This window comes from Gimesia sp., assembly GCF_048262075.1.
GTDB lineage: Bacteria > Planctomycetota > Planctomycetia > Planctomycetales > Planctomycetaceae > Gimesia.
The window spans coordinates 230685-288355 of sequence record NZ_JBLXFK010000009.1 but is presented as its reverse complement, the minus strand read 5'-3'; the positions used below and the strand labels follow the sequence as shown (position 1 = coordinate 288355).

Annotated in this window: 46 protein-coding genes and 1 tRNA gene (2 of these 47 cut by a window edge); 29 read left to right on the top strand and 18 right to left on the bottom strand. The window is 48.7% G+C overall.

Annotation, left to right across the window (positions count from 1 at the left end; translation table 11 throughout):
• On the top strand, positions 1-93 hold the 3' end of the coding sequence (locus tag ACN0YH_RS18585) for a HesA/MoeB/ThiF family protein (protein ID WP_417381082.1). Its footprint begins 573 nt before the window's first position; the window shows 93 of its 666 coding nt (coding positions 574-666); its start codon lies off the left edge, out of view; its stop codon occupies positions 91-93.
• A 217-nt stretch (positions 94-310) separates the two neighbouring features.
• Here ACN0YH_RS18585 and ACN0YH_RS18580 read toward each other — a convergent pair whose 3' ends face one another.
• Positions 311-1627 (bottom strand): hypothetical protein, encoded by a 1317-nt coding sequence (locus ACN0YH_RS18580; RefSeq protein ID WP_417381081.1) that lies wholly within the window; start codon positions 1625-1627, stop codon positions 311-313.
• Between the two features lie 187 nt (positions 1628-1814).
• Here ACN0YH_RS18580 and ACN0YH_RS18575 point away from each other — a divergent pair, with 187 nt between their 5' ends.
• Together ACN0YH_RS18575 and ACN0YH_RS18570 are read left to right on the top strand one after the other, a co-directional pair.
• Complete coding sequence (locus ACN0YH_RS18575; protein WP_417381080.1) at positions 1815-2066, top strand: helix-turn-helix domain-containing protein; 252 nt, start codon at positions 1815-1817, stop codon at positions 2064-2066.
• 5 nt (positions 2067-2071) lie between these two features.
• Entirely contained in the window at positions 2072-3175 is a 1104-nt protein-coding gene (locus ACN0YH_RS18570) for a tyrosine-type recombinase/integrase (RefSeq protein WP_417381079.1), read from the top strand.
• 311 nt (positions 3176-3486) lie between these two features.
• Here the strand turns inward: ACN0YH_RS18570 and ACN0YH_RS18565 are convergent.
• Positions 3487-3571 (bottom strand) — tRNA-Ser (locus ACN0YH_RS18565).
• A 508-nt stretch (positions 3572-4079) separates the two neighbouring features.
• On the opposite strand from ACN0YH_RS18565, the gene ACN0YH_RS18560 reads away from it, so the two are divergent.
• From ACN0YH_RS18560 to ACN0YH_RS18525, 8 genes are all read left to right on the top strand, one after another.
• The gene (locus ACN0YH_RS18560; RefSeq protein ID WP_417381078.1) at positions 4080-7703 is read left to right on the top strand and encodes a hypothetical protein; all 3624 of its coding nucleotides are present in this window, start codon (positions 4080-4082) and stop codon (positions 7701-7703) included.
• A 76-nt stretch (positions 7704-7779) separates the two neighbouring features.
• Complete coding sequence (locus tag ACN0YH_RS18555; protein ID WP_417381077.1) at positions 7780-8826, top strand: tetratricopeptide repeat protein; 1047 nt, start codon at positions 7780-7782, stop codon at positions 8824-8826.
• A 164-nt stretch (positions 8827-8990) separates the two neighbouring features.
• Positions 8991-9875, top strand: a complete 885-nt coding sequence (locus tag ACN0YH_RS18550; RefSeq protein ID WP_417381076.1) for a MotA/TolQ/ExbB proton channel family protein — start codon at positions 8991-8993, stop codon at positions 9873-9875.
• A 72-nt stretch (positions 9876-9947) separates the two neighbouring features.
• Positions 9948-10418: an ExbD/TolR family protein gene (locus tag ACN0YH_RS18545; RefSeq protein WP_417381075.1), complete on the top strand. Its 471-nt coding sequence runs from the start codon at positions 9948-9950 to the stop codon at positions 10416-10418.
• A gap of 58 nt (positions 10419-10476) precedes the next feature.
• Positions 10477-10989, top strand: coding sequence for an ExbD/TolR family protein (locus ACN0YH_RS18540; protein ID WP_417381074.1), 513 nt, complete (start codon positions 10477-10479; stop codon positions 10987-10989).
• 744 nt (positions 10990-11733) lie between these two features.
• Positions 11734-12747, top strand: a complete 1014-nt coding sequence (locus tag ACN0YH_RS18535) for a PIN/TRAM domain-containing protein (RefSeq protein ID WP_417381073.1) — start codon at positions 11734-11736, stop codon at positions 12745-12747.
• A 39-nt stretch (positions 12748-12786) separates the two neighbouring features.
• Positions 12787-13200: a (deoxy)nucleoside triphosphate pyrophosphohydrolase gene (locus ACN0YH_RS18530; protein WP_417381072.1), complete on the top strand. Its 414-nt coding sequence runs from the start codon at positions 12787-12789 to the stop codon at positions 13198-13200.
• 175 nt (positions 13201-13375) lie between these two features.
• A complete protein-coding gene (locus tag ACN0YH_RS18525; protein ID WP_417381071.1) occupies positions 13376-14437 on the top strand; it encodes a GNAT family N-acetyltransferase in 1062 nt (353 codons plus the stop codon).
• Positions 14438-14469: 32 nt separating this feature from the next.
• Here the strand turns inward: ACN0YH_RS18525 and ACN0YH_RS18520 are convergent, their stop codons facing one another.
• Positions 14470-14865, bottom strand: coding sequence for a PQQ-binding-like beta-propeller repeat protein (locus tag ACN0YH_RS18520; RefSeq protein WP_417381070.1), 396 nt, complete (start codon positions 14863-14865; stop codon positions 14470-14472).
• Between the two features lie 84 nt (positions 14866-14949).
• A complete protein-coding gene (locus ACN0YH_RS18515; RefSeq protein ID WP_417381069.1) occupies positions 14950-16410 on the bottom strand; it encodes a tetratricopeptide repeat protein in 1461 nt (486 codons plus the stop codon).
• Between the two features lie 207 nt (positions 16411-16617).
• On the opposite strand from ACN0YH_RS18515, the gene ispG reads away from it, so the two are divergent.
• Positions 16618-17763 (top strand): (E)-4-hydroxy-3-methylbut-2-enyl-diphosphate synthase, encoded by a 1146-nt coding sequence (gene ispG / locus ACN0YH_RS18510; RefSeq protein WP_417381068.1) that lies wholly within the window; start codon positions 16618-16620, stop codon positions 17761-17763.
• Positions 17764-17833: 70 nt separating this feature from the next.
• Positions 17834-19393, top strand: a complete 1560-nt coding sequence (gene zwf, locus ACN0YH_RS18505) for a glucose-6-phosphate dehydrogenase (protein ID WP_417381067.1) — start codon at positions 17834-17836, stop codon at positions 19391-19393.
• Between the two features lie 29 nt (positions 19394-19422).
• Here zwf and ACN0YH_RS18500 read toward each other — a convergent pair whose 3' ends face one another.
• From ACN0YH_RS18500 to ACN0YH_RS18490, 3 genes are all read right to left on the bottom strand, one after another.
• Positions 19423-19833 (bottom strand): VanZ family protein, encoded by a 411-nt coding sequence (locus ACN0YH_RS18500; protein WP_417381066.1) that lies wholly within the window; start codon positions 19831-19833, stop codon positions 19423-19425.
• Between the two features lie 55 nt (positions 19834-19888).
• Positions 19889-21151 carry a pyridoxal phosphate-dependent aminotransferase gene (locus ACN0YH_RS18495; protein WP_417381065.1) on the bottom strand — a complete coding sequence of 421 codons (1263 nt, stop codon included), beginning with the start codon at positions 21149-21151 and terminating at the stop codon, positions 19889-19891.
• Positions 21152-21375: 224 nt separating this feature from the next.
• Positions 21376-22122, bottom strand: coding sequence for a hypothetical protein (locus ACN0YH_RS18490; RefSeq protein ID WP_417381064.1), 747 nt, complete (start codon positions 22120-22122; stop codon positions 21376-21378).
• Positions 22123-22218: 96 nt separating this feature from the next.
• Here ACN0YH_RS18490 and ACN0YH_RS18485 point away from each other — a divergent pair, with 96 nt between their 5' ends.
• The gene (locus ACN0YH_RS18485) at positions 22219-22824 is read left to right on the top strand and encodes a methylated-DNA--[protein]-cysteine S-methyltransferase (protein ID WP_417381063.1); all 606 of its coding nucleotides are present in this window, start codon (positions 22219-22221) and stop codon (positions 22822-22824) included.
• A 30-nt stretch (positions 22825-22854) separates the two neighbouring features.
• On the opposite strand, the gene ACN0YH_RS18480 is transcribed toward ACN0YH_RS18485, so the two are convergent.
• Complete coding sequence (locus ACN0YH_RS18480) at positions 22855-23691, bottom strand: hypothetical protein (protein WP_417381062.1); 837 nt, start codon at positions 23689-23691, stop codon at positions 22855-22857.
• A 346-nt stretch (positions 23692-24037) separates the two neighbouring features.
• On the opposite strand from ACN0YH_RS18480, the gene ACN0YH_RS18475 reads away from it, so the two are divergent.
• A complete protein-coding gene (locus ACN0YH_RS18475; protein ID WP_417381061.1) occupies positions 24038-24934 on the top strand; it encodes a YHS domain-containing protein in 897 nt (298 codons plus the stop codon).
• Positions 24935-25056: 122 nt separating this feature from the next.
• Here the strand turns inward: ACN0YH_RS18475 and ACN0YH_RS18470 are convergent, their stop codons facing one another.
• Positions 25057-25869, bottom strand: a complete 813-nt coding sequence (locus ACN0YH_RS18470) for a DUF255 domain-containing protein (protein ID WP_417381059.1) — start codon at positions 25867-25869, stop codon at positions 25057-25059.
• A 1119-nt stretch (positions 25870-26988) separates the two neighbouring features.
• On the opposite strand from ACN0YH_RS18470, the gene ACN0YH_RS18465 reads away from it, so the two are divergent.
• The 10 genes from ACN0YH_RS18465 (at position 26989) to ACN0YH_RS18420 (ending at position 36506) form a co-directional block, all read left to right on the top strand.
• Positions 26989-27516 carry a hypothetical protein gene (locus ACN0YH_RS18465; RefSeq protein ID WP_417381058.1) on the top strand — a complete coding sequence of 176 codons (528 nt, stop codon included), beginning with the start codon at positions 26989-26991 and terminating at the stop codon, positions 27514-27516.
• A 133-nt stretch (positions 27517-27649) separates the two neighbouring features.
• Entirely contained in the window at positions 27650-28579 is a 930-nt protein-coding gene (locus ACN0YH_RS18460; protein WP_417381057.1) for a DUF692 domain-containing protein, read from the top strand.
• On the top strand, positions 28576-29466 hold the full coding sequence (locus tag ACN0YH_RS18455) for a DNA-binding domain-containing protein (protein WP_417381056.1): 891 nt from the start codon (positions 28576-28578) through the stop codon (positions 29464-29466). The genes ACN0YH_RS18460 and ACN0YH_RS18455 overlap by 4 nt, the downstream gene beginning before the upstream one ends.
• A 411-nt stretch (positions 29467-29877) precedes the next feature.
• The gene (locus ACN0YH_RS18450) at positions 29878-30627 is read left to right on the top strand and encodes a peptidoglycan recognition family protein (RefSeq protein WP_417381055.1); all 750 of its coding nucleotides are present in this window, start codon (positions 29878-29880) and stop codon (positions 30625-30627) included.
• A gap of 62 nt (positions 30628-30689) precedes the next feature.
• The gene (locus tag ACN0YH_RS18445; RefSeq protein WP_417381054.1) at positions 30690-31466 is read left to right on the top strand and encodes an alpha/beta hydrolase; all 777 of its coding nucleotides are present in this window, start codon (positions 30690-30692) and stop codon (positions 31464-31466) included.
• A 219-nt stretch (positions 31467-31685) separates the two neighbouring features.
• Entirely contained in the window at positions 31686-31991 is a 306-nt protein-coding gene (locus ACN0YH_RS18440; RefSeq protein WP_145232899.1) for an MFS transporter, read from the top strand.
• A 337-nt stretch (positions 31992-32328) separates the two neighbouring features.
• Positions 32329-33075, top strand: a complete 747-nt coding sequence (gene recO, locus ACN0YH_RS18435) for a DNA repair protein RecO (protein WP_417381053.1) — start codon at positions 32329-32331, stop codon at positions 33073-33075.
• A 37-nt stretch (positions 33076-33112) separates the two neighbouring features.
• Complete coding sequence (gene bamD, locus ACN0YH_RS18430; RefSeq protein WP_417381052.1) at positions 33113-34561, top strand: outer membrane protein assembly factor BamD; 1449 nt, start codon at positions 33113-33115, stop codon at positions 34559-34561.
• 47 nt (positions 34562-34608) lie between these two features.
• Positions 34609-35130: an LPS assembly lipoprotein LptE gene (gene lptE / locus ACN0YH_RS18425; RefSeq protein WP_417381051.1), complete on the top strand. Its 522-nt coding sequence runs from the start codon at positions 34609-34611 to the stop codon at positions 35128-35130.
• 230 nt (positions 35131-35360) lie between these two features.
• Complete coding sequence (locus ACN0YH_RS18420; RefSeq protein ID WP_417381050.1) at positions 35361-36506, top strand: PASTA domain-containing protein; 1146 nt, start codon at positions 35361-35363, stop codon at positions 36504-36506.
• 57 nt (positions 36507-36563) lie between these two features.
• Here the strand turns inward: ACN0YH_RS18420 and smpB are convergent, their stop codons facing one another.
• Together smpB and ACN0YH_RS18410 are read right to left on the bottom strand one after the other, a co-directional pair.
• Positions 36564-37058, bottom strand: a complete 495-nt coding sequence (smpB, locus tag ACN0YH_RS18415) for an SsrA-binding protein SmpB (protein WP_145231499.1) — start codon at positions 37056-37058, stop codon at positions 36564-36566.
• A gap of 136 nt (positions 37059-37194) precedes the next feature.
• Positions 37195-37932 (bottom strand): hypothetical protein, encoded by a 738-nt coding sequence (locus ACN0YH_RS18410; RefSeq protein ID WP_417381049.1) that lies wholly within the window; start codon positions 37930-37932, stop codon positions 37195-37197.
• A 478-nt stretch (positions 37933-38410) separates the two neighbouring features.
• On the opposite strand from ACN0YH_RS18410, the gene ACN0YH_RS18405 reads away from it, so the two are divergent.
• The 4 genes from ACN0YH_RS18405 (at position 38411) to yegQ (ending at position 45636) form a co-directional block, all read left to right on the top strand.
• Positions 38411-41698 (top strand): DUF1553 domain-containing protein, encoded by a 3288-nt coding sequence (locus ACN0YH_RS18405; RefSeq protein ID WP_417381048.1) that lies wholly within the window; start codon positions 38411-38413, stop codon positions 41696-41698.
• A gap of 9 nt (positions 41699-41707) precedes the next feature.
• Positions 41708-43156 carry a DUF1501 domain-containing protein gene (locus ACN0YH_RS18400; protein ID WP_417381047.1) on the top strand — a complete coding sequence of 483 codons (1449 nt, stop codon included), beginning with the start codon at positions 41708-41710 and terminating at the stop codon, positions 43154-43156.
• A gap of 111 nt (positions 43157-43267) precedes the next feature.
• Positions 43268-44197 (top strand): sialate O-acetylesterase, encoded by a 930-nt coding sequence (locus ACN0YH_RS18395; protein WP_417381046.1) that lies wholly within the window; start codon positions 43268-43270, stop codon positions 44195-44197.
• Between the two features lie 71 nt (positions 44198-44268).
• Positions 44269-45636 (top strand): tRNA 5-hydroxyuridine modification protein YegQ, encoded by a 1368-nt coding sequence (yegQ, locus tag ACN0YH_RS18390; RefSeq protein WP_417381045.1) that lies wholly within the window; start codon positions 44269-44271, stop codon positions 45634-45636.
• Between the two features lie 5 nt (positions 45637-45641).
• Here the strand turns inward: yegQ and ACN0YH_RS18385 are convergent, their stop codons facing one another.
• From ACN0YH_RS18385 to ACN0YH_RS18355, 7 genes are all read right to left on the bottom strand, one after another.
• Positions 45642-46361: a hypothetical protein gene (locus tag ACN0YH_RS18385; protein ID WP_417381044.1), complete on the bottom strand. Its 720-nt coding sequence runs from the start codon at positions 46359-46361 to the stop codon at positions 45642-45644.
• 95 nt (positions 46362-46456) lie between these two features.
• Positions 46457-47356: a hypothetical protein gene (locus tag ACN0YH_RS18380; RefSeq protein ID WP_417381043.1), complete on the bottom strand. Its 900-nt coding sequence runs from the start codon at positions 47354-47356 to the stop codon at positions 46457-46459.
• A 3-nt stretch (positions 47357-47359) separates the two neighbouring features.
• A complete protein-coding gene (locus tag ACN0YH_RS18375; protein ID WP_417381042.1) occupies positions 47360-51298 on the bottom strand; it encodes a secretin N-terminal domain-containing protein in 3939 nt (1312 codons plus the stop codon).
• 353 nt (positions 51299-51651) lie between these two features.
• Positions 51652-53550 (bottom strand): cadherin repeat domain-containing protein, encoded by a 1899-nt coding sequence (locus ACN0YH_RS18370; RefSeq protein ID WP_417381041.1) that lies wholly within the window; start codon positions 53548-53550, stop codon positions 51652-51654.
• 55 nt (positions 53551-53605) lie between these two features.
• Entirely contained in the window at positions 53606-55090 is a 1485-nt protein-coding gene (locus ACN0YH_RS18365; RefSeq protein ID WP_417381040.1) for a hypothetical protein, read from the bottom strand.
• A gap of 70 nt (positions 55091-55160) precedes the next feature.
• Positions 55161-56852, bottom strand: a complete 1692-nt coding sequence (locus ACN0YH_RS18360; RefSeq protein WP_417381039.1) for a general secretion pathway protein GspK — start codon at positions 56850-56852, stop codon at positions 55161-55163.
• A 21-nt stretch (positions 56853-56873) separates the two neighbouring features.
• On the bottom strand, positions 56874-57671 hold the 3' portion of the coding sequence (locus tag ACN0YH_RS18355) for a hypothetical protein (RefSeq protein ID WP_417381038.1). It continues 102 nt past the right edge of the window; 798 of the gene's 900 nt are visible here — the last part of the coding sequence; its start codon lies off the right edge, out of view — the gene reads right to left on this strand; its stop codon occupies positions 56874-56876.

Genomic DNA, 57671 nt, shown 5'->3' with positions numbered 1-57671 from the left:
ATGCTGCAGTGCTTTGGACGCTGGCTACGCGGTTTACCGTGTCTCCAGAATATTACGCTGAACCTGCTCGCTATGGAACTCAATGCCGAGTGACGGGAAATCGAACTCACTTTTATTGTTGTTCAATCAAACGAATAAAGCCTCTACTCCCGCAAAGGAACAAACATGAATCAAGAATCAGGAACTAAAACCACATCAAAAGGAGAAGAACTAAGTCCCGCTGCCAGAGAATTCTCTCGCACCATTGCGACCGCACTGGTAATACAGTGGCAACAAGAACATCAAGCTAAACCGTCCGACAGCGGTGAGATCAGTCGTTCCAGCCATCATCGTCTCTAGAATCGCCCAAAATTTGATCAAGTCTTCCCTTATCTGCAAGTGTTTTATATGCATTGCTGACCCCTCCATATTGAACACAGGCCTTGCTGATAAACTGGGTACGCCGGTCCGCATCACGTCGGATGTCAGTCATGTCTGAGTAGTAATAGAGAAGTTGATGAATGGTTCCGACAAAATCAAAATCAACGTCTCCAGACAAGACTGATAACATCGGTGCTGTCAGGAACGGAAGCCGTTCTTTCAGTAGCAACAGGGGATAATCTCCCAGATAATCCTGCTTCAAGTAAGCCATTTCAAAAATATTTCGCTCACTCTCATTCAGGGGAGATGGCAACGCATTCTGAAAGCAGCGCATCTGCGCATGAATGCAGTTCCCTACGTAGTGATAGGCCTTCCAGCCTAACTCCAATAATGCCCAACGAATCATATCGTTATTGAGCTTTCCAAAGGGGCACTTCTGCTTTGAAATTTGCGTCAGAAATGAGTTCTTGGGACCGGTGAACCAGTTATCAAATTCTTCCTGCGAATCATGCTGGTGTTTTTCCAGTGCGGCCAGAATACGATCTTCAATCCAGTGTTGGCATTCCGGGTCACAGGGAACAGTATTCTGCTCGTTGTATAACGCTATTCGGATTAAGCTTTCAATTTCCTTAGATTCCGTGATTCTGATGGGTGAAGCTTTTGCTGCAGCAAAAAAGCCATAGTTGAGAGTCTGTTGCCTGTTCGGATTTTCAATACCGTTCTCTTTTGCCAACAGTTCTCCTTCTGTCTGTAATCTAGTGATACTCCAAGGCTCTCCATCTTTGCTGTGTGGGATTCCCAGATTCTCAGGCAGAACATTTTTTCTACCGGCAGTCCCTCGTCCCGTTCTTTTAATGATCAAATCTATGGGACCAGCGAAGTTTCTTTTGCAGTGATTACTGAATTTTTTAACTCTCTGAAAAAATAGAAACATCATGCGATAGCTCCAGAGTTGTTCATCACCGAGTCGCTGATGCTGGTTCAGTATCGCCAGCCCTCCTGCAAAGAGATTGGCAAGTAATGCATCGCTCCCTGTCATGGGAATAAATCGCCGGACGGAATCCCTTCCTTTCAGACAAAGAAACTTCAACTCAAAATCATCTGGTAATTGATCGCAGATTTCATCCTCAGGCCGCCACCGGCAGATTGAGGCTGAATCTGCAACTTTGATTGCCTTCCGCAGGATAGGGCAGGGTTCATCCCAGTAATCGAAATGTTCGATCCGGACCGTCCCATACTGAATTTCCTCTGTGTTTCTGCTGACCATGACTGCTGTAACTCCCTTTGAAATAAGTGCTTAAGTGAAAGCTGGTGTTTGTGCGCTATATTCCTGCAGACATCTGACTCGCATAGGAAAAATATTTCGTACGGAAATCACTATGTAAGAGGAGACCCACATTTGGTGTGACGTCTGATCCCCCATTTTTATGACTCCATAAAACAGGAGATCAGAAATGTCAAAAAGACAAATTCTGAAAATCACACAGGAAGAAGTCACCAGGACTTTTTCAACCGGGGAGTGGGCCGGTAAGTATCCACCGATTCTTACAGTCGTCCAAGCTGCGGAACTACTAAGCGTTCCCAAGGCGACGATTTATCAGTGGAACTCAGAAGGCAAGCTGACGGGCTGCGTTCAGCGGGTCGGCAAGCATCTGCGTTTTTTCCGTGATCGCTTGATTCTCAAGTCGATGAATAAAGGAATATAAAAATTATGAATAAGAAAAATGAATTCGTCAATACGAATTACGAACGTGTAGGGGAGATTGCATCTATTTTTAACCGGAACGGTGTCTGGTATATCAACATGCAGATTCGTGGAAAACAGATTCGCAAATCTCTGAAAACTTCCAATAAGAAGGAATCGCGTGCCAGGGCACTTGCCCTGGAGCGAGAACTGTTAAAAGGAGATGCAGTAAAAACAGTTGATTCCGAACCGACATTGATCACCGATGCGGTTGACGAACTAATTCAAAGCTGTGAAACAGAAGACCGTCGTCCAAAGACGATCAGTAAATATAAGCAGGTCTTGAAAGGCGTCGCTGAGTTTGCAGAATCGCGCAATCTTTACAAGTTAGAGCAGCTTGACGTTCGATTTGTGGATGCCTACCGACAGTATCGAAAACAGAAAGGAGCGAAACCCAAGACGATTTATACCGAAGTTGGAGTGATCCGGCGACTGTTCCGCTTTGCTAAGATGCGTCGCATGATCAACGAGGATCCGCTGGAAGGTTTGAGGCACACTGAACCCAAAACGGAACCGCAACCGTTCTGGAACTGGGATGAGGCCGAACAGATCCTTAAGTTCAGTTCCAAGACTCACCGTCCGGTATTTACTTTTCTGGCGGAAACCGGAATGCGGATCGGGGAACTTCGTTGGCTGACCTGGGACGATGTGGACCTGAAGCAGAGATTGATTCATATCCGGCCCAAGGATGACTGGACGACCAAGACCGGAAACGTGCGAACAATACCGATGTCAGAACGCGCACGCGAGATTCTGCAATCACAGACCCGGCACAGTCGCTGGGTCTTTACGGCCAAAGCGTCACCCAATTATCCGCAGGGGGATCATCAGGTCTCGGAACGCAGGCTGCTGGAGTCACTTAAACGGACTCTGGAAAAGCTGGAACTGAACGGCCACCTGCATACGTTCCGGCACACTTTTATTTCGCGAGCCATCGTGGCAGGAATTCCTGAGGCAATTATTCGGAAATGGGTGGGGCATGTCGATCATAAGACACTGCAACACTACACGCATATTGCTGATCAGGAGTCACAGGCTGCGATGGAAAGATTGAATCGGCCTGACGCATAGTGTCTGGCCAGGAAAGAGCATTTAGAACGAGACGGCGACCTTAAGCACGTCGTTCTTTAAAAAACACAGGGCCGGGGGCTCTGGAAGTCTCAGAGCCCCGGCCCGTATTTAATTGCGGCCTGATGGATCAGGCCCATTTGTACGACAGCAATGTCAAAACGTTTTTCTACAGGAGGGTTCACCATGAACCAGATTTTTAAGAAGCAGTTTTCTGATCAGCACAAATCTAGCACAAAATCAGAATCTTCAATTCCGGTTGATCGTTTAGTCCTACAAAAAAAGGGTCAAAAGCCGTCGTGTACAAATGACAGCGGAGAGAGGGGGATTCGAACCCCCGGTACCTTGCGGCACACCGGTTTTCGAGACCGGCACATTCGGCCACTCTGTCACCTCTCCGGTTGGAAAATCATAGATTGAATGCGGTCTGGATCCTGAATGAACTGACAGCATAGTCTGATCACTGTCCAGCGTCAAATTCGAACAGCCAAAACTTCCTCTCCGGAGGATTGTTGTTGCCAGGCTTCGCAGCCAACTATCTTTGCTGTTTTATCGTAAGAAAATCAGTGTGTCTCCTGCTCTGAATTCCGTTATAGAGTCAGAACCAGTTGAAGGGCTCGAAATATAAACGATTCCCTGCATCTTTCTTGCAGACTCTCTGTTGTCGGGATATGCTGTAATTTATAGATGTTTTCTGTAAAGGATGGTTCACCATCAACTTTGGAAAATCAACTCTCACAGAAATTAGCTATCTGGCAGCGAACATTTAGTAGATGAAGTAGGTATAATGAGAGCCGAGGTATGTCCATGTTCTGTGTGGCTGCCTATTAATTCGTGATTTCACAGGTAAAATGTCCTCTCTTTCACGACCTCGGTTCATCCGTTCATTAGCGATGGAATTTATAATATGCGTCTATTCCATTTTGTTTCAATCGTGAGTCTGTTTACGATTTTGGCAACGGTTTCTTCCGTTTCCGCAGAAGAACAATATCTCGAATTTCTCCAGGGATTACGGGATAAAAACTATCATGACACGGCATTACAGTATCTTGATACCATTGCCGCTGATAAATCGACACCAAAGGAGATTCAGGAACTGATTCCCTTTGAACGTGCGATGACATTGATGATGTTCTCGCGGACTCAAAAACTGCCAGAGGAGCAGGAAGAAACATTAAATCTGGCTCTGGCACAGTTAGCGTTGTTCACAAAGCAGTACCCCAATCATCCCATGGCGGGAACTGCGAATACCGAACGTGGTAAAATTATTCTGGAAAAAGCGGAAGTGGAAGGCCGCAAAGCCCAGTCGCCTGCGGAACAGAATAATAAAAAAGCCCATCAGGAAGCAGCGCGAAAGCTGGTGGCACAGGCCAGAGATATTTTCCAGAAAGCCTTTAATCTGCATGAAAAAACCTGGAAATCATTTCCTGCGACTTTCATTGACAAACAGAAAGAACCAGCTAAATACGAGGCTCGGGCCAAAGCGGAAATCCAGTTCATGAGTGCCCAGTTGGATCTGGCACAATGTACTTATGCAGAAGCTCAGACTTACGATCCCGGCAGTGCTGACTTTAATCGGCTCCTGAAAAAAGCGTCTGAAGAATATGCCAAGATTCATGAACGCTATCGTAGCCAGGTGGGCGGCTTATATGCCCGGATGTGGCAGGGGAAATGTTTTGAAGAACAGGGTGAACTGGGACGTGCCCTGGGGATCTACAACGAATTGCTGGGGCACCCTGGTAAGTCCTCGGCTATCAAAGCATTAAAAGATAACTGTCTGCAGTTCCGATTGATCTGTCTGAATGACGAAAAGAAAAAAGACTATCAGCTGGTTATTAATGAAGCAGAACAATGGCTGAAAGAAAATCGCTCCCGCAGTCGTACTGCCATTGGGCAGGGAATTACCTGGGAACTGGCGCGTGCTCAGGAAGCTTTAGCTAATCAGGAAAGCACCAAAAAAGGTGATCAGGATCGGATTCTCAGACAAGCCCTGTCGAATGCCCGGTTTGTGAATGCGTTCCGGGGGAAATATCGCGATGTTTCCCGACTGATGGTGGGGCGAATCAATGCAAAGATACAGGGGAGTTCTGGCGGGGATCCTCAGGATTTTGCAACAGCCTATGGCCTGGGGCAAGACCGCAACAAGCAGTCCAAAGGGTTAAAAGACAAACTGGCAGCAGCAAAGTCAGCAGCGGATAAAAAGAAAGCACAGGTCGAGCTGACTCAGTTTATGGAAGAAACCGCCCGTATCCTGAGAATTGCCTTGAAACTGGCGGATAATAAAACTGATCCGAAAGAACTGGATCATGCCCGTTTTCTGCTGAGTTACACCTATTACAATCTCAGACGCAGTTATGAATGTGCAATTCTGGCAGAGTTCGTCGCGAAGAGTGACGATAAAGTGAATGGCGGCATGTCACTGGATGCCGCTTACCTGGCTCTGGCTGGTTATCTGCAGGCTTATAATGATTCCCCCAAGGATCTCCGTTACGTTGACAATCAACATATGGAGGCGATCTGTAACCTGATTACCAGCAGATGGCCTGAAAGTGGACGTGCAAATGATGCCCGGATTCAGCTGGGTAATATTTACAGTTCGACCGAACGGCCTGCTGAAGCAGCAAAATGGTTTTCACAGGTTCCACCCGCCGCTCCGCAATACACGGATGCCCAGATCAGAGCCGGCCAGGCCTATTGGAACAGCTACCTGACTGCAATGTCGCGTCGTTCCGAAACAAAACCGGAGAATGCAAAGCAGTGGTCAGATTTAGCAGAGAAACATCTACGCACTGGAATTGCGGCGACATTGAAAGCGGTGCCCCCAACTGCAAAGACTCCTGAAAATTTAACTGCTGCAAAGACATCATTGGCACAGATTGCCTTGAATAACGGAAAATATCAGGAAGCAATTGACATTCTGGCAAAAGACCCGCATCCGGTTCTAAAAGCCATTCATGTTGCAAAAGGGACAAAACGGCCTGCAAAAGGTGTGCAGAGCAGCGAGTTCGCGAACCTGGTCTACCAGTTACAACTCCGTGGCTATATTGGTCTGCAGCAAATTGATCTGGCGCGTAAAGCGATGAAAGAACTGGAAGAATCCGCCTCAGGTTCCGGTGGTGAATCGATTACTGAAATGTACCGTCAGTTGGGTGAGAAAATCACCGAAGAGATTGAACGCCTGAAAACAGCCGGTGACACCAAACGTATTAACGATGTCCGAAAATCGCTGGAAACATTCCTGACAGATATCTTCAAACGCAAAGATCAAACTTATGGCTCACTCGTTTGGATAGGTGAAACCTATTACGGCATGGGACAGGGAGCCAGTGAAGACCCGACGGTAGCCCGTGGATATTATGATAAGGCTGCTGCAGCGTTTGAAGAGATCCTGAAGCGTCAGGCGGCGACCGGCGATTTTATCCCAGGCAATTTTCAAGTGGGGATTACCCTGCGTCTGGTGAACTGTAAGCGGGAACAGGGAGAATACGAAGCTGCTTTGAAACTGCTCGCACCGATACTCAAAGAAAAAGATAAATCACCTGAAGTGCAGTTTGAAGCCGCTAGCCTTCTGCAGGCCTGGGCCTCAAGCGGTCAAGGCGATAACAATAAAAAATATCTCGATGCCATTAACGGGATGGAGCTGGAAAATGGGGCAGTCATTCGTGGCTGGAATTATTTGGGCCGACTTCTACAAAATGCAATGGAATCACCAGGTCGTGAAGATCTGAAGGAAATGTATTATGATGCTCAGTATAATAAGGTAGAGTCGCTGCGAAAGTATGCGATCGCTGTCAATGATGCTGATAAGCTGGAACGCGCTAAATCCGAAATCAATGTGTTCGGCCAGATCAGTGTCGACCTGCCGGAAGATGTCTGGGATCGGTTCAACCAGCTGTATCGACAGATCCAGACTGACATGGGTGAAGATCCACAGGATTTGGCGCGACGTGTCAGTGTCAGTGAAACAGTGGCCTCCAATGATGCGACGCCACTGAAAACAGAAACATCGGCAGATACCCGACAGAAAGTGGCACAACAACCGGCGGAACAGGCTGCAGGCGGATCCAATACTATGATCATCGTGTTGGTTCTGCTGGTAGGGGTTGGCGGCGCCGCCGCGTTTTACTTCTTTGGCTTAAAACCGGGGAAGAAGGCACCAAGAACTTCATATCAGTTGGCGACCAATGTCACAATGCCATCTGATATTCCCGCTCCTGCACCTCCGAGTTCAAAACCAGGTCGAGCGACAGGGCCAAAATCATCTCAGCCTGACGTTTCTGTAGAGAAACCAGGCAGCAAAGCTAAACCTGAGAAATCCAAAAGCAGGCAGCCGACTGAGAAAACTGATTCCGGAAACGAAAAACGCAAGCTGACGCCAGAGCAAATCGCTGCCCGTAAAGCTAAGCTGGCACAAATGTCGCCTGAAGAAATTGCAGCCCGGAAAGCGGCGATTGCCAAGAAAAAGGCGGCTCAGGCAAAACAACAGAAATCGTCACGACCTCGTCCCGAAAGCGAATCCCAGGACAGCTGATTTCCGGCTGGTTCGAATACTGAAGAGATATCTACCCGAGATGAGACATCAATTATCGTTGAGGAGCAATGAACTCATGAAACGTCCGATCTGGTCAAGTTTGATTCTGCTGGCAGGAATGTCAATTCTGACGGCGTCAAATGCTACTGCTGCAGATACGATTTATCAGTATGATGGCAGCAGCCCGTTACTGGGAGACATCAGCGGTTACACGAAAACTGAGCTGACTTTAAAACGCGGAGCATCCGATGTCAAAATACCAGCGAATGAAATTGAACGCGTTCGCTGGGAGGGTGAGCCTCCTCAGTTGAATATTGCTCGCAATCAGGAACAGAACGGCAATTATGCAGCCGCTCTGGAAGAATATAAGAAAGCTGAAAGCTCCGCGAGTCCGAATCTGAAAAAGAGCTTGCAGTACATGACTGCCCGTGCCACCGCCCGCAGTGCAAAATCAAATCCTGCGGTTCTCGATAACGCCATTAAACTTCTGGATGATTTTGTCAAAGCCAACGGAGATCACTTCAGTTATTATCCGGCGATGAAACTGCTGGGTGAATCCTACCTGGCGAAAAAAGACTATGTCGCTGCAAACTCCGCCTTTGGTACGGTTGAACGCTCCCCCTGGAAAGATTACCAGATGGACGCCAAGAATATGAAAGCGCGGGTTTTGCTGGCTCAGGGAAATACGAAAGGAGCACTGGCTGCCTTTGAAACCGTTGCCAAAATGGATGGCAAAACGCCAAGTGAACTAGCAAGTAAACATGCCGCCCAACTGGGGAGTGCCATCTGTCTGGAGAAAGATGGTAAACCTCAGGATGCCATTAAAGTTCTGGATGAAATTATCAAAAATGTCAGTTCTCAGCAGAGCAGTCTGCTGGCGGAAGCGTATTTGAAAAAAGGGGACTGCTACCAGGCTTTAGGTGAATCGAAAGAGGCTTTGATTGCCTATCTGCATGTTGACGTCCTGTTTTCTTCAGAACCCGCTGTGCATGCTGAAGCCTTGTATCATCTTTCGACACTCTGGGGTAAAGTTCAGAAACCAGAGCGGGGTGCTGAGGCGCGAGCAGTACTGCAGCAGCAGTATCCTGACAGTGAATGGACGCAAAAAGCCACTAAAAGCTGATAAATTGACGTGAAAGTCAGATTGCTGGCAAGATTCGTCAAGTCTTCCCTTTACAATGCAATTTCGGCCTATAAATAATAGCACACTTGCATTTAAGACACTTTCAGTCCTACTGCAAGATATCCACGATTAACACTCCTTTCAGTAGACCGGAGACCACAACGATGATGATGGGGAATTCCTTGGAACGGAATCAGACTTCACTGGCTTTTCGTAGCCTGAGCATATTGTTACTTCTGGCTGTCGTTCTGACACCGTTTGGTCTGACAGCGAACAGCTGGGCCTTTCAGGACGAGGCGGCACCAGCTACGGGCGAGGCACCAGCTGCGACTGAAGCGGCCCCGGCTGCTGAACCCGCGGGTGAAGCACCTGCTGCCGGTGGTGGCGAAGCTCCTGCCCCTGCTGGTAATGCGGCACCGGCTACACAGGAAAGCTTCCTGTCCTGGATGATACGGGCATCAGGCTTTTTTGGTTTTATCCTGTTGCTGCTATCTTTCCTGATGGTAGCTTTAATCATGGCGAATGTTCTTTCCATCCGCCGGGATAACCTCATGCCTCCAGATTTGATCGCTGCCTTTGAAGAAAAAATAAATAACAAGGATTACCAGGGGGCCTATGAGCTGGCAAAAAGCGATGACTCTTTTGCCGCACGAGTGCTGGCAGCTGGTCTGAGTAAGCTGAACCAGGGTTACGCTGAGGCTGTTGAGGGCATGCAGGAAGTTGGTGAAGACGAAAACATGGCCATGGAACACAAGTTGAGTTACCTGGCCCTGATCGGTGCGATCGCTCCGATGATCGGACTGATGGGTACCGTTTATGGTATGATTTTGAGTTTCCAGACGATTGCCAACTCAGCGACTTCGCCTAAGCCATCGGAGCTGGCAGATGGTATTTCTACTGCGTTGTTTACTACACTTGAAGGTTTGACCGTGGCGATTCCCGCTATGATTTTCTACAGCCTGCTGCGAAACCGGGTCGCCCGCTTTTCACTGGAAGTCGGCATGATCAGCGAAAGCCTGATGAACCGCTTCTCCTCCAGCAGTAAATAATGGTGTCATCGATCAAACAGACAGGATGCGTTTTGCATCCTGTCAAACCCTGATTGAGTAAAGAGTGATTCAATGAAAATTAAAACCAAAAAGCCGGCGGTGGCAGACGTTGATATGACGCCGATGATCGACATCGTATTCCAGCTGATCGCGTTTTTCATGGTGATTACCAACTTCGAGCAGATTCAGGCGGATGAGCGCGTGAAGCTGCCTTCGGATTCCCTGGCAAAACCTCCCGAGGTCAAAGCCGCGGACGAGCTGGTATTGAACATCGGTTTTGACCGGAACTCGCAAGGGGAGATTACAGATCCCCAGGCATATATTTTTTATAATGGCGAGCAGATTCCCGTGCTGAAATTCGGACCGAAGTTCGAGCAGGAAGCCCGTATTTACAAGCAGAAAAATCAGGATCCGAATGATGTGCCTGTGATTCTGAGAGCCGATGCGCTGGTCGAGACAGGTCTGGTTCAGGACCTGATTAAACTGGCGCAGGAAAACGGTTTCACCAAGTTTGCTTTTAAAGCAACTCAAAAAATCGAGTGACGACCCTTAAAAGATTACTGTTGATGAAACAGTTTTTAATTTGTCAGGATCAATTCCTATGAAGTTACGCAGTTCAGGTCGAGAAGCAGAAAAAATCGAGCCTCAGATGGCGCCGATGATTGATGTGGTCTTTCAGCTTCTGATCTTCTTTATGTTGACGTTGAATATTGTGGAGCCGGAAGGTGACTTTAATGTAAATATGCCAATTACAGACAATGCGCCTTCTGCTGATGAGCCTGTCCTCAAGACTGATATTAAGGTCAGGTTGGTAGCGAATGAAGATGGTTCGCTCAATACAATTCGGGTAGGACAACTCAACCTGGGTAACGGTCCCAATGTATTCTCTGGCTTGAATCATGAGATTCTGAAGATTATCGGTAGACCGGGAAGTCCTATTACCAAAGATATGGAAGTCGAACTGGAAGCCGATTACAACCTGCATTATGAATATACACTGAAGGCAGTAAGTGCGTGTACCGGACGCCTGGATCCTACTGGGAAACATATCATCCGTTACATCGAAAAAATCAAGTTTGCACCACCGGTGGGTAGTAAGAATGCGGGAAGCTAAGCAGTTCAGGGTAATAAATCATTCGAACAGCTCACAGACAGGCCCGTCTGTGAGCTGTTTTCATTTCGTAAAACAAGTGGAAATAAAGACATACCTGGAGTTCAAGTTCATGGGATGTTTATGAAATTCATGTCGGAATCAATGGTTCTGGTTTCCTTTTCAGTAGCAACCGCATATTTGTTTGGCTATAGTGTACGATTATCCTTTGCCTGATATGGGTATCAAGGTTTTTAATAACAGCTTTGTATTTCACGGTTTAACAGACCGTAAAACAACAGCTGATGTCTGTTGTGTGTTTGGGAGATCACACAATGATTTTGTTACCTCGTACTCTGTGAAGATCAAGAGGAGTGAAGGTCGGTCGCAACCATGAAGTTTCAATGAAGGAGCAGACGAGGTCCTGTATTGAAATCTGGCTGACTGTCACTATTCAAAATATTTACAGAGAGAACGAACTGCTGTCTGGAGAGATGAACTATTCCAGATCCAGACCGTTCACAAGGCGGAATGCATCGCGGGAATGCCCCAGTATGCAGAATGCCTGTTTGAGCAAAAATCAAAATCATTCCCAAACTCTCTGGATGTCTGATATTCATTTCCGGAGAACAGGGATGTTACTGGATCAGATTCAAGCGATTGAAATCGGCCTGAATCACCTGTTTTTTACAATGAGTTTCAGCATGCGAGAATCGATGGGAACAAGTAACTAGAATCTTGCCTTAGACTTAAAGTGACTCATTTGTAATGTTGTTAATCAGTATTCGTGTGCTCTACGCATTTGTATGCGCAGGAGCCATCGCCACCTTTGTTAGTTCAAACCCGCCCAGCCCCGTCGATCAGTATCCACTGATTGCCTTCGTATTGCTGATGATTTTGACACAGGCTGTGACCTGCCTGGATCTGCTCATCAGTCGTAAACGGATCGAAGTGATGTCGGCCATTTATTTTGGCCTGCTGGTCGGCGTGTTACTGAGTTATCTACTGATCCAGGCCTTAAACCCGGTGATTTCCAAGACACCGTGGGGTGAGGGAGTGGTCATGATTACGACCCTGACCTTGCCTTATCTGTGTATCTCGTTTCTGCTACAGACCAAAGATGACTTTCGGTTTATTGTCCCTTATGTCGAGTTCTCACGAGAACTGAAAGGGGGACGCCCCCTGGTGCTGGATAGCAGTGCTTTAATTGATGGGCGCATTGCGGATGTCGTAGAAACGAAAATACTGGATTCCGAGATGGTGGTTCCCGATTTTATTCTGAAAGAAGTTCAGGATATCGCGGACAGCAGCGATAAAGTTCGCCGCGTGAGAGGCCGTCGTGGTCTGGACATTCTCTCCACTCTACAGAATAACCCGACCGTCGATATTTCGATGTATGAGGCCAAAGAGACCGACAAGGAAAAAGGGCTCACTGTCGATCAGCGGCTGGTAGTCGCCGCGAAGAAGCTGGGTGGTAAAGTTGTCACTAACGACTTCAATCTGAATAAGGTTGCCAGCGTGCAGGGGGTCGATGTGATCAACCTGAATGATGTTGCCAACTCATTGAAACCACGCTATCTGCCTGGTGAACATATCCAGTTGAAAATCATCAAAGAAGGAGAATCACAGGCCCAGGGTGTGGGATATCTGGATGATGGTACAATGGTAGTCTGTGAACAGGCCAATCACCTGGTAGGACGTGATGTGGATGCTGTTGTTACAAGTGTTCTACAGAGTAGTGCAGGTCGCATGATTTTCGGTCGGGTGACCGAAAATCGCTGAGACAGGCACATCTCATCCGGCCGCAAATGGAGCGCAATCATGAGTAACCGGAAAGTGAGTCATATTGGAATTGCCGTTGTGGAATATCAGCGGCGATTCCTCGTGGGAATTCGAAATGGGGATTCGCCTCTGGCAGGCTATCATGAGTTTCCCGGTGGTAAATGCCATACCGGGGAACCATCGTCTGTCTGCGCCGCGCGGGAATGCAGGGAAGAGACAGGTCTGGAAGTAATACCGGTCCATGAACTGCTTTCGGTCCAGCATCATTATGACCATGCAGAACTGGATCTGGATTTCTGGCTCTGTCGGCCCGCAGATGCCTCGGATGAGTTATTCAAACAGACCCTGCATGGGTTTCACTGGATCCCGGCCGCTGAACTGCCTGAGTTAAGTTTTCCGGCGGCGAACTCTGCGATCGTGGAATTACTGGTGAAAGAGTATGCTTCCGAATAAGCCCGCGTCTGAGAGAAATCTATTCTGTACAGACCAAGGTGTCGCTGGCACGCTGTAAAATATATCAGTCAATTTTGATCTGATTTGACTTTCTCTCAGTGTGACCTAGACTTCACCAACATATCGAGCGACTGTTTTCACATCTCAACAGAATGCATTGACAGGTTTCCAGGGCATGGGCTATTCAATCACTCAGGCGACCCCGAGTGACGATCAGGAAGAACTGATTTCTCTGATCAATCGGAATTTTAAGAAAACCAACTCGCAATGGTTTAACTGGTCTCATCATCAAAATCCATTCGGTGAGAACTATTGCTGGCTTGCACATGAAGACTCAGCGGGAAAGCTGATTGGTTCGACTGGTTTATTAACACGTCGCATGTGTTACGACGGGAAACCATTTGCTGTCGGTCAGGCAGAATCGATTAATATTGATGAAGAACATCGGTCTGCTCAGGCTGCTTTAAAATTGCAGCGGGCTCTCATCGCACACCTGCCCAAAACCGATTTTAGTTTTGTGTATGGTATGACGGATACCGCGACTGCCGTCTTCAAACGCTGTCGCTATCAACAGGTGGGGACATTCCAACACTGGGTGAAACCCCTTCGTACTGAGTACAAATTCAAGGACCGAATCTCATCGCCGCTGGTCAGAAAAGGAGTTGCCAGTCTGGCGGATCTGGGCTTACGTCTTTATTCAGAAGAGACACGGACATTTTTACCACATCAGAATAAAGTCAATTTTGATGCCCCGATTGATGAACGCTTCGAAACTCTGTTCCATGAGCATTCCGCAGGGCTGGTAATGGTTGAGCGGACACGTGAGTTTCTGGAATGGCGTTTTCGACAGGAACCGAGTACCCGATTCCAGATCATGACTCTGGAAGACCGCAATCAGAGGCTGTTGGGTTACATGGTCTTTGTGCTGGGAGAGACGGGGCGCAGTGGTGATTATGCTGCGGGCATTCAGGATTTTTTCTATCGTGATGTGAAATCATTTCGGTTGATGCTGACGGCCTTTAGCGGTTATTGTCGTCAGATTGGTATGGAGACAATCGTGATGAACTATTTTGGTCGCGAGGAAGTTTCGAAACTGCTGGCACGCTTTGGATTTTTTCAAAGACGATCACAGACGAACGTGTTTGTGTATGCAAATCCGGAATGCGAGGATTTCCAACTCGAGCCCCTCCTCAATCCAAATAAATGGCACCTGACGAACGCAGAGCTGCTTTCCTGAACAGACCATGTTCCGGAGATAGGCCGTTTTCTTTACTGCGCACCCTGTTGCTGCCGATTTTGCTCTCGGGCAATTAACTCGGCAGCCGCTGCAGAGCCGGTGTTGAAATTGGCGGTAGCGAGGCTGGGAATTCCGTACCCATGTCCTTTAAGAGGATTGAACCAGATTTGACGTCCGGAAAAGGGGTCCAGGCAGTAGGTATATCCGTCGATTGAGACGAAGAGCTGTTCTTCATCCACGAGAATCGCGACATAATTGGAACGGCCTTTAGGAGATTTCCAGGACCAGAGCAGCGCACCTGTATCTCGGTTGAGCGCGACGACTCTTGAATTGAAACTGACGAATAACAGGTCAGTGATGTCCAGATTGTTCGCTGGCTGAGTCGGATACTCAGCATACTCATTTTCATCCAGGAAACCGCCGCTCATGAGTAACCGCCTGGTTTGAACTACAGTGTAAAATGGAAGGGATCTGTGGCGACACGTACGGGGCAGCAGGCGGGGGTTTGAACCCTATTTAATAGGGCGAATCACAGGTTTGCCAGCCGTTTTATCTTTGTCCAGTTTTCCAGGTCCGAGCGAGGGATCGATGGCAACAGCACGTTCATAGTCTTCCGCTGCTTTGTCATGTTCACCACGTTCCTTAAATGATTTTGAACGCATCAGGTAGGCTTTGGCAACGATTTCATCAATCCGTTTGGCGCGTTCGAAATCGCGTAGTGCATGTTCCACATCACCCTGTTTCATGAAGGCATCACCCCGCACTGAATACGCTTCAGGTTGTGGCTGAATATTAATGGCCCGAGAGCACTCCTGGATACAGCGATCCAGCTTGTTTTCCTCTAAATACAGCGCACCACGAATATAATAGCCGCGGCCCGTGTCCTGTGTGAGTTCGACGATTTTTGCATAATCTTTCATTGCCTTTTCACGCATATCCGAAGCCAGATAAAACTGAGCACGTTCCAGGATCAACTCTGTATCATCGGGTGTTTTGGCAAGTCTTTCATTGAGACCGGCCAGCTTTTGCAGCCAGATGATTTTTTCTTCATCCGCTTTCTGTTTCTCAGGCTGTTTTGCCAGCTGATAGACGGCCATGCGCTGCCGATAAAATTTCAGATTGCCGGGACTGAGTTCGATGGCTTTGGTAAAATCAGCAATGGCTTTGTCATACTCTTTGCGTTTCTTCCAGACCAGTCCCCTGTTATCGTAGGCATTCAGATATTTGGGGTTCAGCTGCAGTACATGGTTCAGGACTTCTACTGCTTTGTCCATTTCATTCAAATTCATTAATGCGAATCCGAGATTATTCATCGCATCAATACTGTCAGGTTTGATTTCCAGAACCCGTTCGAAATCTGCGCGGGCTTCTTTAAGTTTGCCTGTCGTCGCAAACAGGAGCCCCCGATTGTTTAACGCCTGATGGCTGTCTGGCTGGCACTCGATCGCTTTGGTGAAATCTTTCACAGCGAGTTCTGTACCGCCACGTGTCATGAAAAACAGGGCACGTGTGTAGAAATACTGTGCGTTTTTCGGGCTCATCTCAATCGCTTTAGTCAAGTCGACGATGGCATTCGCATCCTGTTTTAAATCTGCCCAGGCACTGCCTCGATGAAAGTAATATCGTGAAACTTGAGGATTCAATTTGATTGCCATGGTCAGTTCCTGGGTCGATTCCGCCAGCTTGCCTTGCTTCTGGAATTCCATCCCACGGAGATAGAATTCTTCCGCTTTCTGAATGGAAGTTTGATCGACGACGGCCTGCGCATCATTAGCAGATGTTGTGGGGACCGGCTTCTGGTGCGGTTCCGATTCAGCTATCGCTGTTTCCCGTGGGTTGCCCACTGCAGTCTGCGCGGTTATTTTGGAAGTGTCCTCTGGTTTAACTGCTTGCTGTGTCGCTGGTTGCGACTCAGAACCACATCCGCTGAACAGCATAAAACCGACTAGCATCCCTGCAATCTGACGATTCATTTTTTGATTCACCTACTTTGTGTATCCGCACTTTATGCATAAAATGCAATTAATTGACCGAAGGCTTGTAAAACGACATCCAAAATCTGTCAATCCCAATTGATTTTTCACTTTTTTCATCAATGGACGTTGAGCCCGCGATCTTTTACAATCCGGAAGTCCGACAGCGGTCCGATCATCGGTTATATCTTACAAGGAATAAACAACTTGCAATTACCACGTAATCCAACCAGGGAAGTGAGAATTGGTACAGTCATTATTGGAAATGCTCACCCCATTGCCGTACAAAGCATGACTGCTACCAAAACCAGCAACATTGACGCGACCGTTGCCCAGATTCACTCGCTCGAACAGGCGGGGGCAGATATCGTGCGGATTGCCGTTGATAATAAGCGGGAAGCAGCAGCGTTAATCGAAATCCGCAAACAGACAACCGTTCCACTGACCGTCGATCTGCAGGAAAATTATCGCCTGGCGGAAGTGATTGCTCCGTATGTGAATAAGCTGCGATACAATCCGGGGCACCTGTATCACCATGAGCCTGAAAAGGCCTGGCAGGAGAAAGTCCGCTTCATCGCTGAAGTCGCGAAGGACAATGATTGTGCAATGCGGGTGGGGGTGAACTGCGGGTCTGTCGATCCAGCCAAGCTGGAAAAGTATGATCCGCATGATTCTATTTCGCCGATGCTGGAAAGCGCACTGGATCATTGTGAATTTCTGGAATCCATAGATTTTACTCGGTTCTGTGTTTCACTGAAAGATTCTGATCCGGCGAAAGTGATCGAAGTCAATACCCGGTTTGCCGCCAAACGACCTGATATTCCGCTGCATCTGGGCGTCACAGAAGCGGGGCTGCCTCCTGATGGTGTGATTAAAACCCGGATCGCATTCGAGCAACTGGTCAGCAAAGGGATCGGCGATACCATTCGCGTTTCCCTGACTGTGCCTAATGACCGCAAAGGAGAAGAAATTGAAGCCGGGCATTCGATTCTGAATGATATCGCTGCCGGACGGGTTCGATCCGTTGTCGATTTCGACCAGAAGGGATTAAATATTATCAGCTGTCCCAGCTGTTCCCGTGTTGAGAACGAAGTCTTTGTGGATCTGGCGGGTGATGTTAAGCAGATGACCGCCTATGCGAAGGATCATAAAATCACAATTGCCGTGATGGGGTGCCGCGTTAATGGTCCCGGCGAAACAGATGATGCCGACCTGGGACTCTGGTGCGGGCCTAATTATGTGAATCTGAAAAAAGGGAGTGAATCTCTGGGACGCTATTCTTATGATGATATACTGCCTCGACTTAAAGGCGAACTGGACGCTCTGATTGAGCAGCAGTCGGCAAAAATTTAATCGTCGACTTGTGGTGCGCTCTCTCAATTTTTCCGAAACTCATTTCTCATAAAAGGCATGGATGTAAGTCATGGCCAATTCAAGTTCTTCAGTCGACCTGACCACAGCAACCATCCTGATTTTTGGTGCTTCCGGCGACCTGACTGCACGTAAACTGATTCCCGCGTTATACGACCTCTGGAGTGAAGGTTTTCTCTCTGAAGAGCTGCCGATCATCGGGTTGGCACGTCGCTCCAAAACGGATGAGCAGTTTCGCACAGAACAGCGTGAGACAGTGGCACAGTTTACCAGAACAGGAACCGTGACGGATGAGAAATGGGCAACATTTTCCAAAAGGCTGTATTATCGCGAAGTCGATATCACAGATGAAAGTGATCACGCTTCGTTGAAATCGACAGTGGAAACTGTTGAACGTGAGACGGTAGGAGATGTGATTTCCAAACGCGTCGCTTACCTGGCGACAGCCCCTTCACTGTTTTACCCCGCCGTACAGTCGCTCTCTCGAGCGGAGATGATTCCCCGCAACTCAGAAGATCAATGGTTGCGGGTCGTCATCGAAAAACCGTTTGGCCACGATCTGGAATCTGCGCAGAAACTCAGCCAGGAATTGAGTGAACTCTTATCCGAAGATCAGATTTATCGCATTGATCATTATCTTGGAAAAGAAACCGTTCAGAATATTCTGTTATTCCGTTTGAGTAACTCGATCTTTGAGCCGCTATTGAATCGCAACCATGTTGATCATGTGCAGATTACTGTAGCGGAATCACAGGGAATTGAACACGGGCGTGGTGGTTATTATGACCGTTCCGGAGCCTTACGGGATGTATTGCAGAATCATGTATTGCAGTTGCTGTGTCTGATTGCCATGGAGCCACCGGCGCTCTTCCGTGGTGAAGAAATCCGCGATGAAAAACTTAAAGTACTCAAAACCCTGACTCCGGGCTCCAAAGGACCGATATCGGAATGGGCTGTCGCCGGGCAGTATACCGCCGGGCAGTCCCATGATCAGGCGGTTCCCGGTTATCGGGAAGAAGAGCGGGTCCCTGCTAACTCAAATCGTGAAACATTTGTGGCGATGGAAGTTCTGGTGGAAAACTGGCGCTGGGAAGGGGTCCCCTTTTATCTGCGAACCGGAAAACGTCTGCCTGAGCGTGTGAGTGAAATTGCGATTCAGTTCAAACATCCTCCCATGAATCTGTTTACAACGGTGGAATGTGACGGCGATATCTGTTCAATGGTGGAGCGCAAGCCGAATGAGTTGATCTTCCGCATCCAGCCGAAAGAGTCGATTTCCATGAAATTTTCAACGAAGCGCCCCGGAATGCAATACCAGATTCAGCCAGTCACGATGGACTTCGCGTTTGAAGACGCGTATCACACGAGTCTGCCTGAAGCCTACGAGCGGTTGCTGATGGATGTCCTCCGTGGCGATTCGACATTGTTTACACGTAGTGATGAACTGGAAGCTGCCTGGAAATTCGTGACTCCCGTGCTGGAGCAATGGGAGCGTCCCGAGCATACACCGGAACCATATTACGCCGGAACCTGGGGCCCCGCCGGTGCGATCAATCTTTTGGATAAATCGAAGCGGCGCTGGCGGACTCCTTCCACCAGTAAAAAACTGTAATGAGATTTGTTGGCCAGTAGCCGAACTGTTCAATCCGGTTGGTCGGGTTTCTGCTGAAAATGGTTTTTGATTAATAGCAGCGGCTTGCTTACTATCAGAAACAGTATTATTCCCAGCAGCGCGCCTGTGGTATCTGCGATCCAGTCTTTGATACTCGGTTCGCGTTGTAAAATTGGAATGCCCTGCAGCAGTTCGTCGATCACACCAAACAGGCTGACTCCAACAAAAATCAGTATCAAACATTTGACTGTCAGACGATCCCACTTCAGCGACAGCCACCAGGTCAGTAAAAACGCCAGTCCGGCATAAGCGATAAAATGCAGAGGCACGTCAGTCCCCTGTGGGATGGTTCCCTTCTTTAGCGGAACATGAGTCGCTGTGAACAGTATTATCCAGTATAGAATCAGTCCGCTGCGTATCAGTAATTGATAACGGTTCATAACTTCCCTGAAAACTGGTCTGACTTACGATAGTGCCGAGCGCTGGAGTCCCGATTTATACCGGGTAAGGTGCTTTCAGCCGAGCAGCCGGATGCGATTCCAGATAGCTGGCAATGCGGTCCGTACGAGAGAGCGCTTCGGGAATGAAATCGATGGCCTGTTCCAGGCGGTCATTAGGCTCGGCACAGCTGAACCGTAAAAATCCCTGTCCGGCTTCTCCGAAACATTCTCCACCCAGGCAGGCAATGCCAAAGTCATCATCGGCACCTTCCAGCAGATACAACGCCAGACCGTGACTGGTAATCCCGAGTTGATTACAGACCGGAGCGATGTTGACGAAAACATAAAACGTGGCATGAGGATCGAGAGCATGGAAGTGTTCGATCTTGTTCAGCTTGTTCGTCAGCAGTACAACTTTCTCGCGGAATTTCAGCATGACTTCGTCCCGCTCGACTGAATCGCAGTTGAGTGCAGCAGCGCCAGCTAACTGAACAATCGGAGGCGTGCAGGAAAGTGTGGTATTCACCATTTTTCCGATGGAGGTCGCGACCGCTTCTGATGCGACACAGAAACCCAGACGCCAGCCGCTCATACTATAGGATTTACTGAAAGTATAAGCGGAAACACATTGCTCCATCATACCCGGTTGTGCGAGGATTGAGTGATGTTTGCCCTGCCAGACCATGTGGCAGTAAGGTTCGTCACTAAAGACTGCGATGTTTTTGCCGCGAATCAAATCGGCAATCGCCTTCAGATCTGATTCCTGAATCACACCACCGGTGGGGTTATGGGGGGAGTTCAGGAAAATGGCTTTGGGAGAAGGATCTTCTGTCAGAAATTTTTCGATGTCGGCGATATCAGGTCGGAATTCATTCGACTGTTTGAGGTCAGACAGTACCATGCGAGCGCCACGACGTTCAATGTTCGGCAGATACGTGGGGAAATACGGACTGAAAACCAACACACCATCACCGGGGTTTAAGAATGCTTCGCAGAAGAACTGCTCAAAGACTTTGGCTCCGGGACCAACCACGATGTTTTCCGGTTTTGCATCGACATTGAATTCCCGGGAGACAAATTCCGCTGCCGCTTTACGAAACTCAGGAATACCCGGCGAAGCACAATAGTGTGACTGATTATTCTGGATGGCTTCAATCCCGGTGGATTTGGCAGATGCAGTACTGTCAAACGGACTGTCGCCGACTTCGAGTTCGACGACATCTTTACCTTCTGCTTTAAGCTGTTTGGCAACGGCCAGAACGCTGAACGCGGTTTCCACGGTAAGAGACTGAGCGAAATCACTTAATGTTAGTGCCACGAAGGTATCCCCTTTGAGTTTGAAGTTATTCCAGAAGCATTCTCAATATGAACTATTGTCTTTTCAGGCCTGGATCAACACGCTGGCCGAAATAGTCTGCACGCTCGTTGGTGTGCGCGCCTAACATTGATCACCAGCCAATACAGGTTTAATAGTCCACTATTACTCTATAGTGGGTAGCCGGTTTTTGAAACTGGACCAGCCCCGATTCTGTGAAACTCACTTTATTTCGTTGAAATGGCCTGTGCCAGGGGACGCAGCACCTGATCAATCACATACTCGTTGAGCAGTCGATCCGATCTGGCTTTCAGATCCAGCATCGTGTCTTCGAGTCTGGTGTCTGCCGACTGACTCCCATACTGCCTGAGTGTGAAGAAGACCGAAATCTGCTCGTCGGGATACTCATCGCGTTTGACCTGATAAGCGTTGGTACGTGTTTCTATCAGCAGGCGTGCCTGGCAGCGACAGGAATCATCCAGGCTGAGAGTAATCGAAGGTTCGTAGTTCAAAGCCTGTGAACCGGGAATCTGCAGCAGGCTGTCGACCGCATGATTTGCTCCAAGCACTTCAGCGACCAGGGCATCATGATTGCCTCGGTAAGAAAAATCAAAACCAACGATATAATCCAGGGCTTCACAATCCAATGGGCTGACTGACAGCATATAAGGAACCAGTTCCAGCATGAGCCTGTTCTGTTCCAGGCAGTCTTCAGGATCTTTGGGGTTTAAATAGCCGCTGCAGATTCGCTGAGTCTCGAGTGACATCCAGCGCTGCTGCCCGACTTCTTCTTTATCTTCTTCCAGAATGAATCCGCTTTCGCCACGATTGTAGAAATTCCGCATGCTGGGAAATGATTTCTGGACCCGTTCAAAAAAATTCAAAACCGTATCGCGGGAGGAAGGCAGTGTCATTTCAGTACACAGGTTTAAGTTGATGAAATAATCATCAGACAGCATGCTGTATGGGTGCATAATCGCTCGATCGTCATATAATTGAGACTGACAACTCCAGCCTGGAATTGTCAGTCAGGGCTCGTTAGTAAAACTTATTCTATCGGAGAAAATGAGATGGGTCAAAGAACTGTTACTGTAAACAGGATGGTTCCTGAAACAGAACATTTAACCACTTCTTCTTCCGAAATACCTGCAAGCTGGTCGCTGTTTCAGACGGAAATCGGCTGGTGTGGACTGCAGGGGAGGGAGTTCATTGTTGAACGATTTCTGATGGGCCTGCATCATCGTAACGATCTACTCCATATGATCAGGACAGAGCCTGTTAGTGAAGGACAGACCTCTGCGAATGAAATCATCGAGTCGAACTGGTATCCGGAATTGCAGGAACGACTGCAGGATTATTTTCAGGGTGCCCATGTGGAATTCCAGGATATCAAACTGAAATTAACAATGATGACCCCGTTTCAATCTCGTGTGATTCACGCTTTACAGCAAATTGGTTATGGCGAGCAGATTTCGTATGGGGAACTGGCGGAGAAAGCCGGTTCGCCGCGTGCAGCGCGTGCGGTAGGTACCGTCATGGCTTCGAATCGAATACCAATTCTGATTCCCTGTCATCGCGTAATCGCATCCGGGGGGAAGCTGGGTGGCTTTTCAGCACCCCAGGGGACATCGCTCAAAGAACATCTGTTGATGCTGGAATCTCGGACACAGCTCTGACCAGACGGTACCGCATTAGGGACAGGCTGCTTATGCTGATTTACGCGACGCCGATTCTGCTGCAGTCGGTGTGGGAGTTGAGGGAGCACGCCGTCTGCGCTGTTGAGACTGGTGTTGTTCCAGCATCGCCTGTTCAAACAGAAAAATGCGTTTACCCAGCCGGTCAATCCGGCGGCTGACAGAACTGGTTGTCTGTTCCATCCCTGCAGAGACGAGAGTGATGACTCCGAGGAACAGCAGCATCTGTCCTGCCGTACTGATGAGCCAGCCTGTTGACGCGTAGTTAGCTGGTCCGCCAAAATAGCCCCACAAGACTAGCGTCGTGCCAATCGTCAAGACGGCAACGCCACCATATGCCATCAACTGTCCTACCAGACCCAGCCAGTTGGGTTTCTGATCATCTTCTTCGATCAGATCCTGAATATCGCGATACTCAGAATGCAATCGAGGGGTGATTGCTTCTTCAAAGTCATCCAGCTGCTCCGGTTCATGAGCTTCGTAAGCATAAGTATGTTCCACAGCTGTATCGGAATCCAGATTTGAAACGGTTCTCTCCAGGGAAGGAGCAGGTTCTGGCTCTGATTTCTCGACGGGTTGTGAAATGGGTTCTGTACGCTGTGGCTCAGGTTGCTCAAACAGTGAAGCGGAACTTTGTACGCGCGATTCAGATCGGGTTAAAGGACCATACGGGTCCAGGATTTCTCGATTCGACCATCGAGCCAACAGTTCACGGGCTTCTTTAGTTTTGTCACTGATGCGCGCAGCAGCAGTTGTTCCCAGATCACTTCCACATGTCGCACACTGGACGCGCTTGGAATCTGACGAAACTTCGGCAGCCACATCGGACTGGCAACTTGTGCACCACATAAGGCACCTGATTTGTTATAACTGGAGAATTAGAGAGGACTTGAGAAATGTCTGAGTCTATTTATGAATGGGAGAGAGGGTCTGATTATCAATACTTGGCCATTTGATGCAATACCGTTTTATCTGTTGGCATTCAGAGAGAAGTCCATTGAATTCAATTCAAAAAAATATGGTGAGTGTGAGATACACCACAGATTACACCCACAACGGCCGCAATACTGTGACTGTTCTGATTCATGAGACATGAGTCAGCGAGTGTCAGGGAATTTGATCGATGTTGACGAAATGACTGTTACAGCGTGAGTTCCCTTCATAGAAAACAGAGTAAAAGTTTCAGGAGATGCAGATGAATTTATTTCGATTTGTTATGACAGCAGCGGTTCTGATATCCGTTGTCTGTCTCAGTGGTACTGTGAATGCTGCAGAAAGCAGTCAAAAGAAGCAGACTCCGGTAGCCCTGAATGGGAACTGTGCAGTCTGCTTGGTGAATGGCAAGAAAGTGGTTGCCGGAAAGCCGGAGTTTGCTGTTGTTTATGATGGCCAGACCTATCTGTTTCCGTCTGAGGAAGTGAAACAGAAATTTAAAGCGGCTCCGGAAAAGTATGTTCCCGCGTTAAAGGGAGACTGCACGGTCTGCTTTGCTCATCATGATGGTGTGCGGAACCCGGGAAAGATTGATCATGTCAGCTTTTACGAGGGCCGCGTATTTCTGTTCCCGAACGAGAGCATCAAAGCTGTTTTTGATAAATCACCTGCAGAATACGCTGACGTTGACCTCGCCTGTGACGGAAAATGCATTGTCTGTAAAGTAGACGGTGGTAAAGAAGTACTTGGAAAACCAGAGTTTACGGCGATCTACCAGGGACTGAGGTATCAGTTCCCCGGTCAGGCTGTGATGCAGAAATTTCAGAAAGATCCTGCAAAGTATGTCGCTGGCTTAACATCAAAGCAGGCAGCTACCAGCGGATCGTCTGCTGATTCTGAGCTGATTTCCATCAGTGGGACTACCGGCTGCGCCGCCTGTGAATACGGGGTACATCCCAAGCAGGATCCGGAAGAATTAGGGCTGGCTGTCAAAAGCGGCGATGGAAAGATTTATGTGATTGAAGGCGCACATGCTTCACACCCTGATTTGTATAAAGGGCGTTTTCAGAGCCTGAAGGTCAGTGTGAAGGGCAAGCAGATTGCCCACAAGGGAAAATTCGTCTGGCTGGAACCTCAGTCTATCGAATCCGTAAAGTAAAAAAACAGCCTGTCACCACAATCAGTAACAGGCTGTTCATTGAATTTAAAACGACACCTGGCAGTGATTCTAATCCTCTCCCTTCCAAACAGAGTTGAGGATGGCTGTCAGGTGTTTTTGCTTCATTTCTTGATCAGGTAGTAACCTGGATTAGCAGTAAACTTGTCGCGTTCTGCCACTGATGTAAAGAATACGAGACGCTCGCGATACACGCCCCCTGCAAAAGGATCTCCTTCCATCGACTGGTTGCGTTCTAATTGCGAGACGCGGCACTTACCTTCAAAAGCAGGCCAATAGTGCTCTGGTTCTGCATCAAATTTCTGCTTGTGTTCTTGTGATGCGAAACAGACCGTCTGGCCTCGATATTCGGATGTAAATTCTGCTGTTCCTTCAGTCAATTCCTGGTCGTCCAGCATGCTCACCAGGCAGATACTTTTGAAGGCGAACTCAGGTGTAACCTGCTTCTGGCTCATTTTCTGGATGGCTTCCTGCTTACGGAGGGGCGCTGCCTGTTCGTGGTTCACCAGGCAGATTTTGCTGAGATGCCCCTGCATTTCGGGGGCAGCCACATAGCCGGAAATCTTTTTCACTATTTTCAGTTCAGGAGTGATGATGACTGTGGTGGGTAGTCCGGCAACACCAATCGCTTCGACCAGCTCAGAATTTTCGTCTGCATCCACACGAATGGGAACAAAGCAGGAGTTGACGTGTTTGATGACTTTCGCGTCTTTGTAGGTTTCCCTGTCCATTTTGTGGCAGTAGCCACACCATGAGGCACCGATCTGAATTAACATGGCTTTATTTTCCGAACGAGCCTGGGTCGCGGCCTGTTTCAAATTGGTTTGCCATTTGATCTCATCTGCATATGTGGAGACAGAAAATAAAGGGAGGGTGACTAAACTCAATGAAAAAATGATAAAGTGCCCGGCACGCATAATTGTTCCTTATGATAAATATCCAGAAGTCCTACACGCTTTACATATCGGTAATATTTGATGGTCTGTTCAGTTTGCAGGATTATTCTGGTTCAGATTTTTGTAATTGATATATGGTTTGTAACGATTTCAGATCGCCAGTCCGTTATAGATGTCTTGCAACCTGTCTAAACTCTCTGTGTTAACAGAGAAGGGCGAGGCAAATCCGATAGAGCTCTGTCTTCAACTACAGTCAGCTTCATAACGGGAAGTACCATGGGAGCCCCGAAATTTGAACGTTCTGCTAAGCTTTCTCCGAATTACCTGCATTGAACCTGAATTAAAGGGAAGGAATCAGGGAACAGGCAGAAATTGAAAACGAGAACAGATTATTTCATCAGTGGATTCAAGTAAGTGTTTTGACTGGCAGGGTTTATCAGAAACAAGCTGGTTAAGATTATGAATCAAACTTGGGACCTATGCTTTATACGTCAATTATTCTGTTTTGATTGGCTTCAATAGTCGTTTTTTCTCCTTGGAGCGAGACTGATTTAGAAGGGGATCTCGCAGTTCACTTTTGAAATCAGTGATTCAGCAATTGTGGAGTTGGACACAATTAAAGTTCATGGTTCCACCAGACTGTGTCCAGTTTTACTGTAGCGTCTCCAGGTCCACTTGGACCGAGTATATTAGAATGACAGAGCTATGGTTAAATGTGATGCGCTCTATTTTGGTTGTGAAATCAGCTCAAGATTATTTTTTGAAAGTAAACGGCGGCCCGTCTTAATGAGGGTTTGTTAACTTCAGTATTCCGGTTTTTCTCGATGAGAACAGGAAGTTCTGATTGCCTGAAATGAGTATCGAACGTTTTCGGAAATGAAAATGTGAGATGGCTTACAAGAAGATGAAACAGGCTGGTTTCAGACAATCAACATTGATGAAATGCAGCTGGAATGAGGTCGTAACTTCAGGATCGGGTTGTGGAAAAGAAGTTCAAATAATTATTGAAAACCAGACTCATCAGTTTTATTCTGACAGGAAATGTGAGATAACACACAGAACGGGTGTTGAATTCCGTTTAGTCTGAGTTCACATTTTGATGTCACATCTTTTCGCCATATTGAAATTTCGAGGTATTCCATGAAACGTCCAGAAATGAATCGACGCGATTTTAATCGACTGACCTTTGCTGCTTTTGGGGGAGTCGTTGCAGGTTCTATGACGGGTTGCCAGCCTGCTACACCACCTGCAAAACCTGCTACCGAAGGAGAAGCCGGTAGCACCACTGCCGATGGACACGACGATCATGATCACGCTGCTGAAGCGGGAGCCGAAACGGGTGATAAAGATGTCAGCCTGCTGATGAAAGAACCACATGTGTGCCGCGGTTTGAATACCTGCAAAGGCAAACATGCCGGCGTTGAAAATGAATGTGCCGGTCTGGGGGCTTGTGCTTCAGTTGCAGAACACAGTTGCTCGGGTGAAAACGAATGTAAAGGGCAGGGCGGCTGTGGGAGCAACCCTGGCATGAATTCGTGTAAAGGTAAAGGCGGCTGTCACATACCCCTGATGCCTGATGCCTGGAAACTCGCTCGAGCCGAATTCGAAAAAGCCATGGAGAAAGCGGGTAAGAAAGTCGGTCCTGCACCAGAACCCAAAAAAAATTAAAAAGTCATTCTTGAGACAGGGAAGTCGGGCTCCTTTTCAATCTGTTTGAAGAGGAGCCCGCTTCGTGTGATGACCTGATTTAACGACACTCCTCCAAGTCCTTTTTCATCTCAAGGTACGAAAGTTGAGACGCATGCGGCAACCACGTCTGGGACATGAGAATCTGGGACTGGGAGTAGGTCTGCGGACCGTTCACTTCTCCCATATTCTGGAACAACAGCCAGAAGTAGACTGGTTCGAGATTATTTCTGAAAACTTTATGGACTCTGCCGGCCGCCCGCGTGCTGTACTGGAACAGATTGCGGAACGTTATCCGATCGTCATGCATGGCGTCTCACTGTCAATTGGCAGTACCGACCCGTTGAACCGCGACTATCTGAAAAAACTGAAACTGCTGGCGGAAGCTATCAACGCACGCTGGATTTCCGATCATGTCTGCTGGACCGGAGTTGCCGGTCGTAATTCACATGATCTGCTCCCCATTCCTTATAATGAATCCACGCTTTCGCATCTGGTCGAACGGATTCGCATTGTTCAGGACATTCTTGAACGACCACTGGTCCTGGAGAATCCCAGCAGCTATCTCGAATTTCAGGATTCTACAATGTCCGAGTCAGAGTTTGTCTGTCGTATGGCTGAAGAAGCAGACTGCGGTTTACTACTGGATGTGAATAACGTCTATGTCTCCAGTGTAAATCATGAATTTGATCCGGTTGTGTACGTCGAAGCCATTCCTGCGGAGCGGGTTGTGCAGTGTCATCTGGCGGGACACACCAATTGCGGGACGCATCTGATTGATACCCATGACGGGCATGTAGTGGATCCGGTCTGGAACCTGTTTCGCTTGCTGCACCAGCGCACCGGAGGAGTCTCAACCCTGCTGGAATGGGATGCAGAGATTCCACCGTTTCCGGTCGTGCATCAGGAAGTATTAAAGGCCCGTCAATACATGGATAAAAACCTCCCTGTGCCGAATGAAGGTCAAGCAGAGGTAGAACCGGCTCCCCTTAATACGAAAGCCATTCCACATCCCGCGTCGTTTATTGTGGCAGAAGTCGAATGAATCAGCAGGAACGTAAACTGGATCAGATTCAGCGCTGGATGCAGACCGTAATCAGCGCGCCGGGCGGAGTTGAAGCGGGGATCGCTTCGGAAGAGGCACAACGCGAGATTCCACTGACAGACGATCAACTGGAGTCGGTGATTACCCGATCCAGTCAGCAGACCAGTCAGGAACGCATCGGTATTTATGCCAATGCCTACTACGCGAGACTGCTCGAGTGTCTCAGTGAGGAATATGCAGCCCTGGTCACTGCCATGGGAACAGCAGCGTTTGGCGCGTTCAGCATGCAATATCTGCAGAAGTATCCTCCAGCCAGTTATACACTCGGGGAACTGGGGGCACGATTTCCGCGGTTTTTGGAGGAGAGTCGACCAGAATCAGAGTCGAATGCAGACACACCCGACTGGACTGATTTTTTGATCCAGCTGGCGACGTTGGAGCGCGTATACAGCGAAGTATTTGATGGCCCCGGGATCGAAAAACAGGAACTGCTGACCGCGGAAACCCTGAATACAATTCCTCCGGAAGAGTGGCCCGATCTGGTCCTGCAGATGGCCCCCTGTTTTCGGTTACTGAAGTTCCAGTTTCCAGTGCAGGAATATATTACCAGCTCAAAACGGGGAGAGACGCCTGCCATCCCGGGACCCAAGACTACATACCTCGCGATCACCCGCCGGAATTATATTGTGCGTCGCGCGGGGATTACAGAAGCAGAGTTCTTCCTGCTCACCCGCCTGCAGCGGGGGCAGAAAGTCGGTGAGGCGATAAACGAATTTGCTGAAGCCGGACTACTGGAAACAGACCAGTTGGCTGGACAACTGCATGTCTGGTTCAAGCAATGGACTGAGTCAGCCTATTTCACAGATGTCATTCGCGCTAACAACTGAGATAGATTCTAACGCCTGATACCCCGGTTAGTTACAGTGTTAGTGTCTCGACCAAATCCAGACCCTTTCGGCTGTTTGAGAGACCAGTTTGAGTCATAAATTTCGGATCTTGTTTTTTTGCTCAAAATCGTGTCTGTTACGCAAAATAGATAAAATGGTTCAAACAGGGTGAGGTTGCGCCCCGTGTTTAGGTGAAATAAGGAGTATTTTCTGATTTCTGCGTAGTTTGATTCAAGAATTTCTGCTGCCGATGGTGCACCGCTTAAAGCACCAGCACTCCCCGCATTGACACAAAAAGGGCTCGGAATTACAGTCCCGACTTATAGTTTCAACTGTCTGGATTTAAATTATTCCGTTTCCTTTTTTTCAAATGAGTTGATCCGCAGGTTCGCTGTCAGGGAGGGCAGCAATATGAAGGGCATCATAATGTGTTGTGTTGCGATGTTGCCGGCCTTTGAAATCTCAGGATGCGCTCAGCGAAACTCCTTACCTCCTGTGGCAATCAATTCTCCAACTCCGGCTCCCCAATACTCGCCTCAGGTCGCGAAACCTGTCCCCGGTGCGCCCTTGTTTACCACACCCCCCACCATTGCTGTGGAACCACTGGCAATCGAGCCGCGAAATCCCTGGAAACCAGAGGCGGAAGTCCGCGATTGGGAGTACATTGTGATTCACCATACCGCGTCCTCGACCGGCAGTGTGGAAAGTATCCATGAGTTACACAGCAAGAAAAAAGATAAATCTGGTAACTCCTGGCTGGGTATTGGTTATCACTTTGTGATTGGGAACGGAAACGGAATGTCTGACGGTTCCATCGAATCTACGTTCCGCTGGCGTGAGCAGATGCATGGTGCCCATGCCGGAAATAACAAATATAACCAGCATGGTATTGGTATCTGTCTGGTTGGAAACTTCGAAAATGAGCCCCCCACTGATGCGCAGCTGGCGGCTGTGAAAAAACTGGTTGGAGTTCTTAAAGCGGAATACAACATTAACAGTGATCACGTACAGGGGCACCGCGATGTCAAAGCGACTGCCTGCCCGGGAAAATACTTTCCGATGAGTGAAGTGGCTTCATCCGTTGATCTTCCGGTATATGGCGCAATCACCCCTGCCGGGACGAATCCTGCCTCAAAAATGGAACTGGCCGCCCAGAAATAAATTTGTGACTTCCCCCACATTTAAGACTACCCCCTGATTTACTCTTCGAAAGCAGACTGACAATGGATTTTACGCAGCGTCTTGAATGGATTGAACAGGTAATGAATGCAGAGCAAACCGAGCATCTGCAGCCGCCGGCTGAAAACCGGATTCTGGGAATGCAGGGCAGTACGGAATCACAATTACAACTGCCCCTAAAGCATATTTCACTGTTTCGCCCCGAACATTATGAGCCGGGTTATGCCTATCCCCTGGTGATCTGGTTGCATCCAGATGGTGGATCGGAGCATGATCTGCATCATATCATGCCTCAAGTCAGTCTGCGAAATTACCTGGGGCTCTCCTTCCGTGCGCCTGCCATTGATCCTGCAGCACCGGAGAATGGGTATCACTGGCCTGACAGTCATCTGTTTGCCGCACAGTTCGTGGAAAGCATTCAGAAAACTGTCCAGGAACTGCGTAAAGTACTGAATATCCATGCGGATCGAATCTATCTGGCGGGAACTGGAAATGGCTGTTCGATGGCTACGAAGCTGTTACTGAAAGCACCCCACTTTTTTGCCGGCGCTGCCCTGTTAAACGGAAGCTTCAGTGTTAAGGATTTTCAGAAAACATCGGGTGCCAGCCTGAAAGCAAACCGCGTACTACTCGACCGCCGTTCCACAGATCATTCTGACAGTAAGCTCTCTGCACAGTGGTTGAGCCGCATGTGGGAGACCACAGGGGCAGACATTCAAACGGTCAATTCTCTGAAAACGGAAACCACGCATGATTCAGAATTGTTCCACATTCTGGACCGATGGATCATGGAAGGTATTTCAACGGCCTGGCTTGTTTAGGGCTCAGTGAACCATAAAATCGTGTGCGTGGTACGGGTGATCAGGTTGAATTACGACGATTAATCCGTTTATGCAGAAGTTTCCTGTTGTGACGCCGCTCTCCGGGCCGATGAATACAGTGGAGTCCTGTTGCTTCAGGAATTTCCTCTGTTGATATTCTAAGGCAGTCCAGGCTGGACTGATCGCTTTATTCTACTGACTGGCAAGGAGAGAACTATGATGGTGCGGCGTCTCATGCTCGCAGGGTTGTTCCTGTTTGTGGTTGGGTTGGCCACGTCTACCTTTTCGCCTTCCGATGCTTTGGCGGCTGGTCGTGGACAACCAACTGACTGGAATCGTTTTTACCACTACCCCTACGTGTATTATCCCCAGAACTTCCAGAGGCCACAGGGTAGCTACGATAACCTTTACTATCGCTATCCGGAAAACAGAAGAATTCCTGTCTACAACAAAGACTGGCATAACTTCTATCCCAGTGATCGCCCTTATCATAAAGGCAATCACTTCTTTCTGGACGTCTTTTAAGAAACACCGGCAGGCTCATTTCGGGTCTGTCTGAAATAAAGGATCTCGCATAGGATCCTTTCGGGCCTCCTGAAGGTATACACGCTTTTAAATCAAAAGTGTGTCTCCAATTGAGCGCTGGTTGCCTTTGAGCAACAATTCAGCCTGCGAACACTTTCGCAGGCTATTTTTATTTCCCCACCAGCTTCCTGAAATACTCCCCATGCTCCTTTTCAGGACACCAGGTCACTTCCTAAAATTCAAGCTTCACGTTCATCCAACTTCAGGTAAGTTTCTGATTCCAGTACCGGGACAGGACACTCCGGTTGAACTCACACCGTGTAATCTGGCCTAATCCATGTCCAATGAAAAAACCGAAGGTGTCGTGATTCGACTGGCTGACTTCAGCGAATCCAGTAAAGTCATCACCTGGTTTACACGAGATTTTGGGAAGACTGCAGCGTTGGCGAAAGGTGCGAAAAGGCTGAAAAGCTCGTTTGAGGCTGCTATTGACTTGTTAGCCACATGTCGGATAGTCTTCATCCGAAAATCTTCCGGCGGGCTCGATATTTTGACCGAAGCTCAGCTGGTAAATCGTTTTCGCCCTTATCCTGGAAGTCTATCCAACCTGTATGTGGGCTATTACATTGCCGAATTACTGGATGCTCTGACTGAGGAATATGATCCTCATCCAGAGCTCTATGATGCGGCTTGTGAGGTTTTACAGCACCTGCAGGAACATGATGACTTCCAGAAATCGTTGATAAAATTTGAGTTAACCATTTTAGAAGAAATCGGTCAGTTACCTCAGTTCGAATACTGTGCAGGATGCAGTCGAGAACTCGGGCCGTCGGAATCGTATCTGTATGATGCGGGTAATGGCGGGCTGTATTGTCAGGATTGTGAACAACAGCGACACGGCAACGTACGCGTTTCCCGTGGTGCGATTGCAATCCTGCAGAAGCTGGCTGACGAAAATACTTTACTTTCCCAGCGATTAAACCTATCCCTTCAGCAGCAACGAGAAATTCGACAACTACTGTCCACGACCATGTCTCATATCCTGGGACGCCGCCCCAAAATGGCGCCCTACCTTCAACTATAATCACATCATTTCCCCCAGGTGGAAGTCAGGGATGACCATGTCCACTTCAGACATACAATATCAAAATTCAAGCCGGCCTCGATTCATTTTGCTCAGTGCAGCAATGATGGTCTGTGGCCTGGTTTCGGGTTGCGCCATGTTTGGCGATCGTGCATCTGATTTTTCCGCGATGAAACCACCGTGGTCCAAAAAGAGCGAGACCGATGATCCATCAATCGAAGGAGTGCGCGGCCCGATGCAGCGGATCATGCAGACCGCGATGTGGGAAAAAAAGAAAGATGCTCACTTCTTCGAGCCGTCAGTCGGTGCCGCCGAATATCAGAAGGCCAATGAAACTTTCAAAGCGCAGGATTACAAAGCGGCTGAAAAAGAATTCAAAGCGATCGTTAAGAAGTTCAAAAACGATCCGATCAAAGAAGATGCCCAGTTTATGGTGGCAGAATCTCAATTTGCACAAAAGAAATATTCCTGGGCACAAGACAGCTATGACCAGTTGCTGGTCGATTTTCCCTCGACGCGCCATCTGGATCAGACGACCAAAAGACTGTTTACCATAGCCCGTTACTGGCTGCAGGAACCGACGATCGTCAAAGGTAGTGAAATCGAGCAGGTCAATCTGGAAAAACCTGGCTCTGAAACTCCTGAGATTCCTTCTGACGGCAAAGATCGAAAATCACGCTGGGCCTTACTGCCGAATCTGTTTGACCGCAGCCGTCCTGTGTTTGATACTGAAAACAGGGCACTGGAAGCACTCAAATCGATCTGGTTGCACGATCCGACTGGCCCGCTCGCTGATGATTCCCTGATGCTGACCGCCAGTTACTATCTGAAAAAAGGTCGCTACATGGACGCCGACCGGACATTCAGCCTGCTGCGGGAAGAATATCCCAAAAGCCCACATCTGAAAGATGCCTTCATGCTGGGAACCCATGTGAAACTGATGTCCTATCAGGGCCCCGCCTATGATGCCACCGTGCTGAAAGATGCGGGAGAACTGAAAGAGACAACACTGAGATTGTTCCCGGAAGCCCAGCAGGCACGGTTAAAGGAAGAACTGAAAAAAATCGAACAGGCTAAAGCCAAGCGTGAGTGGGAAACCGTGCAATACTGGATGCGTCGCAGTAAACCCAAGTCGGCAGCCATTTATTGTAACCTGCTGATCGAACATTATCCCACTTCGCCGTTTGCGAATCAGGCTCGTGAATTACTGGCAGAACTGGGACCAGATAACACCGGCCATCTCTGGGCGAATTACGCGACACCGAAAAAGCAGGTCGCCGAACAGCCTGAGCCAGCAAAATCATTTCTGCCTGGGCTCCCTGGATTTGGAAAATCCGAACCAGCTCCTGTGAACGCACCCCCGAACGCAGCCGAGGCACCTCGCGAACTGGAACCACCGGCCCGCTTGCAACTGGATGGTTTTGGTGAGCCGATCAAAAGGATACCCCTGGAAGAAGAGGCAGAGCCAGCTCGAATCAAACTCTAACAGCTGTCTCTGCAGGTCAGATTCTCAGTGATCTGTTGAATAAATTTATGGAACGTTTTGTGATTAAAATGTTGTTACTGGTTCTACTGTCTTTTGATTTGACAGGCTGCGGGTACACCGTAGGCAATTCCTATCAAACAGACGTGCAGACCGTTTATGTACCTATCTTTGAAAACAATACGTTTCGACGCGGTTATGAATATCAACTGACTGAAGCTGTCCAGCGAAAAATTCAGTCACGCACTCCTTTTCGCCTGGCCAAAGGGGATGAGGCGGATACACGATTAACCGGAACGATAAAACAAATCGAGAAAAGCGTTTTAGGAACAACACAAAATAACGACCCGCGAAACCTGAACCTGAAATTTGTAGTTGAGGTGACCTGGGAAGATACGCGGACAGGGATGATCCTGTCTCAACAGGAAGTGCCCATCACTGCGGATGTAGTGCAGCTTGTTTCACAGGCTTCATTTGCACCCGAAGTCGGGCAATCCCTGGCGACAGCCACACAAACCGCAACGGACAGTCTGGCCAACCAGATTGTCCAATTAATGGAATCACCCTGGTAAACATGATTACCAAATTTGGATAGTCAGGATTTTCGGAACCTGTTAAAATCCGGTCGCTTGTGACCGAAAACCATATCTCCAGTCAATATAGCTGAAATTCACTCCCCACCTCACTCGATGAACCTGTCTTCTTCAATAGCACGGATTGCATTATCATATCGGGCCAACGCCAGTCTTACTGGCACAGAGAACTGCCAGACCTGCAATTCAGGGAAGGATTTGGATAACCAATGAAATTAAAACCTGTCTCACTTCAAAGTGCTCTCGTTTTCACCTGTTGTACAGCCGCAGGTCTGCTGCTGTGTTCTCAGTTTACAGTCGCACAAGGGCAACAACCGGCTGCCAATCAGGCACCCCAGCTCGAGCAACAATTACCAGCCGCCCTGGAAAAAATTCTGCGAAACTGGGAAAACGAATCAGCCAAAATTGAGAAGCTGGAAGGTAAGCACATTCGCCGTGAATATGATGACGTGTTCCAGGTAGAAAAAAAATCGGAAGGCCGGTTCTATTACGAACAACCCGATAAAGGACGAATTGATATTGCGGGGATGGATATTCCTGCCGGCGCGAAAAGCGATAAACCAAATGCTAAAGGCGATTTTTATGACCTGAAACCAGGTCAGGATGAACGCTGGATCTGTGACGGCAAGCGGATCTTTTCCATCGATGAAAAAGAAAAAAAGTATGAAGTCTATCCCATTCCCCTGGAGCGACGCGGCGTTAATATCATGGAAGGTCCATTACCCTTTCTGTTTGGTATGCCTGCGAAAGTTGCCAAGCAACGTTACTATCTGAAACTGCTGGTTAATACTCCCGAGCAGATCATTATTGCCGCCAAACCACGTCGTAGAGCCGATGCAGCCAATTACCGTGAAGCCAAAATAAAACTCGATCCCAAGACCTATTTACCGGCAGCCGTGCAACTGATTCATCCCAGTGGAGACCAGTCAACCGTTTATATTTTCAGTGAAGTGGTCGCCAATAAGAAGAGTGGAATTCTCAACGATTGGTTAGGGAGGGATCCTTTCACTCCGAAACTGGCTGGTTATCGCCTGGAAGGAAAAGTCGTTGCAGACGCAGGAGAGAAAAAAGTGGAACGCCCGGTACAGCAACCCGTACAGCGTCCAGTTCAACAGGTTCCTGTCCAGCAAGCGACTTTCAAAGTTCCCAACATGGTCGGACACGACTTTCAATCCGCCGAAGCCTTGCTTCAAAAAATGGGTTTCCAGACTAAAGTGTGGCCCGGTGATCCTGCAGGGGAGCCCAGATTGATCCACCACGTTTATCAGCAGGTCCCCATGCCAGGTGCTACTGCTAAAAAAGGTCAGACAGTTCACCTCAAACTGTACATCGATCCGAATAAAGCAAAGAATTAATCTGCGGAAGACAATCCACCAGATCATTCAAAGCCCCGGGAATAAATCTCCGGGGCTTTAATTATTTCTGGCCCGCATCGCCCGCTGGATATCCATGCGGGCGGAATCTTTCTTGAGCTTTTCCCGTTTGTCGTGCAGCTTGCGACCTTTGGCGATTCCCAGCTTGACCTTCACCAGTCCACGAGTGAAGTACATGGTGAGCGGAACCAATGTCAGGCTGGAATTTTCAGATCGCTCGGCGAATTTCCGGATCTCCGCTTTCTTCATCAGCAATTTGCGTGGACGGCGGGTCTGGTGATTCATGGTATTGGCCTGCGGGTACAGGGCAATATCGACATTGAACAGCCAGACTTCATCATTCTGCATCCGCGCAAAGCCTTCTTCGATCGAAACCTTATTCGCGCGAATACTTTTGACTTCGCTGCCTGCCAGTACGATCCCGCAGTCCAGCGTCTCCAATATTTCGTAGTTGTGCCGGGCTTTGCGATTCTGGCAGATCGTACGTGAATTCGGGTCTTCTTTCGAAGCTTTCTTCTTCCCTTTTTTACCCATTGCCAGAATCTCCGACTGCCGCAAACCAGACTGGTTCAGCGACAGAATACTACTTGATGTTAAATCTTACGTTGAATCGGGTGAACCCGTTCTTGCTCGACACGCGTCTCTTATAAGAGGTTCAGCATGATCAGCGTCAGTTCTTGTCTGTCCGAACCTGGACCTGCAGGGCACCCAGCATGCGGGTGATCTGTTTTTCCTTCTTGGAAATGAATGGTACATTATCCAGTACGATCGCCCGGGGCTCATTTCGCGGGTGCAGCACCAGCCGACCGGAACGCAGCAGGAGATACTCAAAGATATCGCTGATTTCTTTATCAATCTTCAGGTTTGGTGCAGAAAATCGTTCCAGATCGCTCAAGAATCCGTGGTGATGCAGAAGTTCGTTGCCTTTGACTTCCCAGTAATCAAAGCGGACATAAATGGCCACACAGATAAAGATGAGTCCCAGGATGCCGGAAAACAGCCAGTACATCTGAGAGTTCGCCCAGGGACGTAAACCTTTCAGCATGTTAGTCAGGGGAGGGATAATATCCGGATTAAACCGCAGGATCATCCAGGCCCCCATGAATAATGCAGCTCCGAGGAAGAACAGTGTCAGTGATGTCGTACGCGGGAAATCAAATGCCAGGACCGTCAGGTTAAAACCGAAGACCCCGAGAAAGATCAACGCCATCACTTCCGCCTTATGTTCGCTGGCACCACCAATGAGGGCTGACTCTCCAGCGAAGGTCATGTAAATCGCAGCGGCGATGGAAACCAGCAGAGTAGGGTACAGAAACACAATTTTAGGATAGGAAATCAGGTAGATACTATCCTGAGAAAACTCATTGTGAGTTCCTGGTTCATTGCTCAAATTAGCATCATCAGCCATTGTCGAATCCTTTTCTGTAATCGCTTGTTGATTTCTCGATGGGTAAAAGCACGACGCGGGCTCTTTTAATATTATGCAAACAGTGAAACGTTTTTATTGACAGATTGGATCATAAAACCACAGACCACTTTTGGTTTTTATGTATACTGTTTCAGTAAGGGCCCCAAGAGATTTAAATGATCTACTTTTTATTGAGGGAATTTACGAATGTCCTGTTTTCAGTTCGGCAATAGTAGACTCGATCTGACAGGACTTCAAGGCTGATCAATGCCCCGGATATCAAGTCCTCGACTTGGATATAAAGAAGATCTGTTCTCAGGCGATTACTGTTCAGACTGGTACCGAAATTCATATTGTTCTGATTATGCGTGAATCTTGCTCTACTTTGTATAAAATATACAAAGAAAAATATATATAATATATAAAAATCAAAAGTAAGCTCTTATCACGGTTTGGGTTCCGTGGTACATATTAATGTATGAGCATACGAGATCCTCAAAGAATTCATTCCGTCTCTTTCTTCATACTGCTGTTCCTGCTGACAGGATCTGTCAGGACGGCTCAGTCTGCTGAAAAAGTGGACTACCTGAAAGAGATCAAACCCATCTTTGCAGAGAAGTGCTTTGCCTGTCATAGCGCCCTGAAAGAAGAAGCTGAATTGCGCCTGGAAACCCGCGAGTTGATGCTCAAGGGGAGTTACTCGGGGGCCGTCATTCATCCGGGAAAGCCGGACGAGAGCATGCTGCTGGAGCGGATTCTGGCCAAAGAGGATGAGCAGATGCCGCCTCCTGAGGAAGGATCGCGACTTTCTGAACATGATATTAAACTCGTCAGAACCTGGATCGAACAGGGGGCCGTCACACCCAAAGAAGAAATTCCAGGAAGTCCCAAAGATCACTGGGCCTTTCAGGCACCTGTGAAAGCGAAGGTTCCCGACGTTGGCTTGAAAAATCCGATCGATGCCTTTCTGGAAGTAAAACGCAGTCAACAGGATCTGGTGACTGTGGCACCTGCATCGCGTCGTGTTTTGATCCGTCGTGTCTACCTGGACCTGATCGGTCTGCCTCCGACCCAGGAGGAGATCGAGGAGTTTGTGAACGATTCCGATGAGGATGCCTACAGAAAAGTTGTACAAAATTTACTGGCGCGCCCACAGTACGGCGAACGCTGGGGACGCCATTGGATGGATATCTGGCGGTACACTGACTGGTATGGTCTGGGCAAACAATTGCGTAACAGCCAAAAGCATATCTGGCACTGGCGTGACTGGATTATTGAGTCGTTGAACCGTGACAGCAGTTATGCGGAGATGGTTCAGGATATGCTTGCCGCGGATGAGTTGAAGCCAACCGACCACGACGCACTGCGTGCCACCGGATTTCTGGCCAGGCACTATTATCTGTTTAACCGCACGACCTGGCTGGACAGCACTCTGGAACATACTTCCAAAGCGTTTTTGGGCCTGACGATGAATTGTGCCAAGTGTCACGATCATAAATACGATCCACTGACCCACGTTGACTATTATTCGATGCGGGCAATCTTCGAACCATACCAGGTTCGACTGGATCCACTGCCCGGAGAAACCGATCTGGAACAGAATGGGTTACCGCGTATCTTTGATGCCCATGCAGACACCAAAACTTATTTGCACATTCGGGGCGATGAGAAAAATCCTGATAAGAGCCAGGAGATGCAGCCGGCGACTCCAGAGATCTTTTCATTCGATGAATTTAAGGTCACACCGGTCACACTCCCTGCGAAAGCACATTACCCTGCCTTACAGGAGTTCGTCCTGCAGGATCAATTGAAAGCCGCAACAGAAAAAATTGTGGCCGCGCAGAAAACATCTGATAAAGCGACAACACAACTGGCTCAACTGGAACAGGCTGCACAGAACAAAGTGGCTGCAAACGGTTCCGGCCAGGCAGTGACATTTCTGGAAGATGATTTTCAGAAAGAGAATCCTGAAGTCTGGACGCTGGGTCCTGGCGAATGGTCGTATCTGGATGGCAAACTGATCCAGACAAAAACGGGTTATGGTCGGGTTTATCTGCGCTCGAAACAGAATCATCCGCATGATTTTAAAGCCCGTTTCAAATTCAAAACCACAGGTGGTGATAAATGGCGTTCTGTCGGTCTGGCGTTTGACGTGACCGGCGATCGGGAAAAGATGATCTATCTGAGCGCAGTCCAGCCGGGCTCAAAGTTGCAGGTCTCTTATAAAGAGAATGGCAAATCCACTTATCCCGCTGAGGGACGGCACGCCTGCGAAGTCAAACTGAATCAACCATACGAACTGGAGTTGAAAGTTCGCGACCAACTGGTGAATATCGCCATCAATGGCACGCATACCCTTTCCTATCGTCTTTCTCTCCCGCGTGAAACTGGAAAGCTGGAACTGCTGACGTTTGATGCGGCAGCGGAATTCGAACAGATCAGTGTTCAGACTCTGGCATCTGATGAGACAATGATTGAAGGCAAACAGCCTGCGAAGTTGTCACTGGAACTGGCACAGGCTAAGTTGGCCCGGGCTCAAGCGACACTGAAAGTTGCAACTCTGTATCCAGAGACATTACAGACTGCTTACACTGTTGAAAAAGCCCGACAGGATAGCGTTCCCGCAGACGAACTGACCGCATTAACACATGCCGCCGCATTGGCAGCTCGAAAATATGAGTTGGCAGTGGCAGAAGAGAAACTGGCGCAGGCCAGAGAGAAAGCAGAAGCAGCCAGCGGAGATGCGAAGCAGAAACTGACGAAAGAAATCACCGCAGCTGAAAAAGCAGTCAAGACAGCAAAAGAGGCTGTCAGTAAACCCGGTGAGAAGTACACTCGGATTCGGGCCTCACGAAAAGCCCTGGAGGGTCCCGCTGAAAAAAATGATTCCCGTTATCAACCCTATCCCGAAACCAGCACTGGCCGTCGTACGGCGCTGGCCCACTGGATCACGCATCGAAAAAATCCACTGACAGCAAGAGTCGCTGTGAATCATATCTGGCTGCGTCATTTTGGCGAACCACTGGTCGAAGATGTGACAGATTTCGGTTTACGAGCGAAACGGCCGATACATCAGGATCTGCTGGACTGGCTGGCTGTCGACTTTATGGAACATGAATGGAGCATGAAACATCTGCATACGTTGCTGGTGACCTCCCAGGCTTACCAGTTGAGCAGTTCCACGCTGAAAGCCGATCCGCAGAATCTGACGAAAGATGAAACGAACCGTTACTACTGGAAACGGAATACCGTGCGGATGGAATCAGAAGTGATTCGTGATAGCCTGTTGCATCTGGCGGGAGAACTGGACCTGACTTTGGGCGGCCCGACAATTGATCCTGATAAGAATAAAGACAGCAGACGCCGCAGCCTGTATTTTACATACTCCCGTGACTCACAGGAGAAGTTTATCGGCATGTTTGATGCCGCTGATATCTTTGCCTGTTATCGTCGCAATGAAAGTGTCGTTCCTCAGCAGGCATTGACACTCGCGAACAGCAAAGTCTCGCTGCAGATGGCGCGAAAAATTGTAGAAAATATTCGTGAGCAGCAGTCTTCGCTGAGTGATCAGGAATTTATCAGACTGGCTTATGCACGAATTCTATGTGTGGAACCAACGCCTCGGGAATTTGAAATCTGTACTCAGGCGTTATTCGAGACACAGACCACTTTGAAAGCAGCGAAGCATCAGAATCCGATCTGGCGCTCACGCGAAAATCTGGTGCACGCCTTACTCAACCATAATGATTTCATTACGATCCGCTAAAGGTGCGTCATGTCGAATTACAATCAACCGACATCATTACCCCGCCGTAATTTTCTGACGAATCTCAGTTCCGGGCTGACGGGTATTTCGCTGGCTTCTCTGCTGCAGGATGAAGCCCGGGCAGCCGGTGCGCATCAGGCTCCGAACGGGCAACCCCATTTCACTCCCAAAGCCAAAAGTGTGATCTGGTTGTTCATGCGGGGCGGTGTGAGCCACATGGAAAGTTTCGACCCCAAGCCAATGCTTAACAAGTACGCCGGGAAGTCAATCAGCGAAACTCCCTGGAAATCAGTCCAGCAATCTGAAAAGTTGAAGCGGGTCCGTGTGGTTGTGGTCAACGATGCCAACGGGCAACAACGGAATAAAGTCTATCCACTGCAGGTCGGTTTCAAGAAATATGGCGAGAGCGGGATTGAAGTCAGTGACTGGTTTCCTCATCTGGGGGGATGTGTCGATGATCTGTCAATCGTGCGCTCCATGTGGACGACCGATGATAATCATGGCGCACAGGTTCAGTTTCATTCCGGCCGGCACATGTTGGATGAACGAGTGCCGACGATCGGTGCCTGGGTTAACTATGGACTTGGTTCACTGAATCAGAATCTGCCCCAGTTTATCAATATGGGGCCCCGCTATTTTGATGTGCGAGACGGTCATTATCTGGGACCAGCTTATGATTCTGTCCCCCTCAAAGTCGATCCCAAAAATCCGCTGCCTTATGCCAAACCAGAACTGGATCTCTCAAGTGCTGAACAGAAGATCGAGTTTTCTTTGATCAATCAACTCAATCAGCTGAGTGCCGAGAAGTTTCCTAACGACAGTACCCTGCAGGCCCGTATTAAATCATATGAGCTGGCGTTTCGGATGCAGAAAGCGGTTCCGGAAGTGATTCGCTTCGATCAGGAAACGAAAGAGACCCAGGAGCTTTATGGATTGCATCAGCCTGAAACCAAGGCGTTCGGGATGCAGCTGCTGGCCGCCCGACGGTTTGTTGAGAAGGGGGTACGCTTCATTCAGATCATGCACGGTGCTGGTGCAGCCGGCGCCTGGGATTCGCATTCGAATCTGAAGTCGGGACACTCCAAACTGGCCAAACAGGTGGACCAGCCTGCCGCAGGGTTGTTGAAGGATTTAAAACGTCGCGGGTTGCTGAAAGATACCATTGTCGTCTTCGCGACCGAGTTCGGCCGGACCCCCGGTTCTCAGGGGAGTAACGGCCGCGATCATCACCCTTACGGATTTTCTATCTGGATGGCCGGCGGTGGAATTAAAGGGGGCGTCGCACATGGGACCACTGATGAACTCGGATTCCATGCAGAAGAAAACCCACATTATGTGACCGATGTGCACGCGACGTTAATGAAACAACTGGGATTGAATGCCCATCGGATGGAAGTGCCCGGTCATAAACGCATTGAAATGGACTTTGGCCATCCGATCGACGAGATCATAGCCTGACCTGCCCCCGCTACGATTTTCCGAAACCCTCTACGTCGGTATAATAAAGACCGGCGATATATTTCATCGCCGCTGATGTCTTCTCTGACGGTTATAGTGAAAGGGTTCTCGATGATTCGTTCTCTGTTTATGGTCTTGCCTCTGGTTGTATTTATGCTGCTGGGGAGACCTGATTCTGCAATCGCAAAAACATATCAAGTCTATTTTCTGGGTGGTCAGTCCAATATGGATGGGTATGGTTATGTCAAAGACCTGCCCGATAAGCTCAAGGAATCCGTTCCGGGAGTGATGATCTTTCATGCGAATCCTGCGCCGGATGCCGTACCCGTTGACGGGCGAGGGCTCTGGTCCAATTTAAAACCAGGCCATGGTGCGGGGTTCAAGTCGGATGGAAAACAGAATACATATTCCAACCGATTTGGTGTGGAGCTCTCTTTTGCGAAAACATTACAGGAACTGGCCCCGGATGCAAACATTGCATTGATCAAAATCTCGCGGGGAGGGACTTCAATCGCCGTAGATGCCGCCGGGAACTTCGGCTGCTGGGACCCTGATTTTGAAAAAGGAACTGGAAAAGGGCAGGGCGTCAACCAGTACGACCATTTTCTGGCTGGCATGAAACGGGCTCTGCAAACGACCGATATCGACCTGGATGGAGAAACAGACACCCTGATTCCCGCCGGTATTGTGTGGATGCAGGGGGAAAGTGATGCCGCCTATACGGAAGAAATCGCAAAGAATTATGAAGCGAACCTCAAGCGTCTTATGGACTTAATTCGCGCGACACTCTATGCAGACGACTTGCCTGTGGTGATTGGCCGAATCTCGGATTCGGGTGATAATCCGGAGGGAAAGGTCTGGAAACACGGTGAAGTTGTTCGTGCAGGCCAGGCGGCATTCGTAAATAAAGACAAGCGTGCAGCGCTCATCACGAGTACGGATGAGTATGGTTATTCTGATCGTTGGCACTATAATTCAGAAGGTTATCTGGATTTAGGCAGGAATTTTGCCCAGGCCCTATGGAAAGTTCCCCGGAACTAATACTATCCTGCCTTGAGCAATGTGCTTTCAATTCTCCGTTTTCGAATATGTAAAGTGATACAGGTATCAGAATGAAACCCGAACTTCTTTCACCCGCGGGAACCCGTAAAGCAATGCAGTACGCGTATGCCTTTGGAGCAGACGCCGTTTATGCAGGTCAACCCCGATACAGTCTGCGTGTTCGGGAAAACGAATTCAACAAACTGGAAGTGATGGCAGAAGCGGTCGAAGAAGCACATCGGCTCGGTAAGAAATTCTATATCGCCAGTAATATTGCCCCTCATAACCTGAAGGTACGCAGTTACCTGAAGAATATGGAACCGGTGATTGAGATGAAGCCTGATGCGCTGATCATGTCGGATCCGGGGCTTATCATGATGGTTCGCGAACGCTGGCCTGAAGTTCCCATTCATCTGTCTGTCCAGGCGAACGCCGTCAATTATGCGACTGTCAAGTTCTGGCAGAAATTCGGCCTGTCCCGCATCATTCTTTCGCGCGAACTGTCGATTAAAGAAGTCGCTGAAATCCAGGAAGAGTGTCCAGATATGGAACTGGAAGTCTTCGTACATGGTGCGCTCTGTATTGCGTATTCCGGGCGATGCCTGCTGTCGGGGTATATGAATCACCGCGATTCCAATCAGGGGAACTGCACCAACGCCTGCCGCTGGGATTATAAAGTCAGTGATGCAGTGCAGACACTGGAAGGGGACATCGTATTAAAGAATCCACCCCCGCCACAAAAACCACAACTACCGATTCTCGATCAGGTCTTTCTGCTCGAAGAACCTCAGCGCCCCGGTGAATATATGCCTGCTTACGAAGATGAGCATGGCACTTACATTATGAACTCGAAAGACCTTCGCGCAGTTCAGCATGTGAAAACATTCACCGATATGGGAATTAGTTCATTGAAGATTGAAGGGCGGACCAAGTCCTTCTTTTATGCAGCCAGAACGGCCCAGGTTTATCGTAAAGCCATCGATGATGCTGCCGCAGGTGTGGAATTCAATGAAAATCTGCTGGAAATGCTCGACAGCCTTTCCAATCGTGGCTATACCGAAGGCTTCTTCCAGCGACATGCCTCTGAGAGTATGCAGAACTATGAGCATGGCCGTTCGATGGCTAATAAGCAGCAGTTTGTCGGGGATATCATCGACCGTGATGCAGATGGCATCATCGTGGATGTCAAAAACAAATTTGGTCTCGACGATGAACTGGAGTTGATGACTCCCACTGGTAACACGGTATTCAATCTCAATGCGTTGCTGAATCAAAAATCGGATTCGATTGAGGTCGCTCCCGGCAGCGGGCATATAGTGAAAATTCCCTATGCCGAAAATCAACTGGGAGACCGCGCCAGTCAACTGACAGAACACGATCACCAGTATGCATTGCTGATGAAAGCTGTTAAATCACCGGCGGAACCTTCACTGGCCTGACGGGTCTATTTAGGCTGGTTAATCTGAGTTGCGGGAGCCGGGATCACCGGTTGAGCAGCAATGGTGAGTTCATTCTTCACCGTTCTCACTCCGGGTTCCAGCATAGCCATAAACTCGACCAGCTTCTTTGCTCCTGCCGACTCGACTTCTCCTCGCAGAGTCACACTATGATCGGCGTTTAACTGAAACTCGACATCCCGTAATCGTTCGTGACGTTCTTTGATACGCATGAAGGATTCCCCCATTGAGGACTGAACGTTACTCAATGGCAAAGGAGCTGCGGTAAAGGCGACGCGTAACTGAGGACGAAACTCGGGAACCTTGGGGCCTGTCTGACCGGTGTTATTCAGATTCTGACCATTCCGTAATCCCCCCGTGGAGGCTCTGTTGAAGTTGCGGTTCTGACCTGTGTTCGCGCCGGTTGCGCCTTGAGCATTGGTACGGCCGATAAAATTACCCTGTGCATCATCAGTTCGTCCGATAAATCCACTCTGGGGATTGAGATTCTGAAAATTTCCCATCGTAGAGAGACCCGATTGTGTATTTCCGCCTGCCTGATTTCCTGAATTCAGATTTCCAATCGTGGTTCCCGTACTTCCTCCTGTCTGCGAGTTACTACTGCTGGACAGGGTTTGTACCTGTGCTTCGGCGGTTGGAGACAGAGCAAAGGGCAGAAATGCATAAAGCATTACATAAAAGGCATTTCGGCAGTTAGAGCGTAGCATGGTTATATCCGTGATGAGAGCGAAAATATTAAAGCTCGTACTCGTTTATTATAACATCGTCCAACGGCCCACAAAGTAAATAATCTGTTTTCCGGTTATTGTTCGGAGTCGTTTAAGCGGAACTGTTGATAGCGTATCGGCTGCTCCTGCGGGAGCTGCTGACTGGAAGTCTGATATCCAGCTTGGGTAGTGCGATTCTGCTGATTGAGTAATTCGCCTAACTGTTGCTCCAGACGATGGATACGCTCATCACGTTTGTCTTCTATCGGTGAAGCAGACTCGGCACTGACCTGCTGAATCTGATTGCTTTCTTCCAGAGCACGTTTCAACTGTCTGAGCTTATGCTCTGATGAAAGTTCCAGTGATTTTCCACTCTCCCGACGAGCGAGTGTATCGACTTCTACTTTGATTTTCTCTGTTTGTTGTGCTGCAGGTGTTTGTACGACCGTCTCTTGAGTGACCTGTGGTGTCTTTCCATCCAGCTTAACAGAAATCATGCGTGAGAAAATCTCCGGTGCATCCTTTTGAGTCAGCTGAACGCGGAGTGCACATTCTGCCTGATCTCTGCCTTTCCGGACATACGGGATAAAAACCTGATAAGCGGGGCCCAGGGTGGACTCGACTGCGTGGACCTGCCAGGCTCCCGAATCGAATTTGTACTGGTGAATGGGGTTTTTCTGAGCGTCAGCGTCTCCCTGATCATCATACAGATTCACATAAACTTCCCCCTTCACATATACGGGAGAAGTGTTGTTATGCTGGAAAAACAACAGCTGACCGGCAAATCCACGTGTAGGCATACCATCCACGCCTTTGCCTTCCGCCGGCTCCCAGAGGGCGACGATTTCGAAAGCGGGCTTTTTCGCAGTGGCAAATTTGTGGTCTTTATTCAAGCCCCACTGTGAAAGTGCCAGGCTGGTACACCCCGTAAGAGATGTTGAGGCACATAGCATCAATAATACGAAAAGTCGAACAGGCACAATCAGGTGTGTCATCACTTAATCTCGCCCCCAATAGGGAAATTTCTTTTGTATCAATGGTTTCTTCTTTTGTTTTTTCAGCGGTTCTGACTGATGGCTCATCTGTTGAATTACGCCACCCTGCTGCTGGTTGTTGATCACCTCTGGATTCAGATTTTCCTGAGGCATGACAGTCGTGGGGATAGGTTCCAGCAGACCTTCACCATCGGGGATGAATTCAGGTTCTCCCGGCGGCACAGCGAAGATCGGTCCATGCATCTGCTCTGCTTTTTCGACCTGTAGATGAATACGTTCTGATTCAACCTGTTTGATAAACTCGGAATCAGCATCATTGCGAATGATACGAGGTGTCAGAAAAACCAGCAATTCCTTGCGACGCGTCGAAGTGTAGTCATAGCGAAAGGGAATTCCCACCAGTGGAATATCTCCCAGCCAGGGGACCTTACGTTCGATGGTTGTGTCTGATTCGGTAATCATTCCACCCAGTACTACCGTCTGTCCGTTGGGAACACTCACTGTCGTTTGTACCTGGGTAATATTTTTGATGGGAGATTCCACTACATTTCCGGTCGTGGCATCTGTAAAGATCGGGACACTTGAACCATTAAAGTCACTCTTTTCAGCCTGGGTTTCCATGACAATATTTCCATCAGGGCTGATGCGGGGAGTCACGGTCAGGATAATCCCGGCTTCCGATTGTTCAATCACCGGGTTGGCGGAACCGACGGCCGTCACTGATACACCGTTGACAACAGGGACAATCTGTCCGACCTGGATCTGGGCGGTGACATTATCCACAGTACGAATCTGCGGGCGGCTTAAGATATGTACATTTCGCTTGGCGGCCAGAGCGCGGATTAGAATACTGACTGATTCTGAACTGGCGGATAATACCAGACCGCCAAATCCCAGATCGCTGTTTCCTCTTTGTAGTGAAAAATTACTGAGAGCCTGACCGGCTGTGTTGCTGTTGTTTTGTGTATTGTTTGTTCCCAGAGGATTGATGCTGTTAAACAGGAAGCCTGGTGTTGCTTCCTGCGAAACGATGGTCTGGTTGGTCTGCGTCACATTACTCGCTCCGGTAACCGTCTGTTGCACGGTCAATACATTATCAATGATGCTGCGATTGAAAAGCAGGGAATCCTGTAGTCCAAGTTCAACCCCGAATTCATCATCGTTATCCAGTTCGACTTCAACAATCAATGCCTGGATGATTACCTGGGGTGCTTCCTTATCCAGCTGTTTCACAAGGTTGGAAATCTGTTCAAAATACCGGGGAGTGGCGCTGATGATCAGGTTATTGTTGATCGCTTCCGGAACCACGATCACTTCGCGTTCCAGCAGTTCGAAACTGCTGATTAGATCCGGGTCCTGGGCGATCAGTGATCGTTGCGTGTCCAGAAATTCATTGATGGCAACCGAGACATCGGCGACGGGGGTGTTTTTCAGTTGAATCACTGTTGTTTCACGTTTGCGGCTGTCGGCACCATCCAGTTTCAACAGTATCGCTTCAACGATCTGCAGCGCATCGGCTCCACCCTGCGCAACAACGGAGTTTGTTCGTCGATCGACGGAAAACTTCAACGGGATCAGGTTGCTGTTAGCGTCATTGACACCGGCAATCTGAATCCCCAGATCGGTTTGTTGATTGTCTGATGAAAAGGTCGACTGCAGTAAAGTGACCATTGATTCGGCATCCGCATTTTTCAGAGTGAATACTTTCAGCTCCGCGACGCTTGAAACGCGAGAATCAAACTGACCGATCAATGCGCCAATCAGTTCCAGACTGTCTTTTGGGGCAGTGACCACCAGTGTGTTTGCACGAGGATCAGCGATAACGCGAATGTCTGCCAGTAAGCCTGAACGGAGAACTCGACTTTGAGCCCCTTCCTGTGAGAGAAACTCCAGAACGACAGAACGGGCTTCCTGTAACTGTTGTGCGGCTTCACCGCCGGCACCGCCGATATTGGTTCCCAGGCCAGCTGACTGAGCGGCAGCAGGATTTAACACACTTTGCAATGTGGCGTTCAGAGTTTCCGCCAGATCTGCAGCGATGGCATTTTTCAATGGATAAATTTTGACGCGGCTGACAGCCTGTGACTGATCCAGGTCGATTTTCTGAATCAAGGCAGCCACTTCCTGCATGTCACGTGGCTGTGCCTGGACGATAATCGAATTGGTGCGAATATTGGGAGATACAAGAATACGTGCACCCAGGCCCCCTCGTTCGTCATAAAATTCACGAATGGTCGTAGCGACCTGACTGGCACTGGCACTCTTAAGCTGAAAGACGCCAAACTCGGTCAGAGGATTAACGGGTTGATCCAGTTCCTCTGCCAGCTTGAGAATTGATGGCATGTCAGTATCCGGTGCCAGAATCAGCAACGAATTCGGTTTGACCAGTGGAATGATTTTGATTTTCTGGATCTGTCCCTGAATGGCGCGCAACTTGACCAGGTCTTCATAAACGCCGTTCAGTAACTCGGCAAGAGCGGCTGAATTCACATGACGTAAATTTAATAAATGAATATCGGGACGCGTACCTTCGCTGAGTTTTTCCAGCTCTTTGATAATTTTCATCAAGGCACTGACATCTTCATCTTTACCCCGCAGGATCAGGACACCCAGATCCGGGACCGATTCGATATTGACGTTGCCGCTCAGATCCTGCAGCAGTTCAGGCAGGCTACGCTGTTTCTCAACTTCGGCTGGCTTATCAGCCGGTTGAGGTTGTTGCGGGTTTTGTGCAGCCCCCGGTTTTTGTTCCTGAAATGCAATCTGATCCACACGCTGTCTGAGCTGATCAATCTGCTGATCGCGGGGAGAGACATAATTGTCCGAATAGGTTTTGACGGGCAAGCGTTGTGATGTTGTTGAGGAAGTGTTTGTGGAATGGGTCTGTTTGTGTAACGCCTGAGCCACCCGGCCGACTTGAGGTGATCCGATTACCAGTTGAGCGGATTGTGAAAATCCTTTCGCAGACTGATCCAGTTTGAAGGCAGTGACTTTCAACGCCTGTGCTTTGGAAGGAGACGCTTCAAAAATCAGTTCGTTATTCTGTTTATCAATACCCACGCGAAAATCAACTTGTGTGTTGATGATTTTCAATGGTTCCTGTGTCTGTTCATCGATCAGGTTGGCTTCCTGGCTTTTAAAGACAACCAGACCGGGAAAACCGTTCGGGCCTTCACCCTGTAATTCAGCCCGCGATTCAAAAGCATGGTAGAACTGTCGCAGGATTTCCGTGCTGTTCAGAGTGCGCGGTCGAACGGTAAAAGTTACTATCTGAGGCGTCGTTTTTTTCTGCTGAAGTTTGCGAGCACTTTTTTCAAATCGCGCAGGTGCCTCTGCTTGTGGCACAGGTGTCTGTGTGTTTTCCGCTTGCTCCAGATGTTCAACCTGACGAATATCATTCATACCAGGTTGTATGCCTTCCACTGTCCGTTCAGCCGACTGCACGGTGGGACGAATATATTTGGCTTTCGCTTCCCGCAGGTCGAGTACGATCAGGAAACTGTCTTTTTGCAGCAGCCGAAACCCTTTGGGTTCAAGCTCCCGGTTTAAAATCTGAAATGTTTCACTGAGAGTATGCGGCCGTTTATCGATTCTTGAAAAGAATCCTTTGGGAACGACATCCATGACCAGGGTCAGTTCACTTTGTTCTGCCACCTGTTTTAATACCTTCGCCCAGGTAGCCTGAACGTGGTTCAGGGAAATCTCAGCGACATCGCTGGCTTTGCGAACCTGTTTTTGAACTGCTTCAACCTGCTGCTTAGAACCAACGACTGCCGAGCCGGCTTCGCTGGTTTGCGTTTCGGCCGGTTTACGCAGTCGGTTCCAGAAACCAAATTTGCCTTCGGCGTGTGCAGAAATTGACGGACCGCTCAGTACAAGGGCCGCCAGCAGACATCGGAGATGTCTGGAATATTTTCTGGCTTTGAGTTTGTAAGACAACACCGTTTCACCCCGTGATTATCAGGATTTGATTTCAGGAATTAGAGTCAGGAAGTGTGGACGCATCTCAAGTGAGATCGACTCCGATAGAATCCCTACAATCGTTATTATCGGTAAAGTTTGACATTGTGGTTGAACAAAGGTTGCAGAAAACCCAAGAAATCGCGAGTTTTCTGTGAAATCGAAATGGTTGTAAGACACTGTTGTGTAAGGAGATGCGCATAGACGCATTGGCTCGCACAGAGAAGCGAGTTGTTTTGGATGTGAGAAAGGGTTGATAGGGGCAAAGGGGGCGAGGGGGAGATATAGGAAGAGAGTGTCGAAAATTCACCCGTTTAAATCTCAAATGAGAGACGCTAATTTAACACGGGAAGCGAGGTCAGGTTTCGCAGAGATCTGAAATTATCTCCCAGTGAGAGCATCCAGGATTTGCCATCGATTTCCAGAACCAGGTGCTGATCTGTAATGGACTTTACCACACCATGAATGTCGGCGACATCAAGTGTATCACCTTCCTGAATTTCCCGCTTCTGGTTAGTCGCCCGGTTTCGGATCCAGGCGATTTTTTTTCCATCGATGTCAATGCTGCCTGTTAAAAATGTAAAAAATGCATCATCCAGCGAAACCTTGATATTGATCTGTTGAGATGAAGTGACAGGGGGTGTGCCAGAGTCGGACACCGTCACATTAATCGGGTACTCTTTTAACTCTGTCGACGCAGAGGGAGTCCAGGTCAATTCTCCCGTATCAGGATTGATTCGAACTCCTTCCGGAACGCCGGCCTCTAAACCAAATCGGAGTTTCTGTGCCGGAAGATCTGCGTCCGTTGCTTTGACAAATAGAGAGAGTGGTCGTGTCTGGTAGGCGACAGCGGAAGCAGCAGCTTCGATTCTGGGAGGCGTATTCTGTTCCAGAAAGTCGAGTTGGAATGTGCGTTCGACTTTTTGTCCTTCTTGAGCCACAGTGACGGTGACCGGGTAAGTTCCAGGCTTTTGTTCTTTATCAGGTGACCACTTTAATTTGTCTGCTTCCGCGGCGAGACCGGGGAGATCTGATTTGACGGTGATCTGAGGATTCGCCAGGGCCGGATTGACACCTGCCAGAGGAATCGTAAGGTTCAGAGAATTACCCCGAACGACGGTCTGCTTTCCGATCTCTTTTAATTCCAGTTGATAGATTTTGTCGGGAACTGGTTTTGCAAACGGACTGGTCTGCGCGATGAAGCGATAATCATATAAAGCCTGCAGGTATTGAGGTGCCAGAGTAACAATAGCTCCTTTTGCGTGCGCTACCGGTTTGGTATCCAGCATGCCCCGCTGAATTCGCCATTCAGTGGGACCACTTTTAATAACATTCAGCAGTTCGTTATCAATTTTAATCAGAAAAGTCTGATCAACGGGGAAATGAGTTGTGCTAAGTACTTTGAGTAGTGAGGCATCCTGAGTTATTGGCTGCTGCAGGCGGGTACTGCCTTCAGCGAATTGATTTAACGGCGCGAGTTCCAACTGAGTCCCGGGTTCATAACGGGCAGGTACTGTCTGGTGGGTACCACGGGCAACGGTCCAGGTATCACCTTCAATTTTTTCGACGGTGAGGTATTCCTGATCCAGGCGGATTCGAAAGGGAGTCTGACTGGGGAATTCGATTACGTTCTGAACTTTCATTTTCGTCGCATCAAAATTGAGTGTTGATACCAGTTTCCCACGGGGGAATAACAGTTCTCGTGGCCGGGCTTTGGCTAATGCAAGACCTTCTGCAGTCAGTTTGACTTCAAGGCGGTCTGACAGACGTGTACCGCTACTATCCAGTTCGAGGCTGATAATATTCTGTTGCAAATCAGTCTGGAAGAAGTGGAGTAGAAACTGACATAACTGAGTATAAGTTGCTGCTCCTTCCAGTGAAGCCTGAATCGCGATATAGGTTTTGCCTTCCCGAACCCGTCGGCCGGGAGTCAGTTTAAGATTGGAGAAGCCGGAAAGTTCTGCCAGATCATTCAACCATTCCAGATAGAGTCGTTGTGCATCGTGTTCATCAGGCGGCAGGCTATTATCCACCCAGGCACCCAGCTGTTTCGCGGAGCGTAACAGTTCCAGTTCTTTCTGTTCGCGCTGATCGATCTGCTGGTTCAAAGCCTTTAGCTGGTTCTGACGCGTTTCCACAGGCTCAATGAACGTACTGTTAATCAGAGGCATTCCCAGCCAGATTAATATGACAGCACCAAAAGCGGCAGCTAATATTTTTTCACGTTTTTGCATTGTCTTGACATTCAACTCAAAAAAGCGGATTCAACAGGTATGATTTTTGACCTGGTCAATTCCCGTTCTGTTTTGCCGGTCCAGCGGGCTGTGGTAATTCAGCCCGCGGAGGAAGTAATTCTGCATCGATTTCAAACGGAACTGGATACTCGGAATCATAAGTTTTATTCGAGCTGCGTTTGGGATGCACTCGAAAGTTGTTTTTGGACAACTGCTGATTAAGGTCTCGCGCATCCAGATCGTCTTTCGCATTACCTATTGCTCGCAGTCGACTGAGTGATTGGCTGGACGAACGGTTTACATCGAGTTCACTCAGGTAGATGCGATCAGTACCCGGAAGGTTGGTCTCCAGTTCCCGCAGGACATTCAGTGTTTTAGAATTGGTGTCTTCCCATTTCTGAATGAGGGCTACTGATTCCAGAGTGGGCTGCCCTCGTTTAAGCAGCTCATCCAGATCGCGCTGGATCTTTTGTCGATCGGCAATTTGCTCATCCAGATCAGAAACACTCTGGTGCGTCAAATAGAGAGCCGTCAGAAAAATCAATACTGTTCCGGCCAGTCCCAATCCAATCTGCAATTTGCGACGATCCGGTTTTTGCTCCGCTTTATGAGGATGCAGAAAATCGATAATGTCAAGATGCTTCTGCTGGAGCGAATACAGAATTCCCAATGGGCCTGCCAGAACACCGGGTGAAGTGATTTCTTCTGGAGGCTCTTGTGAAAACTGTTCCTGCTGCAATGGATTGATTACTTCGACAGCACACTGTAATCGTTCCTGCAACAGCGCGGCACAATCAGGACGGCCGCCAATCAGCAGTATTTGATTTATTTTTTCACTGCCGAGTTGTGAACTGCGTGAGAGTAAAAACCGGTTAATTTCTGTCTGAATTGTCTGATCCACGATTACGGGATCTGTAGAACCCATCGCTGTGGAACTGGTGAATGATATTTGTCGCTGGAGGACGAGGGTCATCTCCAGGTTTGTTTCAACCAGGTTGACGATCAGCGCCGGTGCGTCCATCACCGCAGGTTTGATGTGGCTGATCCAGACAACTGCGTTGACTGAGCTGATTCCCGTGGCTGTGATCTCCAGCCCCATCGATTGAAAAGTATTGATAACTTGTTCGTGTGTCTGTTTTGCGATACTCGCCACCAGTACTTCGCGTGTCACTTTTCCTTCGCGGGCGGGCAGTAGCAGATAATCAAGCAATAATTGATTCAAAGGAACCGAAGATCGGGTCGCTGTCTGAAGCTGGACAATTTCAGGAACTTCATCGAGTGGAACTTCAGGTATTTCCAGTAACCGGATTGTCGTATCGTGCCGAGGAAACGAAACCAGGATCTGCTTTGCAGACAGTTTCAGTCGGCTGAACTCATTTTTCAACCAACTGCCGGCAGAGACAGGATCTTTTTCCGGATGCAATTGTTCGGGCCAGGAAATCTGAAATGTACGTTTCACGGAGACGCCGGAAACGCCGACGTGACCTTCCACACCGGTGAGCCCGGTTTTTTCCCAGTTGATTGCCAGATAGTCTGCCATGTTCTGTTTCTCAAAAAACGTCAGTGATGGATATATCAATTATAGGTTCTGATTCGGGTTGCTGCAGAGGTTATTCTTCCTGCGTCAATCCCTGCAGGGTAGAAACGGGGTAGCCACTACCCAGGTTACTGAGGTCGCGAACTGCCGTGATGCGTGGCGGAATAAAAGTGCCATCAATCACAGCTTCCATGCGTGTCAGCGGGCCTCCCTGTCCGTAATATCCCAGGGACTGCACACGAAAGACATCCCCGCCACTACAGATGTAAGGGGCCAGTAATCTCATTTGTTCAATTGTGGTGAGCCCTTCGATTACAAGCCATCCTGTTGTCTGGCGTGCCTGACTGATTTCTGTAGAAGGGGCTCCGTCTGTAGCAGTCATCTGGGAATTGACGATCGCATTAGCCAGATCGGATTCCATCCCGGGAATGCCCTGCAATGTTTCCAGACGTGCTTCATCAATTTGGATTCGGCCTTCGATGTATTGATTTTTGGATGTGGTCAGCAGGTCATGCAGAACTGGTAGTTCAGCAGTCATGGCCCCCGGGTCAGCCAGCCAGGGACTGGAGAGTGTTGTTGTCTTACCGTCGATTTCGGTTTCGACTTCGGAACCAATGAGGTCGAAGAGTGAATTGATGGTAAAGGCACCACCCGGAGTGAGATCCATACCGCCTCGTGTTACAGATACTCCTTCTTCCGAAAACATCGCTTTGGCAATCCCATTGGCGAGCTCGTTGAGGGCCTGTTTCTCTGTCATGCTGCCACCCACGGTTGTGCCCGAAGAACCAGATGACAGGTCACTTTCCGTGGGAACAGGACCGTTCAAACGATAGGCAACGATGAACCGGGCTTCATCGGGGCCGAGTTCGGTTTCGAGCGCATCATAGAGTTCTGTGAGCATCGTCTGATTGACGTTGATCTTTTCAGAACCATCAGGGCGGATATTAATTTCGCGACTGTGAACGGTAAAGTATTCACACCAGCCGGCATTGAGAACACCGTCGGCATTGTCATTGGGCAGAGTGGCATCGCCGTCATTTTCATTGAAATCCAGAATTCCATTACGGTTGGTGTCTTCGCCGTAGAGTAGTTCCGGTGTAATGTCGCGAACCAATAAGAGCTCATCCAGTGATTCCAGAGGCCCGTTTTTTGTGAAATAGGGGGTCTCTAACGTTTCGTAGTAATCGCTTTCTGCACCATAGGTCCGGGTTTCGTCATCCTCGTCGATCCAGTCGAGAATCGCAGCAGCAATGTCTTCGGTCATATTGGGAATAAACATCAAACGTTCGACAGCAGCGCCTTCTTCCTCTTCCTCATCGCTGGCAAGGATGTTCAGGTTTAACTTCCCTGATTCATTGATTAATCCAAAGCGGATTGTTTTCGAAGCGGCATCTTTTGTCACGGGCGCTACGATACTGAAATAGCCGCTGGCGCGCGGTACATCAGCGGGCAATAAATTGATATTCTGGAACTGATCCGGATTATGATACGAGTTCCAGCCATCAATGTCTGAGCGGTCGCCTATATAAGCGGCGGCGAGTTCAATTCCGGATAGAGCCAGCTCTCGTGACTGGATGGAGCGACCATAAACATTTGTTGCTTCCACTTCGACGATCATTAATTCCGAGAATGTGTAGGCCCCCAGTGTGAGCATGACCACAACCACAAGCACCACAAGCAGCGTACTGCCGGCACGTAGTTTCAGCGTGTTTTTCTGTTGAGAAAAAACATCAGTCTGAAGGTGTTGTAATGTGTTTGATTTCATACGGTAATCTATCACTAAATATCAAAACGTGCTGGTGTCCTGAGTTGTGGTTTGCAACGTCGATGGCAAGGCCAGCGGGATGGCAATCACCATGCTGAATTTGTTCTCATAACCATTGATTTTCTCGTTGGCAATTCTTTCAAGACCTTCGATATTTTCGTTTTGAAAGCCGATGGTCACTTTGATTGCCTGCGGAACGGTCCCGTATTCGATGCTGTCCCAGACTTCCAGCCAGTCCGTGCCATCAAAATACTGAAACTGCAGGCTGTTGATTTCTGCTGCCAGCAGTTTTGACTGTTGAGCCAGTACCTGGACGTCGGCTGATTCATCGGCCATGCTCATCGCCAGCCGATCTCCTTCCAGGCGGGCGAGTCCCTGAGTACTCTGTCCGGTGGTTGCAGTACCGCGATATTGATCTCCGACGGCGCCCTGTAAACCTTCCGCGCCAGCGACCGCCAGGAAATAGGAGACCGACAGCAGATCGCTCTGCATTGTGGATAAGCTGCCATCACTTGAGATGAACAGGGGCTGTCTGCCGGGACGGCTGGTATGCAGGACCAGTGACTGCGCATCTCCAAACACGCCAATATTACCTGAAGTGTAGGCATCATCCGGATTAGTCACTTCGATGACCACTTCTTCGGTTTCCGTTTCGGAAGAGGTTTCTTCTTCTACCTCTATTTTCTGCATGTAAGTGACAGAATGCAGATCCTGCGAGATCTTCTGGAAGACAGCGCGTGCTATCTGAGCGCGTTCCACCTGTTGCTGGCCAATTGTGGTATATTTCCAATACAGGTCGAGAGCAGAATAGATTGCGGC

What these genes read in the sequence shown, in the direction of transcription:
- ACN0YH_RS18580 (WP_417381081.1), bottom strand. Translation starts at nt 1,627, where the DNA reads ATGGTCAGCAGAAACACAGAGGAAATTCAGTATGGGACGGTCCGGATC.
- ACN0YH_RS18575 (WP_417381080.1), top strand. Translation starts at nt 1,815, where the DNA reads ATGTCAAAAAGACAAATTCTGAAAATCACACAGGAAGAAGTCACCAGG.
- ACN0YH_RS18570 (WP_417381079.1), top strand. Translation starts at nt 2,072, where the DNA reads ATGAATAAGAAAAATGAATTCGTCAATACGAATTACGAACGTGTAGGG.
- ACN0YH_RS18560 (WP_417381078.1), top strand. Translation starts at nt 4,080, where the DNA reads ATGCGTCTATTCCATTTTGTTTCAATCGTGAGTCTGTTTACGATTTTG.
- ACN0YH_RS18555 (WP_417381077.1), top strand. Translation starts at nt 7,780, where the DNA reads ATGAAACGTCCGATCTGGTCAAGTTTGATTCTGCTGGCAGGAATGTCA.
- ACN0YH_RS18550 (WP_417381076.1), top strand. Translation starts at nt 8,991, where the DNA reads ATGATGATGGGGAATTCCTTGGAACGGAATCAGACTTCACTGGCTTTT.
- ACN0YH_RS18545 (WP_417381075.1), top strand. Translation starts at nt 9,948, where the DNA reads ATGAAAATTAAAACCAAAAAGCCGGCGGTGGCAGACGTTGATATGACG.
- ACN0YH_RS18540 (WP_417381074.1), top strand. Translation starts at nt 10,477, where the DNA reads ATGAAGTTACGCAGTTCAGGTCGAGAAGCAGAAAAAATCGAGCCTCAG.
- ACN0YH_RS18535 (WP_417381073.1), top strand. Translation starts at nt 11,734, where the DNA reads ATGTTGTTAATCAGTATTCGTGTGCTCTACGCATTTGTATGCGCAGGA.
- ACN0YH_RS18530 (WP_417381072.1), top strand. Translation starts at nt 12,787, where the DNA reads ATGAGTAACCGGAAAGTGAGTCATATTGGAATTGCCGTTGTGGAATAT.
- ACN0YH_RS18525 (WP_417381071.1), top strand. Translation starts at nt 13,376, where the DNA reads ATGGGCTATTCAATCACTCAGGCGACCCCGAGTGACGATCAGGAAGAA.
- ACN0YH_RS18520 (WP_417381070.1), bottom strand. Translation starts at nt 14,865, where the DNA reads ATGAGCGGCGGTTTCCTGGATGAAAATGAGTATGCTGAGTATCCGACT.
- ACN0YH_RS18515 (WP_417381069.1), bottom strand. Translation starts at nt 16,410, where the DNA reads ATGAATCGTCAGATTGCAGGGATGCTAGTCGGTTTTATGCTGTTCAGC.
- zwf (WP_417381067.1), top strand. Translation starts at nt 17,834, where the DNA reads ATGGCCAATTCAAGTTCTTCAGTCGACCTGACCACAGCAACCATCCTG.
- ACN0YH_RS18500 (WP_417381066.1), bottom strand. Translation starts at nt 19,833, where the DNA reads ATGAACCGTTATCAATTACTGATACGCAGCGGACTGATTCTATACTGG.
- ACN0YH_RS18490 (WP_417381064.1), bottom strand. Translation starts at nt 22,122, where the DNA reads ATGCACCCATACAGCATGCTGTCTGATGATTATTTCATCAACTTAAAC.
- ACN0YH_RS18485 (WP_417381063.1), top strand. Translation starts at nt 22,219, where the DNA reads ATGGGTCAAAGAACTGTTACTGTAAACAGGATGGTTCCTGAAACAGAA.
- ACN0YH_RS18480 (WP_417381062.1), bottom strand. Translation starts at nt 23,691, where the DNA reads ATGTGGTGCACAAGTTGCCAGTCCGATGTGGCTGCCGAAGTTTCGTCA.
- ACN0YH_RS18475 (WP_417381061.1), top strand. Translation starts at nt 24,038, where the DNA reads ATGAATTTATTTCGATTTGTTATGACAGCAGCGGTTCTGATATCCGTT.
- ACN0YH_RS18470 (WP_417381059.1), bottom strand. Translation starts at nt 25,869, where the DNA reads ATGCGTGCCGGGCACTTTATCATTTTTTCATTGAGTTTAGTCACCCTC.
- ACN0YH_RS18465 (WP_417381058.1), top strand. Translation starts at nt 26,989, where the DNA reads ATGAAACGTCCAGAAATGAATCGACGCGATTTTAATCGACTGACCTTT.
- ACN0YH_RS18460 (WP_417381057.1), top strand. Translation starts at nt 27,650, where the DNA reads ATGCGGCAACCACGTCTGGGACATGAGAATCTGGGACTGGGAGTAGGT.
- ACN0YH_RS18455 (WP_417381056.1), top strand. Translation starts at nt 28,576, where the DNA reads ATGAATCAGCAGGAACGTAAACTGGATCAGATTCAGCGCTGGATGCAG.
- ACN0YH_RS18450 (WP_417381055.1), top strand. Translation starts at nt 29,878, where the DNA reads ATGAAGGGCATCATAATGTGTTGTGTTGCGATGTTGCCGGCCTTTGAA.
- ACN0YH_RS18445 (WP_417381054.1), top strand. Translation starts at nt 30,690, where the DNA reads ATGGATTTTACGCAGCGTCTTGAATGGATTGAACAGGTAATGAATGCA.
- ACN0YH_RS18440 (WP_145232899.1), top strand. Translation starts at nt 31,686, where the DNA reads ATGGTGCGGCGTCTCATGCTCGCAGGGTTGTTCCTGTTTGTGGTTGGG.
- recO (WP_417381053.1), top strand. Translation starts at nt 32,329, where the DNA reads ATGTCCAATGAAAAAACCGAAGGTGTCGTGATTCGACTGGCTGACTTC.
- bamD (WP_417381052.1), top strand. Translation starts at nt 33,113, where the DNA reads ATGTCCACTTCAGACATACAATATCAAAATTCAAGCCGGCCTCGATTC.
- lptE (WP_417381051.1), top strand. Translation starts at nt 34,609, where the DNA reads ATGGAACGTTTTGTGATTAAAATGTTGTTACTGGTTCTACTGTCTTTT.
- ACN0YH_RS18420 (WP_417381050.1), top strand. Translation starts at nt 35,361, where the DNA reads ATGAAATTAAAACCTGTCTCACTTCAAAGTGCTCTCGTTTTCACCTGT.
- smpB (WP_145231499.1), bottom strand. Translation starts at nt 37,058, where the DNA reads ATGGGTAAAAAAGGGAAGAAGAAAGCTTCGAAAGAAGACCCGAATTCA.
- ACN0YH_RS18410 (WP_417381049.1), bottom strand. Translation starts at nt 37,932, where the DNA reads ATGGCTGATGATGCTAATTTGAGCAATGAACCAGGAACTCACAATGAG.
- ACN0YH_RS18405 (WP_417381048.1), top strand. Translation starts at nt 38,411, where the DNA reads ATGAGCATACGAGATCCTCAAAGAATTCATTCCGTCTCTTTCTTCATA.
- ACN0YH_RS18400 (WP_417381047.1), top strand. Translation starts at nt 41,708, where the DNA reads ATGTCGAATTACAATCAACCGACATCATTACCCCGCCGTAATTTTCTG.
- ACN0YH_RS18395 (WP_417381046.1), top strand. Translation starts at nt 43,268, where the DNA reads ATGATTCGTTCTCTGTTTATGGTCTTGCCTCTGGTTGTATTTATGCTG.
- yegQ (WP_417381045.1), top strand. Translation starts at nt 44,269, where the DNA reads ATGAAACCCGAACTTCTTTCACCCGCGGGAACCCGTAAAGCAATGCAG.
- ACN0YH_RS18385 (WP_417381044.1), bottom strand. Translation starts at nt 46,361, where the DNA reads ATGCTACGCTCTAACTGCCGAAATGCCTTTTATGTAATGCTTTATGCA.
- ACN0YH_RS18380 (WP_417381043.1), bottom strand. Translation starts at nt 47,356, where the DNA reads ATGACACACCTGATTGTGCCTGTTCGACTTTTCGTATTATTGATGCTA.
- ACN0YH_RS18370 (WP_417381041.1), bottom strand. Translation starts at nt 53,550, where the DNA reads ATGCAAAAACGTGAAAAAATATTAGCTGCCGCTTTTGGTGCTGTCATA.
- ACN0YH_RS18365 (WP_417381040.1), bottom strand. Translation starts at nt 55,090, where the DNA reads ATGGCAGACTATCTGGCAATCAACTGGGAAAAAACCGGGCTCACCGGT.
- ACN0YH_RS18360 (WP_417381039.1), bottom strand. Translation starts at nt 56,852, where the DNA reads ATGAAATCAAACACATTACAACACCTTCAGACTGATGTTTTTTCTCAA.